The sequence below is a fragment of the Sporosarcina sp. FA15 genome (assembly GCF_051550195.1).
Lineage (GTDB): Bacteria > Bacillota > Bacilli > Bacillales_A > Planococcaceae > Sporosarcina > Sporosarcina psychrophila.
Map to the genome: position 1 here is coordinate 4,550,687 of NZ_CP188818.1, position 57,671 is coordinate 4,608,357.

The 57,671-nt window shown below is 41.5% G+C and carries 59 protein-coding genes and 2 riboswitches (2 of these 61 running past the window's edge); of the genes, 44 read left to right on the plus strand and 15 right to left on the minus strand.

Translation table 11 applies throughout. The features are described from left to right. The 30 genes from ACP8HG_RS21780 to ACP8HG_RS21925 form a co-directional block, all read left to right on the plus strand. Nucleotides 1-797, plus strand: partial view of an acetyl-CoA C-acetyltransferase gene (locus ACP8HG_RS21780; RefSeq protein ID WP_338653382.1) — the 3' portion only. Its footprint begins 379 nt before the window's first position; only the last 797 of its 1,176 coding nucleotides appear in the window; the start codon falls outside the window, past its left edge; its stop codon occupies nt 795-797. A gap of 278 nt (nt 798-1,075) precedes the next feature. After that, a complete protein-coding gene (locus ACP8HG_RS21785; protein ID WP_187046785.1) occupies nt 1,076-2,863 on the plus strand; it encodes an acyl-CoA dehydrogenase family protein in 1,788 nt (595 codons plus the stop codon). Between the two features lie 699 nt (nt 2,864-3,562). After that, complete coding sequence (locus ACP8HG_RS21790; RefSeq protein ID WP_067206307.1) at nt 3,563-3,922, plus strand: arsenate reductase family protein; 360 nt, start codon at nt 3,563-3,565, stop codon at nt 3,920-3,922. Nucleotides 3,923-3,997: 75 nt separating this feature from the next. Then, entirely contained in the window at nt 3,998-4,381 is a 384-nt protein-coding gene (gcvH, locus tag ACP8HG_RS21795; RefSeq protein ID WP_067206310.1) for a glycine cleavage system protein GcvH, read from the plus strand. Nucleotides 4,382-4,455: 74 nt separating this feature from the next. Continuing rightward, on the plus strand, nt 4,456-4,797 hold the full coding sequence (locus tag ACP8HG_RS21800) for a toprim domain-containing protein (protein ID WP_067206312.1): 342 nt from the start codon (nt 4,456-4,458) through the stop codon (nt 4,795-4,797). 14 nt (nt 4,798-4,811) lie between these two features. Further along, nucleotides 4,812-5,111: a thioredoxin family protein gene (locus ACP8HG_RS21805; RefSeq protein WP_067206314.1), complete on the plus strand. Its 300-nt coding sequence runs from the start codon at nt 4,812-4,814 to the stop codon at nt 5,109-5,111. 54 nt (nt 5,112-5,165) lie between these two features. Further along, a riboswitch (SAM riboswitch) is annotated at nt 5,166-5,271 on the plus strand. Nucleotides 5,272-5,495: 224 nt separating this feature from the next. After that, the gene (locus ACP8HG_RS21810; RefSeq protein WP_067206317.1) at nt 5,496-6,521 is read left to right on the plus strand and encodes a methionine ABC transporter ATP-binding protein; all 1,026 of its coding nucleotides are present in this window, start codon (nt 5,496-5,498) and stop codon (nt 6,519-6,521) included. Further along, entirely contained in the window at nt 6,514-7,182 is a 669-nt protein-coding gene (locus tag ACP8HG_RS21815; RefSeq protein ID WP_067206320.1) for a methionine ABC transporter permease, read from the plus strand. The genes ACP8HG_RS21810 and ACP8HG_RS21815 overlap by 8 nt, the downstream gene beginning before the upstream one ends. Nucleotides 7,183-7,251: 69 nt before the next feature. Next, nucleotides 7,252-8,112, plus strand: a complete 861-nt coding sequence (locus ACP8HG_RS21820; protein ID WP_067206323.1) for a MetQ/NlpA family ABC transporter substrate-binding protein — start codon at nt 7,252-7,254, stop codon at nt 8,110-8,112. 74 nt (nt 8,113-8,186) lie between these two features. Then, a complete protein-coding gene (locus ACP8HG_RS21825) occupies nt 8,187-9,023 on the plus strand; it encodes a MetQ/NlpA family ABC transporter substrate-binding protein (RefSeq protein WP_067206326.1) in 837 nt (278 codons plus the stop codon). A gap of 149 nt (nt 9,024-9,172) precedes the next feature. Next, a complete protein-coding gene (locus ACP8HG_RS21830; RefSeq protein WP_399631077.1) occupies nt 9,173-10,396 on the plus strand; it encodes a dicarboxylate/amino acid:cation symporter in 1,224 nt (407 codons plus the stop codon). A 248-nt stretch (nt 10,397-10,644) separates the two neighbouring features. Beyond that, on the plus strand, nt 10,645-11,424 hold the full coding sequence (gene sufC, locus ACP8HG_RS21835) for a Fe-S cluster assembly ATPase SufC (RefSeq protein WP_067206330.1): 780 nt from the start codon (nt 10,645-10,647) through the stop codon (nt 11,422-11,424). Between the two features lie 19 nt (nt 11,425-11,443). Continuing rightward, nucleotides 11,444-12,751: a Fe-S cluster assembly protein SufD gene (gene sufD / locus ACP8HG_RS21840; protein WP_067206333.1), complete on the plus strand. Its 1,308-nt coding sequence runs from the start codon at nt 11,444-11,446 to the stop codon at nt 12,749-12,751. Next, nucleotides 12,751-13,980, plus strand: a complete 1,230-nt coding sequence (locus ACP8HG_RS21845) for a cysteine desulfurase (RefSeq protein ID WP_067206336.1) — start codon at nt 12,751-12,753, stop codon at nt 13,978-13,980. The genes sufD and ACP8HG_RS21845 overlap by 1 nt, the downstream gene beginning before the upstream one ends. Beyond that, nucleotides 13,970-14,410, plus strand: coding sequence for a Fe-S cluster assembly sulfur transfer protein SufU (sufU, locus tag ACP8HG_RS21850; protein WP_067206339.1), 441 nt, complete (start codon nt 13,970-13,972; stop codon nt 14,408-14,410). The genes ACP8HG_RS21845 and sufU overlap by 11 nt, the downstream gene beginning before the upstream one ends. A gap of 22 nt (nt 14,411-14,432) precedes the next feature. Then, nucleotides 14,433-15,830 (plus strand): Fe-S cluster assembly protein SufB, encoded by a 1,398-nt coding sequence (sufB, locus tag ACP8HG_RS21855; protein ID WP_067206342.1) that lies wholly within the window; start codon nt 14,433-14,435, stop codon nt 15,828-15,830. A gap of 904 nt (nt 15,831-16,734) precedes the next feature. Next, entirely contained in the window at nt 16,735-17,598 is an 864-nt protein-coding gene (locus tag ACP8HG_RS21860; protein ID WP_438297992.1) for a DUF72 domain-containing protein, read from the plus strand. Further along, complete coding sequence (locus ACP8HG_RS21865; RefSeq protein WP_067206346.1) at nt 17,598-18,422, plus strand: sulfite exporter TauE/SafE family protein; 825 nt, start codon at nt 17,598-17,600, stop codon at nt 18,420-18,422. Before ACP8HG_RS21860 ends, ACP8HG_RS21865 begins: the two co-directional genes overlap by 1 nt. Before the next feature lie 3 nt (nt 18,423-18,425). After that, nucleotides 18,426-19,802, plus strand: a complete 1,377-nt coding sequence (locus ACP8HG_RS21870) for a bifunctional metallophosphatase/5'-nucleotidase (protein WP_438297993.1) — start codon at nt 18,426-18,428, stop codon at nt 19,800-19,802. Between the two features lie 41 nt (nt 19,803-19,843). After that, the gene (gene yunB / locus ACP8HG_RS21875) at nt 19,844-20,605 is read left to right on the plus strand and encodes a sporulation protein YunB (RefSeq protein ID WP_067206351.1); all 762 of its coding nucleotides are present in this window, start codon (nt 19,844-19,846) and stop codon (nt 20,603-20,605) included. A gap of 55 nt (nt 20,606-20,660) precedes the next feature. Next, a riboswitch (Lysine riboswitch) is annotated at nt 20,661-20,842 on the plus strand. Nucleotides 20,843-20,985: 143 nt separating this feature from the next. Further along, complete coding sequence (locus tag ACP8HG_RS21880) at nt 20,986-22,557, plus strand: Na+/H+ antiporter NhaC family protein (protein ID WP_342537679.1); 1,572 nt, start codon at nt 20,986-20,988, stop codon at nt 22,555-22,557. A gap of 399 nt (nt 22,558-22,956) precedes the next feature. Then, nucleotides 22,957-24,150 (plus strand): ABC transporter substrate-binding protein, encoded by a 1,194-nt coding sequence (locus ACP8HG_RS21885; protein WP_438297994.1) that lies wholly within the window; start codon nt 22,957-22,959, stop codon nt 24,148-24,150. Between the two features lie 133 nt (nt 24,151-24,283). Further along, nucleotides 24,284-25,159, plus strand: coding sequence for a branched-chain amino acid ABC transporter permease (locus ACP8HG_RS21890; protein WP_067206357.1), 876 nt, complete (start codon nt 24,284-24,286; stop codon nt 25,157-25,159). Nucleotides 25,160-25,172: 13 nt separating this feature from the next. Beyond that, entirely contained in the window at nt 25,173-26,123 is a 951-nt protein-coding gene (locus ACP8HG_RS21895; RefSeq protein WP_067206360.1) for a branched-chain amino acid ABC transporter permease, read from the plus strand. Then, nucleotides 26,113-26,892, plus strand: a complete 780-nt coding sequence (locus tag ACP8HG_RS21900; protein ID WP_067206363.1) for an ABC transporter ATP-binding protein — start codon at nt 26,113-26,115, stop codon at nt 26,890-26,892. Before ACP8HG_RS21895 ends, ACP8HG_RS21900 begins: the two co-directional genes overlap by 11 nt. Nucleotides 26,893-26,894: 2 nt before the next feature. Next, nucleotides 26,895-27,602 carry an ABC transporter ATP-binding protein gene (locus tag ACP8HG_RS21905; protein ID WP_067213852.1) on the plus strand — a complete coding sequence of 236 codons (708 nt, stop codon included), beginning with the start codon at nt 26,895-26,897 and terminating at the stop codon, nt 27,600-27,602. A 142-nt stretch (nt 27,603-27,744) separates the two neighbouring features. Then, nucleotides 27,745-28,704 (plus strand): lipoyl synthase, encoded by a 960-nt coding sequence (gene lipA, locus ACP8HG_RS21910; protein ID WP_067206365.1) that lies wholly within the window; start codon nt 27,745-27,747, stop codon nt 28,702-28,704. An 18-nt stretch (nt 28,705-28,722) separates the two neighbouring features. Further along, nucleotides 28,723-29,034, plus strand: coding sequence for a YutD family protein (locus ACP8HG_RS21915; RefSeq protein ID WP_187046911.1), 312 nt, complete (start codon nt 28,723-28,725; stop codon nt 29,032-29,034). 565 nt (nt 29,035-29,599) lie between these two features. Continuing rightward, nucleotides 29,600-30,049, plus strand: a complete 450-nt coding sequence (locus tag ACP8HG_RS21920) for a DUF86 domain-containing protein (protein WP_438297995.1) — start codon at nt 29,600-29,602, stop codon at nt 30,047-30,049. Between the two features lie 2 nt (nt 30,050-30,051). Beyond that, on the plus strand, nt 30,052-30,816 hold the full coding sequence (locus ACP8HG_RS21925) for a TIGR01457 family HAD-type hydrolase (RefSeq protein WP_421102347.1): 765 nt from the start codon (nt 30,052-30,054) through the stop codon (nt 30,814-30,816). A gap of 39 nt (nt 30,817-30,855) precedes the next feature. On the opposite strand, the gene ACP8HG_RS21930 is transcribed toward ACP8HG_RS21925, so the two are convergent. Further along, nucleotides 30,856-31,092 (minus strand): YuzB family protein, encoded by a 237-nt coding sequence (locus tag ACP8HG_RS21930; RefSeq protein WP_067206374.1) that lies wholly within the window; start codon nt 31,090-31,092, stop codon nt 30,856-30,858. A 332-nt stretch (nt 31,093-31,424) separates the two neighbouring features. Between ACP8HG_RS21930 and ACP8HG_RS21935 the strand changes: the two genes are divergently transcribed. Further along, complete coding sequence (locus ACP8HG_RS21935) at nt 31,425-32,492, plus strand: NAD(P)/FAD-dependent oxidoreductase (RefSeq protein ID WP_187046913.1); 1,068 nt, start codon at nt 31,425-31,427, stop codon at nt 32,490-32,492. A 378-nt stretch (nt 32,493-32,870) separates the two neighbouring features. Here the strand turns inward: ACP8HG_RS21935 and ACP8HG_RS21940 are convergent, their stop codons facing one another. Continuing rightward, nucleotides 32,871-33,200 (minus strand): YuzD family protein, encoded by a 330-nt coding sequence (locus ACP8HG_RS21940; protein WP_340741589.1) that lies wholly within the window; start codon nt 33,198-33,200, stop codon nt 32,871-32,873. 85 nt (nt 33,201-33,285) lie between these two features. Between ACP8HG_RS21940 and ACP8HG_RS21945 the strand changes: the two genes are divergently transcribed. Continuing rightward, a complete protein-coding gene (locus ACP8HG_RS21945; protein ID WP_187046915.1) occupies nt 33,286-33,522 on the plus strand; it encodes a NifU family protein in 237 nt (78 codons plus the stop codon). Nucleotides 33,523-33,559: 37 nt separating this feature from the next. On the opposite strand, the gene ACP8HG_RS21950 is transcribed toward ACP8HG_RS21945, so the two are convergent. Next, entirely contained in the window at nt 33,560-34,237 is a 678-nt protein-coding gene (locus ACP8HG_RS21950; RefSeq protein WP_187046916.1) for a DUF2225 domain-containing protein, read from the minus strand. Between the two features lie 130 nt (nt 34,238-34,367). Between ACP8HG_RS21950 and ACP8HG_RS21955 the strand changes: the two genes are divergently transcribed. The 4 genes from ACP8HG_RS21955 to ACP8HG_RS21970 all read left to right on the plus strand — a co-directional run bounded on the left by ACP8HG_RS21955 (nt 34,368) and on the right by ACP8HG_RS21970 (nt 37,474). Next, nucleotides 34,368-34,730 carry a HesB/IscA family protein gene (locus ACP8HG_RS21955; RefSeq protein WP_067206387.1) on the plus strand — a complete coding sequence of 121 codons (363 nt, stop codon included), beginning with the start codon at nt 34,368-34,370 and terminating at the stop codon, nt 34,728-34,730. A 250-nt stretch (nt 34,731-34,980) separates the two neighbouring features. Beyond that, entirely contained in the window at nt 34,981-36,198 is a 1,218-nt protein-coding gene (locus tag ACP8HG_RS21960; RefSeq protein ID WP_067206389.1) for an NAD(P)/FAD-dependent oxidoreductase, read from the plus strand. Nucleotides 36,199-36,542: 344 nt separating this feature from the next. Then, nucleotides 36,543-37,040 (plus strand): NUDIX domain-containing protein, encoded by a 498-nt coding sequence (locus tag ACP8HG_RS21965; RefSeq protein ID WP_067206392.1) that lies wholly within the window; start codon nt 36,543-36,545, stop codon nt 37,038-37,040. Nucleotides 37,041-37,147: 107 nt separating this feature from the next. After that, nucleotides 37,148-37,474, plus strand: coding sequence for a YuiB family protein (locus ACP8HG_RS21970; protein WP_257722502.1), 327 nt, complete (start codon nt 37,148-37,150; stop codon nt 37,472-37,474). A gap of 49 nt (nt 37,475-37,523) precedes the next feature. Here the strand turns inward: ACP8HG_RS21970 and ACP8HG_RS21975 are convergent, their stop codons facing one another. Next, the gene (locus ACP8HG_RS21975) at nt 37,524-38,000 is read right to left on the minus strand and encodes a divergent PAP2 family protein (protein WP_187046917.1); all 477 of its coding nucleotides are present in this window, start codon (nt 37,998-38,000) and stop codon (nt 37,524-37,526) included. A 157-nt stretch (nt 38,001-38,157) separates the two neighbouring features. Between ACP8HG_RS21975 and ACP8HG_RS21980 the strand changes: the two genes are divergently transcribed. The 3 genes from ACP8HG_RS21980 (at nt 38,158) to ACP8HG_RS21990 (ending at nt 41,282) form a co-directional block, all read left to right on the plus strand. After that, nucleotides 38,158-39,669: a leucyl aminopeptidase gene (locus ACP8HG_RS21980; protein ID WP_187046918.1), complete on the plus strand. Its 1,512-nt coding sequence runs from the start codon at nt 38,158-38,160 to the stop codon at nt 39,667-39,669. Nucleotides 39,670-39,732: 63 nt separating this feature from the next. Continuing rightward, entirely contained in the window at nt 39,733-40,008 is a 276-nt protein-coding gene (locus ACP8HG_RS21985; protein ID WP_187046919.1) for a hypothetical protein, read from the plus strand. A 317-nt stretch (nt 40,009-40,325) separates the two neighbouring features. Continuing rightward, complete coding sequence (locus tag ACP8HG_RS21990) at nt 40,326-41,282, plus strand: nuclease-related domain-containing protein (RefSeq protein WP_342537684.1); 957 nt, start codon at nt 40,326-40,328, stop codon at nt 41,280-41,282. Between the two features lie 195 nt (nt 41,283-41,477). On the opposite strand, the gene mnhG is transcribed toward ACP8HG_RS21990, so the two are convergent. Genes mnhG through ACP8HG_RS22025 form a run of 7 tightly spaced genes read right to left on the minus strand, consistent with a single transcriptional unit; the run spans nt 41,478 to nt 47,251 of the window. Then, the gene (mnhG, locus tag ACP8HG_RS21995; protein ID WP_067206403.1) at nt 41,478-41,861 is read right to left on the minus strand and encodes a monovalent cation/H(+) antiporter subunit G; all 384 of its coding nucleotides are present in this window, start codon (nt 41,859-41,861) and stop codon (nt 41,478-41,480) included. Further along, a complete protein-coding gene (locus tag ACP8HG_RS22000; protein WP_067206405.1) occupies nt 41,845-42,126 on the minus strand; it encodes a Na(+)/H(+) antiporter subunit F1 in 282 nt (93 codons plus the stop codon). Before ACP8HG_RS22000 ends, mnhG begins: the two co-directional genes overlap by 17 nt. Beyond that, complete coding sequence (locus ACP8HG_RS22005) at nt 42,123-42,602, minus strand: Na+/H+ antiporter subunit E (protein WP_067206407.1); 480 nt, start codon at nt 42,600-42,602, stop codon at nt 42,123-42,125. Before ACP8HG_RS22005 ends, ACP8HG_RS22000 begins: the two co-directional genes overlap by 4 nt. Nucleotides 42,603-42,609: 7 nt before the next feature. After that, on the minus strand, nt 42,610-44,097 hold the full coding sequence (locus ACP8HG_RS22010; RefSeq protein ID WP_067206410.1) for a Na+/H+ antiporter subunit D: 1,488 nt from the start codon (nt 44,095-44,097) through the stop codon (nt 42,610-42,612). After that, a complete protein-coding gene (locus ACP8HG_RS22015) occupies nt 44,090-44,431 on the minus strand; it encodes a Na(+)/H(+) antiporter subunit C (RefSeq protein ID WP_067206413.1) in 342 nt (113 codons plus the stop codon). Before ACP8HG_RS22015 ends, ACP8HG_RS22010 begins: the two co-directional genes overlap by 8 nt. Further along, entirely contained in the window at nt 44,431-44,853 is a 423-nt protein-coding gene (locus ACP8HG_RS22020; protein ID WP_067206416.1) for a Na(+)/H(+) antiporter subunit B, read from the minus strand. Before ACP8HG_RS22020 ends, ACP8HG_RS22015 begins: the two co-directional genes overlap by 1 nt. Continuing rightward, nucleotides 44,840-47,251, minus strand: coding sequence for a Na+/H+ antiporter subunit A (locus tag ACP8HG_RS22025; protein ID WP_438297996.1), 2,412 nt, complete (start codon nt 47,249-47,251; stop codon nt 44,840-44,842). Before ACP8HG_RS22025 ends, ACP8HG_RS22020 begins: the two co-directional genes overlap by 14 nt. A gap of 394 nt (nt 47,252-47,645) precedes the next feature. On the opposite strand from ACP8HG_RS22025, the gene ACP8HG_RS22030 reads away from it, so the two are divergent. Further along, nucleotides 47,646-48,221, plus strand: a complete 576-nt coding sequence (locus tag ACP8HG_RS22030) for a YufK family protein (RefSeq protein ID WP_338653359.1) — start codon at nt 47,646-47,648, stop codon at nt 48,219-48,221. A gap of 12 nt (nt 48,222-48,233) precedes the next feature. Here ACP8HG_RS22030 and ACP8HG_RS22035 read toward each other — a convergent pair whose 3' ends face one another. After that, entirely contained in the window at nt 48,234-50,087 is a 1,854-nt protein-coding gene (locus ACP8HG_RS22035; RefSeq protein ID WP_340741592.1) for a transglycosylase domain-containing protein, read from the minus strand. A gap of 76 nt (nt 50,088-50,163) precedes the next feature. Then, nucleotides 50,164-51,396, minus strand: a complete 1,233-nt coding sequence (locus ACP8HG_RS22040) for an MFS transporter (protein WP_067206427.1) — start codon at nt 51,394-51,396, stop codon at nt 50,164-50,166. A gap of 128 nt (nt 51,397-51,524) precedes the next feature. Here ACP8HG_RS22040 and ACP8HG_RS22045 point away from each other — a divergent pair, with 128 nt between their 5' ends. Together ACP8HG_RS22045 and ACP8HG_RS22050 are read left to right on the plus strand one after the other, a co-directional pair. Further along, nucleotides 51,525-52,274 (plus strand): peptidylprolyl isomerase, encoded by a 750-nt coding sequence (locus tag ACP8HG_RS22045; RefSeq protein WP_269465605.1) that lies wholly within the window; start codon nt 51,525-51,527, stop codon nt 52,272-52,274. A gap of 43 nt (nt 52,275-52,317) precedes the next feature. Then, nucleotides 52,318-52,536, plus strand: a complete 219-nt coding sequence (locus ACP8HG_RS22050) for a hypothetical protein (RefSeq protein ID WP_231885773.1) — start codon at nt 52,318-52,320, stop codon at nt 52,534-52,536. 106 nt (nt 52,537-52,642) lie between these two features. On the opposite strand, the gene ACP8HG_RS22055 is transcribed toward ACP8HG_RS22050, so the two are convergent. Continuing rightward, nucleotides 52,643-53,818: a MalY/PatB family protein gene (locus ACP8HG_RS22055; protein WP_438297997.1), complete on the minus strand. Its 1,176-nt coding sequence runs from the start codon at nt 53,816-53,818 to the stop codon at nt 52,643-52,645. A gap of 90 nt (nt 53,819-53,908) precedes the next feature. Between ACP8HG_RS22055 and ACP8HG_RS22060 the strand changes: the two genes are divergently transcribed. After that, nucleotides 53,909-54,154: a DUF1871 family protein gene (locus ACP8HG_RS22060; protein WP_438297998.1), complete on the plus strand. Its 246-nt coding sequence runs from the start codon at nt 53,909-53,911 to the stop codon at nt 54,152-54,154. Between the two features lie 462 nt (nt 54,155-54,616). Here the strand turns inward: ACP8HG_RS22060 and ACP8HG_RS22065 are convergent, their stop codons facing one another. Then, nucleotides 54,617-55,939, minus strand: a complete 1,323-nt coding sequence (locus tag ACP8HG_RS22065; RefSeq protein ID WP_187046925.1) for a sodium-dependent transporter — start codon at nt 55,937-55,939, stop codon at nt 54,617-54,619. A 152-nt stretch (nt 55,940-56,091) separates the two neighbouring features. Here ACP8HG_RS22065 and ACP8HG_RS22070 point away from each other — a divergent pair, with 152 nt between their 5' ends. Further along, nucleotides 56,092-57,671 carry the 5' portion of an RNA polymerase sigma factor gene (locus ACP8HG_RS22070; RefSeq protein ID WP_438297999.1) on the plus strand. It continues 580 nt past the right edge of the window, so the window shows 1,580 of its 2,160 coding nt (coding positions 1-1,580); it begins with the start codon at nt 56,092-56,094; the stop codon falls past the right edge of the window.

Here is a 57,671-nt window from a genome sequence, read left to right on the forward strand (position 1 = left end):
GGAATACAATCCGACCGAATGCTCACTTAGCAGAAACGGCTCCACAATATTATATGGGAATGGGTCACACTGCTGAGCAAGTTGCAGTAAAATACGGTATCACGCGTGAAGAACAGGATGAATTTGCTGTGCTGTCTCACAAAAAAGCAGGTGCAGCGATTGCAGCTGGAAAATTCAATGATGAAATCGTGCCAGTCGAAGTCGTAAAGCGTTCTGTAGATGATAACGGAAAATATAGTGAGAAGAATTTCACATTTAAAATGGACGAAGGAGTCCGTCACGGAACAAGCGTAGAGGGATTAGCGAAATTGCGTCCGGCATTCTCCGTAACAGGTACTGTTACGGCAGGTAACTCGTCACAAACATCAGACGGAGCAGGCGCAGTACTTGTGATGGACCGCGAAGTGGCAGAAGCGCAAGGCTTGAAGCCAATCGCGAAATTCCTGTCATTTGCTGTAGGCGGCGTGCCACCTGAAGTGATGGGAATCGGCCCAATTGTAGCCATTCCAAAAGCACTTAAAATTGCAGGGCTTTCTATTGAGGATATCGATGTATGGGAGTTAAACGAAGCGTTCGCGTCTCAGTCACTTCAAGTTATCCGTCATCTAGGCCTTGATATAGATAAGGTGAATTTCAACGGCGGAGCAATCTCCCTCGGGCATCCACTCGGAGCAACAGGATCTATCTTAACAATTCGTATGATGAGTGAATTAAAACGTCAAGGTAAACAGTTCGGAGTCGTTACAATGTGTATCGGCGGCGGAATGGGCGCAGCCGGCGTGTTTGAGCTTTTGTAAACACTATATATTCGGCACCACTTATTTAGAATTAACTAGGTGATATACCTCACCAGTATAACGAACAATTCTAGCGAAGGAGCGACAAGTGTGAGCCGAAGCAATCAGACCGACAATGCTCTTCTGGCGGGCTTATTGCGTGAGGCCATCACCAAGCGACAAAGCGGTGTAGGAAGAACATTCTATTTATTAAGTGCTGACTATCTAGTAAACAAACCAGTGAATTTTATATTAATAGTGGACATATAAACCCTTAAGATTAAAAGGAGGAAACAACATTGACTGAATTAAAAACAAACGAACTGATTAAAGGTGGAGCTTTTCTAACGGAAGACATTGAAGCAAACCGTGTATTTACGCCTGAAGATTTTACTGATGAACAGAAAATGATTGCGAAAACAGCAGAAGACTACGTGAAAAATGAAGTTCAACCTGTTGTCGAAAATCTTGAAAACCATGAATTCGAGCACTCTGTAAGACTACTGAAAACTGCGGGGGATCTTGGACTTCTAGGAGCGGATGTACCAGAAGAATATGGTGGTCTTGGACTCGACAAAATTGCGTCTGCACTTATCTCTGAAAAGATGTCCGTAGCAGGCGGATTCTCGATTACTCATGGCGCACACGTTGGTATCGGAACCCTACCAATCGTACTTTTCGGAAATGAAGAACAAAAGAAAAAGTACTTGCCAAACTCTGTATCAGGTGACAAAATCTCTGCATATGCACTAACTGAGCCAGGCTCTGGTTCTGATGCATTGGGTGCGAAAACAAATGCGAAATTGAATGCTGCTGGAACACACTACATCTTAAATGGTGAAAAACAGTGGATTACGAACGCAGGATTTGCAGATATTTTTGTTGTTTACGCGAAAATCGATGGCGATAAGTTCTCTGCTTTTATTGTTGAAAAAGAATTCCCAGGTGTATCTGTCGGAGCCGAAGAGAAAAAGATGGGTATCAAATCTTCATCTACTCGTACGCTAATCTTACAAGACGCAGTAGTACCAGTTGAAAATTTGCTAGGTGAAATCGGTCGCGGGCATATTATTGCATTTAATATCTTGAATATCGGTCGCTACAAATTAGGAGTCGGCACAATGGGCGGATCTAAACGTGCGCTTGAGCTTGCAATTACTTATACAAATCAACGTCAACAGTTCAAAACACCAATTTCTTCATTCAACTTGACGAAACAAAAACTATCAACAATGGCATCTAAACTGTACGCGGCTGAAAGCTTGATTTACCGTACAGTTGGTTACTTTGAAGAGCGTCAAAGCCAGTTGAGTCTTGAAGAGCAAAAAGATGGTAAAGCAATTGCGGCAGCAATCGCAGAATACGCAATCGAATGTTCTATCAATAAAGTCGTGGGATCTGAGGTATTGGATTACATCGTTGACGAAGCAGTTCAGCTTCACGGCGGATACGGCTTCATGCAAGAATATGAAGTAGAGCGCATTTATCGTGATTCACGCATCAATCGTATTTTTGAAGGGACGAATGAAATCAACCGTCTGCTAGTACCAGGTACATTCCTGAAAAAAGCAATGAAGGGCGAATTGCCATTGCTTCAACAGGCGCAAGCACTTCAAGAAGAACTTCTTATGATGATGCCTGAAGAAATCGGTGACGAAGCACTTGCACAAGAAAAAGCACTTGTGAAAAATGCTAAGAAAATCGGTTTGCTTGCTGCTGGTCTTGCTGCACAACGTTTTGGCACGAAGCTTGAAGCAGAGCAAGAGGTACTTGTAAATATTGCAGATATCGCTAATAATGTTTTTGCGATGGAGTCTGCACTTCTACGTACAGAAAAAGCAATTGCACGCAGCGGAGAAGAAAAAGCGCAACAGAAAATCCTTTACACACAAATCTTCTGCCAAGAAGCATTTGAAGAGATTGAAAGAGATGCAAAAGAAACACTTCTTGCGGCTGTCGATGGTGATAATCAACGCATGATGATTTCAGCGCTGCGTAAATTGACTCGCTCGAATCCGTATAATATCATCGCTAAAAAACGCGAAGCTTCAGTTAAGCTAATCGAAGCGGAGAAGTATATCGTATAACACGTCTGTAGATTAAAATTACCTTGATCACACACTGGGCGTTACGTGTAGTTGTTTTTGTATCGCTTTGAATTGAACAATTTCAATACCATTATCGAGATGTATTGATAAGTAGGGATGCGACTCTGTCGCATCCCTACTTATTCTTTCGGTAATCGCATGGTTTTTGTTCATTTGCCGCTCTCGAAAGACATTGATACAAGAAGTGCCGAAGCTTTTTTGGACGAAAGAATGGCTAGCTTCTCACCTAAAGATAAGCGGTCAAAGATATAATTTTGACCGCTCAATCCTTCTCTATAGTATCTCCATATTTATTTTAAGGAAGTGTCAATTTCCTATAAGACATCACATAATCTTTGCAAAAGTAAGCAAAGAACGAAATGTACAACGTACGAGAGTGCCCGAAATTGCATCTTCGGGCACTTACAATCTCTATAGAAAGTCATCTTTTCTATTCTTTCAAAGCACCTGCCCCACGGTAATAATATCGTAATTAATTCGCCGAAAGCGGGCCGAAAATAGTAAAGGGTTATAGCGGTTTTCAAGCCCTGCTCGCTATCGTATTATGCAAGTCAATAATTAATCGAGAGACTTGATTGTTTAATGAAGTAAAATTACCGATCTCACTTTGACGTCCAGGTACCAATAGGCGCCAAGGTGTTTTTTCTGTTATAATGGCGAAAATGGAGGCGTTGCGGTATGGGATTAGTTTATTACGGTTATCCAAAGTGCGGGACATGCAGGAAAGCAAAAAAATGGCTTGAGACGAACAACTTGGACTTTCAGGAAGTGAACATAGCGGAAGCTCCTCCTTCAGTAGAAGAACTTGGCAAAATGATTGCGGCATCGGATTTGGAGTTGAAAAAGTTTTTCAACGTTAGTGGGACGAAATATAGAGAGCTAAACTTGAAAGACAAATTGCTCACAATGACAGATGAAGAGAAAATTAGCTTGCTGTCATCTGACGGTATGTTGATTAAGAGACCAATTGTCTTCGGTGATGGTAAGGTGACTGTCGGATTCAAGGAAGAAGAGTTCGACAAAGTATGGACTAACTGATTTCCTATCTTGTCTTTATTCGAGAAATATGACAGAATTGAAGAGAATGAAACTATTTATTTGGAGGGATACGGAATGAGCACACCAAAAGATCTGCGTTATTCTGAAGAGCATGAATGGGTAAAAGACGAAGGTGGTAACTACCGCATCGGTATTACTCACTTTGCACAATCTGAACTAGGCGATATCGTATTCGTTGAACTTCCATCTGTCGGAGATGACATCAAAGCGGACGAGCCTTTCGGAAGCGTTGAATCTGTTAAGACAGTATCAGAACTTTATGCACCAATCAGCGGAAAAGTAATTGAAGTGAATGAAGGACTTGAAGACAGCCCTGAATTTGTCAATGAATCACCGTATGAAAATGCATGGATGATCGTTGTTGAACCTTCAAATGTTTCTGAACTGGATGAACTTATGTCAGCTGAAGCGTATGAAAAAATGACTGTCGGAGAATAACTAAGACAAGGCGCCGGTACTTTTTCGGCGTTTTTTGCATCTTTATATAAAAAAGAGCGAAGGAGGGGCTTCTTGTGTCGGATGAAAGAGTAATTATCGTCGAGGGCGGTTCGGATAAGAAACGTTTGGCACGAATACTTGTTGAGCCTGTCGAAATTATTTGTACGAACGGCACAGTAAGTCCTTATCGGCTTGAAGAATTGCTTGCACCTTACGAAGAACATGAACTATTTGTCTTCGTTGATGCGGATGAAGATGGAGAAAAGACCCGTGTTTTATTCAAAAGAGAGTTCCCGGCAGCAATCCATTTGTACACAGAAAAGGTTTATCGGGAAGTGGAGACGACCCCATACAAAGTGTTGGCTACAATACTACAAGGTGCGGATTTTAAAATCAGACCGGAATTTCTAATTTAAAGGATGTAGAATTAATGGAAACTTGGACACGCGAACAATGGGAGATGGCTTTGAAAGAGTCTTCAGTGGCAGCGTTTTATTTATATACACCAATGTGTGGAACTTGTGCAGTCGCATCTAAAATGATGGAAGTTATTACCGTCATGAGACCGGGAATACCAATCGGGAAAGCAGATTTGAATTACGTACAAAATATTGCAATTGACTATGAAATCGAAAGCGTTCCTTGCCTTCTTATACAAAAGGATGGCGTTTTAACCCATAAAATTTATGCATTTCAATCAGTACCGTATCTACTTGAAGAAATAGATTGACAATAGATATGGAACTTTGATATACTTCGTCTTAACATTCAATTGAATAGGTCACTCTTATTAAGAGAGGTGGAGGGATAGTGCCCTGCGAAGCCCGGCAACCGTCACGTAAGTGAAATGGTGCCAAGTCACACAAAGCATACGCTTTGAAAGATGAGAGATTGGACAACGTTTATTTTCGATAACGTCAAGCCTTTCTGCCCGTCTGCAGGAAGGCTTTTTTGTATTGAAAAGCGGAAGGCGCCGCTCAGCCCCGACAGGCACAAGTCAGATTGCGAAGGGGGCGTACCTAAGCCACCACAGCGAACTGCCTTGTGACCCGAGGGGGTGGCGCCTGAAGCTAGACCAAATTAGTAACAAAACAATTTTTCTGAGGTGAAAAAAATGATTTATTTAACGGATATAAATAAACGATACGGTGAAGGGCCAGGCAGTATTTCAGCAGTCGAAAATGTATCGCTTGAAATTACTGACGGTGAGATTTTTGGAGTCATCGGCTATAGTGGGGCAGGAAAAAGTACGTTGATTCGACTACTGAACGGTCTTGAAATGCCAACGTCAGGTAGCGTTAAAATAGGAAGTCTAGAAATATCAGCAATTAAAGGGAAAGAGCTAAGGGAAGCACGACAAAAAGTGAGTATGATTTTCCAACACTTTAACTTACTGTGGTCTAGAACAGTGAAGGAGAATATCGCTTTCCCTCTTGAAATCGCGGGTGTACGAAAAGCCGAGCGTGATAAGAAAGTGGCGGAACTGATTGAATTAGTTGGTTTGGCTGGTCGCGAAAATGCATATCCATCCGAATTGTCTGGAGGTCAGAAACAGCGCGTAGGGATTGCTCGTGCGCTTGCAAACGACCCTGAAGTCCTTCTTTGTGACGAAGCGACTTCAGCCCTTGATCCAGAAACAACGGATTCAATACTAGACCTTCTAACAGGAATTAATGAACGACTTGGACTGACAATTGTGCTTATCACACATGAAATGCACGTTATCCGGAAAATTTGCCACAGAGTTGCAGTTATGGAGGCAGGGAAAGTTGTTGAGTTGGGAGATGTCCTGGATGTGTTCCAATCACCGAAGGAACCGATCACAAAGCGGTTTGTCTCTCAAGTGACGGAACCCGTGGAGGCGAAGCAGGCAATGGCGCATATTAAGGAAGAATTTCCTGCCGGCACGCTTATCAAGCTTGTATTTGTAGGGGAGCGGACAGAACAACCTGTCCTCGCAAGTCTTATTCGGAAATTCACTGTCGATGTGAATATCGTGCAGGGAAACATATCCCATACACATGGCGGGGCATACGGCACACTGATACTTCAGTTGCTTGGAGATTCCTCAATCATTGAGGAAGCAATTCAATACCTCAATGAAAATGATGTTCAGACGGAGGTGATCGGTAATGATTGAAAACCTTTTTCCGAATGTCGACTGGACTAAAATGTGGGAAGCAACAGTGGAAACACTCTATATGACTGCGGTTTCTACATTGTTCACTTTAGTTATTGGGTTAGGACTTGGAATTTTACTCTTCCTATCTAGTCCCGGTCAACTTTGGTCGAATAAGTTGGTCAATATTATATCAGGAGCATTCGTCAATATTTTTAGATCCATTCCGTTTATCATATTAATCATTTTACTTATTCCGTTTACGAAATTTCTTCTTGGTACAATCCGCGGACCGGATGCAGCGATGCCGGCACTTATTATTGGAGCGGCTCCGTTTTATGCAAGAATGGTGTTGATTGCATTACAGGAAATTGATAAAGGTGTAATTGAAGCTTCGAAGTCAATGGGAGCGAAAACGAGAACGATTATTTTTAAAGTTCTTATACCGGAATCGATGCCTGCACTTATTTCAGGAATTACTGTAACAGCGATTGCACTCGTCGGGTACACTGCTATGGCTGGGATTATCGGAGCAGGTGGACTTGGGACTCTTGCATACTTAGATGGATTCCAGCGTAGCCGGGAAGACGTTACACTTGCTGCAACAATCCTTATTTTAATTATCGTTTTCATCATTCAATTCATCGGGGATTTTGCGGTGAGGAAATTCGACAAGAGATAATAGTTAGTACAGTAATATCAGGCCTAGCCTGTAAATTATATAAAACATAGAAAAAGGGGAGAAAAAATCATGAAAAAGCTTTTAGGGGGAATAGTATTAGCAGTACTTGTATTGGCATTGGTAGCTTGCGGAGCGAAAAATGACAGCGATGATAAAAGTACAAGTGGGGAAGACAAAGCTGACAAAGAAACTGTTGAAGAAACGGAAATTGTCATTGGTGCATCTAACACACCGCACGCAATCATTTTAGAAAAGGCAGCACCGATATTGAAAGAAAAAGGAATTGAACTTGTCATTGAAACATACCAAGACTATATTTTGCCAAATAAAGATCTAGAATCAGGCGAATTGGATGCGAACTTCTTCCAGCACATTCCTTATTTAGATCAACAAGTAATTGACCACGGTTATAAGTTTGCGAATGCAGGAGCTATCCATATCGAACCGATGGCTGTTTACTCGACGAAATATAAATCAATTGATGAACTTCCAGACGGTGCAGTTATTATTTTTAGTAACTCAGTAGCTGAACATGGCCGTGTCCTATCTTTGTTAGAGTCGGCTGGGTTAATCAAATTGGCTGACGGAGTAGATAAAGTAACAGCTGAAGTGAAAGACATTGTTGACAACCCTAAAAATCTGGAATTTGATGCGAATTACGAACCATCACTTTTACCACAATTGTATAAAAATGATGAAGGCGATGCAGTAGTTATCAACGCAAACTATGCAATCGATGCAGGTTTGAATCCACTTGACGATTCTATCGCGATTGAAGAGACAGAGTCGCCATATGCAAACATCATCACAGTAAGAGAAGGCGATGAAAATACTGAAGCAATTAAGATTTTGGTTGACGTGTTGAAATCGAAAGAAATCCAAGACTTCATTCTCGAAGAGTGGGGCGGCGACGTCATTCCTGTGAAGTGATTTGATGATGAAAGTGGACAACTATCTTTACCCATCACCTAGATTGTCATCTTAGAAAAAAGGGAGATTATGAAATGAAGAAATTTCTAACAGGTGTTTTATTAGCAGTACTGATACTCGCGCTTGCAGCTTGCGGAACAAAAAACACTAGCGGCAGCAATAATGTAGGCGAAAAAGAAACAACTAAGATTGTTGTCGGAGCTTCCAATACACCGCATTCGATCATTCTAGAACAAGCAAAACCATTGTTGAAGGAAAAAGGTTATGACCTTCAAATCGAAACATATCAAGACTATGTGTTGCCGAATAAAGATCTTGAATCCAGCGAACTCGATGCAAACTACTTTCAGCATATTCCTTATCTCGAATTACAAATTGAAGATGCGGGATATGACTTTGTAAATGCAGGCGGCATTCATATTGAGCCAATCGGCGTTTATTCGAAAAAGTATAAATCACTTGATGAACTTCCAGATGGTGCGACGATTTTAATGAGTAGCTCTATTTCTGATCACGGACGAGTGCTTGCGATGCTTGAATCAAAAGGGCTTATCAAACTTGACGAAAGTATAGATAAAACAGCTGCTGAACTGAAAGATATCGTTGAAAACCCTAAAAACATCAAATTTGACGCAAACTATGAGCCGGGATTAATGCCGCAGCTTTACTCAAATGATGAAGGCGATGCATTGCTGATCAACTCGAACTTTGCAATCGATGCGGGTTTAAATCCGATTAAAGATTCTATTGCTATCGAAGACGCGGATTCACCTTATGTAAATATCATCGCTGTAAGAAAAGGTGATGAAGATAAAGATTCGATCAAAGCTTTGATTGAAGTATTGAAGTCAAAAGAAATTCAAGACTTTATTTTAAAAGAATGGGATGGCACAGTCGTTCCGGTAAAATAAGTATGAAGAAAACTCCGCCGAAGATTTTGAACTCGGTGGAGTTTTCTTTTTTCCAATAGATGTTAATCACAAATAGATGTTCCAATAGCAAAAATATTATGGTATTGTTGTCTCTTAAATACATATATTTATCATAGGGGGATATGGTTTTGAAGTTCAAAATTGGTCTAATATGGCGTATCGTTATTGCCATTGGATTAGCAATTGTACTCGGTGTACTTCTACCGAAGATACCGACAATCGGAGCAGCCTTTACGGACTGGTTTGTCAGTCTTGCCGCAACATTTAATATGATTTTTGGAGGTTTCCTGAACTTTATAGTGCCTCTAATCATTATTGCGTTCATCACGCCCGGAATCGCTAAGCTTGGCAAGGGATCTGGTAAGCTCCTTGGATTGGCAACAGCATTTGCATATATATCTACAATTGTAGCTGGTATTATTGCATATTTTTCGGCAACAGCATTATTGCCAGGATTTATCGGAAGTCTTGGAGACGGCAAGGTAGAAAAAGCAGGTCGAGCTGCCGCGGAATCCTTTTTTGAACTTGAAATGACACCGATTATGGGTGTTATGTCAGCGCTCCTTCTCGCATTCGTACTAGGTATAGGTATGGCATCCATTGGTAGTAAGGCAATGCTCTCTGTATTCGAGGAATTGAATGTTCTAATAGAAAAGGTGATTGCATTCGTTATCATTCCGCTGTTACCATTCCATATTTTCGGGATTTTTCTAAATATGACATATACCGGTGAAGTTGCGAAGGTTCTTTCCGTGTTTGCGCTGGTATTCGTTATGATTATCGTTCTTCATTTCATCATGCTAACGATTCAATATACGATTGCTGGTTCTCTTTCAAAACGCAATCCGTTTTTCTTGATGAAAACGATGGCACCTGCCTATTTCACTGCACTAGGGACACAATCGTCTGCAGCGACTATCCCGGTTACGTTAAGTCAAGCACGTAAAACAGGTGCGTCGGACAAGGTGACTGATTTCACGATTCCACTTTTCGCGACAATTCACCTATCGGGAAGTACAATCACACTTGTATCATGTTCAATCGGTGTCATGCTTATGAATGGAATGCCAGTTGAATTCAGTGATTATCTTCCATTCATCTTCATGCTAGGTGTTGCAATGATTGCAGCTCCTGGAGTCCCAGGAGGTGCAGTAGTAGCGGCAACTGGACTACTCGTTTCGATGCTAGGTTTTGATCAGACGATGGTTGCACTTATGATTGCACTTTATATGGCACAAGACAGCTTCGGAACAGCAACGAACGTCACAGGTGATGGCGCACTCGCTATTATCGTTGACAGATTCACGGATAGTGACGATACTAAAACAAATTTAGAGCCAGATCAATACTAATAATTCGAGTTTGAACCGGTACATTACGTGCCGGTTTTTTGAATTGTGTGGTTTCTCATTAAAACTGGATAATTGAAAATGAGCGAAGTCTAGAAGAATGTATGCATACAAGTCTTGAATTAAGGGCATTCCTTTCAAATGAAACGATTCTCAATGATTTGCAAGGCAATGCTTATTACGTTAAGATTAGAATGATACTAAATTGAGAATGGATATCCGTTCATCTTTAATATATTGGAGGTATTGGAATGGCTACTTTAGAAATTAAAGACCTTCACGTTGAAATTGAAGGCAAGGAAATATTGAAAGGCGTCGATTTGACGATTAATACAAATGAGATCCATGCAATCATGGGTCCAAATGGTACAGGTAAATCTACACTCGCGCAAGCGATTATGGGGCATCCCAAATATGTTGTGACATCTGGCACAATCAAACTTGATGGTGAAGATGTACTTGAAATGGCAGTGGACGAGCGCGCTAGAGCGGGTATCTTCCTTGGCATGCAATATCCAAGCGAAATTACAGGCGTAACAAACGCTGACTTCCTTCGTTCTGCAATCAATGCTAAACGTGAAGAAGGCGACGAAATTTCATTGATGAAATTCATCCGTGAACTCGACAGCAAAATGGAATTCCTTGAAATGGACGAAGACATGGCTACACGTTACTTAAACGAAGGTTTCTCAGGTGGAGAAAAGAAACGTAACGAAATTCTTCAGCTTACAATGTTGAAGCCTAAATTTGCAGTGCTTGATGAAATTGACTCCGGTCTTGATATCGATGCATTGAAAGTTGTTTCAAAAGGCATCAACGAAATGCGTGGCGAAGATTTTGGTTGCCTAATCATCACTCATTACCAACGTCTTCTTGACTATATTACACCAGACAAAGTTCACGTTATGATGCAAGGTAAAGTTGTTAAATCCGGTGGAGCTGAATTAGCACATAAACTTGAAGAACAAGGATATGACTGGATTAAAGAAGAACTTGGCATCGAAGACGAAACTGTCGGGCAGGAAGTTTAAGAAAGGAGGACGATTCAAAATGACGGTTGAAACAAAGTTGGCATTAACCGAACAGGACGTCCGTTCCTATTCCGCTAAGATGAATGAAGCAGATTGGATGGCGGATTTCCGCGCAGACGCATTAGTGAGAGCGGAACAGCTTCCAATGCCAAGACCAGATAAAACGAAAATTGACAAATGGAACTTTACGGAATTCCCTGCCCATACGGTAGAGAGTACTGTGTATGCTTCCTTGGACGAGCTTTCTGAAGAAGCGCGTGCACTTGTTGATAAAGAGCAACAGAACAGTATTTATGTACAGCACAACAACACACCAGCTTACTTGTTTTTATCTGAAGAGTTGAAAGCTAAAGGTGTCATCATGACAGATATTTTCACAGCATCACGTGAACATAGTGATCTTATGAAAAAATATTTCATGACAGACGGTGTGAAGGTAGACGAGCATAAACTGACTGCACTTCATGCAGCACTTATAAACGGCGGCGTTTTCGTATATGTTCCGAAAAATGTTGTTGTAGAAGAGCCAATTCAAGTGTTGTTTTTACATGATGATGAACAAGCTTCACTCTTTAACCACGTTCTTATTGTGGCAGAAGCGAATAGTTCAGTGACGTATGTCGAGAACTATTTATCGACTGTAGAAGAAGCAAAAGGATTAGCTAATATCGTATCTGAAGTATTCACAGGTGATAATGCACAAATTACTTACGGTGCGGTTGATGTACTTGCGAAAGGATTTACAACTTATGTGAATCGTCGTGGAGTTACAGGACGCGATAGCCGAATTGATTGGGCACTTGGACTGATGAATGACAGTGATACGATTTCTGAAAATATCACGCATCTTGTTGGTAACGGATCTCATTGCGACATGAAGACAGTTGTTGTTGGACGCGGTAAACAGCGCCAAAACTTCACAACTGAAATCGTTCACTGGGGAACGGATACAGAAGGATTCATCTTGAAACACGGTGTTGTTAAAGAAGAATCTACATGTATCTTTAACGGTATCGGAAGAATCGCAAAAGGTGCAACAAGAGCGAACGCTGTCCAAGAGTCACGCGTCCTTATGTTAAGTGAAAGGGCACGCGGAGACGCAAATCCAATACTTCTTATCGACGAAGATGATGTAACAGCAGGACACGCGGCATCTGTTGGTCGTGTTGATCCACTGCAACTATTTTACTTGATGAGCCGTGGGATTACTCAACATGAAGCAGAACGCCTTGTCATTCATGGTTTCCTTGCGCCTGTAGTCAGCAAATTGCCGATTGAAGGCGTTAAGAAACAATTGACGGAGGTTATCGAAAGGAAAGTGCGCTAATGCTCAGTACAGACATCCGCAAACATTTCCCTATATTGGACCAAGAGATAAACGGGCATCCGCTCGTTTATCTAGATAGTGCTGCGACTTCTCAAAAGCCGCGCCAAGTAATAGAAGCAATAAGCAATTATTATAGCTTTGATAATTCAAACGTCCACCGTGGTGTGCATACGCTTGGTAATCGTGCGACGGAAGGGTATGAAGGAGCGCGCGAGAAAGTGCGCAACTTCATCAATGCGAAGTCGACTGAAGAAATCATATTCATGCGCGGTACGACAACGGCTTTAAATACAGTTGCACAAAGTTATGGACGGGCGAATGTCGGTGAAGGTGATGAAATCGTCATCACATACATGGAGCATCATTCAAACATTATTCCATGGCAACAGCTGGCAAAAGAAAAAGGGGCAGTGTTGAAGTACGTCGACCTTGAGGAAGACGGCACACTATCACTTGAAAAAGTCCGAGAAGTTGTTACAGACCGGACTAAAATCGTGTCCATCATGTACGTATCGAACGTACTTGGTACGATGAATCCAGTTAAAGAAATTGCAGAAATTGCACATGCACATGGAGCTGTTATGGTTGTCGATGGTGCGCAAGCTGCTCCGCATCTGAAAATCGATGTACAGAAACTAGATTGTGACTTTTTCGCTTTTTCGGGACATAAGATGTGCGGTCCTACCGGTATCGGTGTTCTGTACGGTAAAAAAGATTTACTTAACAAAATGGAGCCGGTCGAGTTTGGCGGCGAAATGATTGATTTCGTTGGTTTGTATGAATCGACATGGAAAGAGCTTCCTTGGAAGTTTGAAGGCGGTACGCCGATAATTGCAGGTGCAATTGGTTTAGGCGCAGCAATCGACTTTCTTGAAGAAATCGGGCTAGATAACATTGAACGGCATGAACACGAACTTGCTAAATATGCAATGGAACGGATGTCGGAAATCGATGGACTTAAGATTTACGGTCCACTCGATCCTGAGAAACGTGCCGGACTTGTTACTTTTAATCTGAACGATGTCCATCCACATGACGTTGCAACCGTGCTCGATATGCATGGTATTGCCGTCAGAGCAGGTCACCACTGTGCTCAGCCGCTTATGAAATGGCTCAATGTATCATCCACGGCACGCGCAAGCTTCTATATTTATAATACGGAAGCTGACGTTGACCGCCTCGTGGACGGACTCCGTATCGCAAAGGAGTATTTCGCAGATGTCTACTAACAAATTAGATCAGTTATATCGTTCGGTCATCATGGACCATTATAAAAACCCTAGAAATAAAGGCGTCATCGAAGAAAGTAGCATAACTGTCGATATGAATAATCCGACATGTGGCGATGTGATCCATCTGACTTTACAAATAGATGATGGCATTGTTCAAAATGCAAAATTCGAAGGCGATGGCTGTTCAATTTCAATGGCATCTGCGTCGATGATGACGCAGATTGTTAAAGGTAAAAAAGTGGATGAAGCATTAAAAGCGGCCTCTATCTTTTCGGACATGATGCTGGGCAAAGATGTTGACGACTCCATCGACCTAGGTGATATTGAAGCACTTGCGGGAGTATCGAAATTTCCTGCCCGTATTAAATGTGCAACATTGGCATGGAAGGCGATGGAAAAGGGAGTCGGAAATGACTCCGAACAGTAACTAAAAGGACGGAGGAATAGTAATGGCTAAAAAAATGCCGGATATCGGCGATTACAAATATGGGTTTGCTGACAAAGACGTTTCCATTTTCCGTTCGGAACGTGGTTTGACAAAGGAAATCGTTGAAGAAATTTCAGGTATGAAGAACGAACCTCAATGGATGCTTGACTACCGCCTGAAATCATTGGAAATGTTCTACAAAATGCCAATGCCACAATGGGGTGGAGATCTAAACTCCCTTAAATTTGACGAGATTACTTACTATGTTAAACCTTCTGAAGGGGCGGAACGCTCTTGGGATGAAGTACCAGAAGAAATCAAGCGTACGTTTGATAAACTTGGTATTCCTGAAGCTGAACAAAAATACCTTGCAGGTGTTTCTGCACAATACGAATCTGAAGTTGTTTACCATAATATGAAACAAGAACTTGTCGACCTTGGAATTGTGTTTAAAGATACAGATTCAGCACTAAAGGAAGACGAAGAACTGTTCAAAAAGTATTGGGGAACAATCATTCCAAACTCAGATAACAAGTTCGCTGCATTGAACTCGGCTGTATGGTCAGGCGGTTCGTTCATCTATGTACCACCGGGCGTTAAAGTTGAAACTCCACTTCAAGCCTATTTCCGTATTAACTCGGAAAACATGGGTCAGTTCGAGCGTACTATGATTATTGTTGATGAAGGAGCAAGCGTCCATTACGTTGAAGGATGTACTGCACCTGTTTATACAACGAATTCACTTCACAGTGCTGTCGTTGAAATCATTGTTAAAAAAGATGCGTATTGCCGTTATACAACAATCCAAAACTGGGCAAATAACGTTTACAATCTTGTAACGAAGCGTGCAGTTTGTGACGCAAACGCAACAATGGAATGGATTGACGGGAACATCGGCTCTAAATTGACGATGAAATATCCTGCAATCATTCTTAAAGGCGAAGGCGCACGTGGTATGACACTTTCTATCGCACTAGCAGGAAAAGGTCAGCATCAGGATGCTGGAGCGAAAATGCATCACCTTGCACCAAATACGTCTTCTACAATCGTGTCGAAATCAATTTCACAACACGGTGGTAAAGTAACGTATCGCGGAATCGTTCACTTTGGACGTAAAGCAGATGGCGCACGCGCGAACATCGAGTGTGACACGCTGATTATGGATGACTTGTCGACATCTGACACGATTCCATATAACGAAATCCTGAATGATAACATTTCACTTGAACATGAAGCGAAAGTTTCTAAAGTATCAGAAGAACAGCTCTTCTACTTGATGAGCCGCGGAGTTCCTGAACTTGAAGCAACTGAAATGATCGTTATGGGCTTCATCGAACCATTCACAAAAGAATTGCCGATGGAATATGCTGTAGAAATGAACCGTCTTATCAAGTTTGAGATGGAAGGTTCAATCGGGTAATTATCATATCGAAAAAACCGGCCACTAGGGTCGGTTTTTTCGTCTTTACATATATTTGGCCACACCTGTTGATTAACCAAAGTAACCAGTGAATAACAGGATTACCTACTACGCGCTACGTGTATAATTGACTTTGGAACGCTTTGGATAGAATGACTTCTATACGATTACCGAGATGTCTGGATGTGTAGGGATGCGACAAAGTCACATCCCTACACACTCTTTTCGGTGATCGTATGGTGGTCCTTCAACCGTCGCGCTCCAAATGCATGAATACACGAAGTGCTAAAGCTTTTTGGGACGAAAGAATAGCGGGGCTTATTATCTGGAGAAAAAGCCGCCAAAGATGCAATTTTGGCGGCTGAAACTTTCTATATAGTTTTTTCTTTTTTTAGTAAAGAAGTGTCACTTTCTATAAGGTATCACATGATTACATGCATACTCTTTGCTAAAAGTAAGCAAGGAGCACATTGTACAATGTGCAAGAGTGCCCGAAATTGCATCTTCGGGCACTTACAATCACTATAGAAAGTCAACTATTCGTTTCATTCAAACATAACTGCACTTTTCACTCGAACATTGTAGGAACGCGACAGGCAACTATTCACAACAAGATTACTGAAAAAAGTGTAACTAGAAGTGACGGAGTCACTTCTAGTTACACTAGGCCCCCCTCAGTAAATCTTTCATGAATAATTCACCGAAAGCGAACCGAAAATGATCCAGTGAAAATGGATTTTCCCAAGCCCTACTCACCAATATTTCATGCTAATAAATGGTTAATCAACAGAAGTGATATTTGGCACTACTTATTTAGAATTAACTAGGTGGTATACTTCATCAAATCTGTTGTCTAAATATGTTAATATAGATAGTACCGATTCATTTGAAAGGAGGCAGAGGAATGATCCAAATCGGATTAACCGGTTGGGGTGACCATCCGGACGTATATAACTCTTCCTCTTCGAAGAAAGAAAAATTACTTGATTATAGTGCACACTTTCCAATCGTCGAACTGGATGCTACTTTTTATGCCATTCAGCCGGAGCGTAATATTCGCAAATGGATTAAAGAAACGCCAGATAACTTCCGATTCATTGTCAAGGCATACCAGGGTATGACTGGGCATCATCGGGGTGAACTCCCGTATGCATCTATGGATGAAATGTACAATCTTTTCCGGCTATCGGTTACACCACTTCAAGAAGCAGGCAAACTCGCGATGATTCTTGTCCAATTCCCTCCATGGTTTGACTGTACAAAAGAGAATGTTGAGGAAATTCGCTTCGTTTGCGCTAAATTGCATGGATTCGATATCGCCGTTGAATTTAGGCATCAGTCATGGTATTCACCCAAATTTCAACTAGAAACTCTGTCTTTTTTGAAGAAACTGAACGTAATTCACTCGGTGTGCGATGAACCGCAAGCAGGGCAGGGGAGTATTCCGCTAATAGCAAATACCACTCGTCCGGATAAGGTTCTTGTTAGATTGCACGGCCGTAATGTAGCAGGGTGGCGCAACACTACGGGTGATGATAAAGCATGGCGTAAAGTTAGATATCTGTATAACTACAATGACACTGAGCTGAAGGAGATTCAATCAGCTGTTCAAAAATTAAAACAAGAAACGAATGAGGTTTTCGTCATTTTTAACAATAATTCCGGCGGACATGCAGCACAAAACGCGAAACATTTTCAAAAAATGCTCAATATCAACTACGAAAGTCTGACGCCGAAGCAGCTTGACTTTTTTGAAGGAGAATTTTGATGGAATTTATTTTATTGGCCGTTATCGGTCTAGCATCTGGAATTGTTGGGGCACTTGTCGGATTAGGTGGTGGTATCATTCTGGTGCCAGCAACACTTTACGTTGGCATTAACCTTGGCTTAATCGATGGAATTACACCGCAAACCGTCGTTGGGCTATCTGTTATTATGATGATCTTTACGGGCTTGGCGTCGACAATTTCCTATATGAAGACAAAAACAATTGATTTCAAAAGTGGGTTCATCTTTTTCTTAGGAAGTGTTCCCGGGACACTTATCGGTGCATTTGTGAATAAAGGACTTGACCTGCCATCATTCAATCTCTATTTTGGTATTTTACTTATTCTATTATCGACGCTTCTTCTGGTACGTAAATATTTGAAACCGGTCAGCTGGTTTGTCAATCACGGCAAAAAAAGAACTTTCACGGATAATACAGATCAGACTTTTATTTATGGGTACCCTGTTTGGTTTGCATTATTGCTGACATTTGGCGTCGGATTTGCATCGGGTCTTTTCGGCATCGGAGGAGGTTCAATCCTCGTACCAGCGATGATTCTACTCTTCTTATTCCCACCGCATGTCGCAGTCGGTACATCTATGTTCATGGTGTTTTTATCAGCTCTCGTCAATTCAATCACGCATATTTCTCTTGGCAATGTACCGTGGCTTTATACGATTCCAGTCATTCCAGCAGCTTATATCGGGGCTAAAATAGGTGCTCGGTTAAATCAAAAGATGAAATCGGAAACGCTTGTTGTTGCACTGCGAATTATCCTGCTCTTACTAGGAATCAGATCGATTATTGACGGACTTATGGGGTGACATATGAATCACAAGGTTGAAACAATTCATTTCTATCATACAAATGATATCCACAGTCATTTTGAAAGCTGGCCGCAAATTAGTAGGCTTCTTTGTGACAAAAAGCGCGAGCATTTAATAGAAGGAGATGCTTGTTATCATTTTGACATCGGAGATCACGTTGATCGTTCTCATCCATTTACGGAAGGGACGAAAGGTCAAGGAAACATCCGATTGTTGAATGAAGCAGGCTATGATGCGGTAACAATCGGCAACAACGAAGGAATTACCATGTCGAAAGAGGCTTTATCTACTCTTTATAAGGATGCCAAGTTCCATGTCATTCTAAGTAATTTATACGAAGAAGATGGTAGTCGTCCAAAATGGTTGTTACCTTATAGAATCTACGTTACTGAGCAAGGGACAAGAATTGGTGTTATAGGAGCTACTGCAGAATATAAAGCCTTCTATTTGAAGCTCGGCTGGCAAGTGACGGCGCCTCGCCAAAATTTAAAGCTTGTTGCTGAAAGCATTGCTGCTGAGACGGATGTAATTGTTTGTCTATCACATATGGGAATCCATGAAGATGAAAAGCTTGCAGAAGAATGTTCAGAAATCGATGTCATTTTAGGCGCGCATACGCATCATCTATTTCATGACGGCAAATTGATTGGTAATACACTTTTGGCTGCAACAGGTAAATACGGTGAGTATGTTGGTCATGTAACTGTGAAATTTAACACGGATGCTAAAGAACTTTTACAAATGGATGCGGCACTTGTCAGGACAGATTCGATTGAAAGCAATGAAAAAGATATTGAAAAAGTAAATGATCTAATCAAAATAGGAAAGCAGGCAATGGAGGAACAAGTTTTTTATAATCCTTCTCACTTATCTCAAAATCTATTTGATGTTAGTTCGCTGTCCTCTTTCTTTGGTAGAGCGCTCATTGCGTATTCTCAAGCGGATTGTGCCATGTTTAACGCAGGAATATTTCTAGGTAGTCTCGAAAAGGGGTGGGTGACAAAAGAGGATTTACATTCACTTCTACCTCATCCAATCAATTTATGTCTCATTACACTCGATGGATCAGAATTGAAAGAAGTCTATGAGCTGTCATTAACGAAAGAGTGGCCGCAAATTGAAATCAAAGGACTTGGTTTCCGTGGCTCGTTAATGGGTGCGATGATTCATGAAAGACTTTATAAAAATAGAAATGATCAGCTTTTTGCGGGCAATCGGGAGGTTGTATCAGGTCAAAAATATACACTTGCAACACTGGATATGTTTACTTTCGGTTTTTTCTTTCCATCGCTTAAACATGCAGAAATAGAGTACTATATGCCTGAATTAATCAGGGATGTGCTTGGTTGGTACGGAACCACACTAATTAAAGAATGAACGACTACCTTCCTGCATAACGTATAGTAGGAGGAGTCGTCTTGAGATTTCACGGCCAAGTTACTAGAAAATCCAGGAAGAAAAAACGCAAATTGTTACCCCTTCTTATTCCTGCAATTCTTATCGCAATTGCCCTTTTTATTTACATTATTAATGCAAGGCTTGCCCCAATTTATATTCAATATGCAGAGGTACAGACAGAAAAAATCGCGGCCCATGTTATCAATAAAGCCATCAATTCCAGGACTGCCAATGTACTTGATGTCAATGATATCATTGTAAACGTCCCGAACGATTCTAAAGGGATGGTGAAATTCAACACTGAAATCATCAACAGAGTATTAGCGGAGACACATGGTCTTGTCGAGTCCCATCTTCAACAGGCTGAAGCGGGCAATCTAGCTTTATTACCAACAGATGAGATAGAATTTGATTCGCAAGCAATGAAACGTGAAGAGGGAATTGTCTTTTTTGTCCCTCTTGCTCAAGCGGCAAATATTCCACTACTAGGGAACTTAGGGCCTAAAATACCGATTCGTTTTCATGTCATTGGTCAAGTACAAGCGACTATAGATACAAAAATTAGTGAATTTGGTATTAACAATGCCGTTGTTGAAGTGAATATATTATTAACAGTAAATGTCCAAATCATTGTCCCACTTGCAACAAAGCAAAGTGTAGTGACACAGAAGATTCCGGTAGCTATGGGACTAATTCAATCAACAGTACCTCAAATCTATACGACTGGTGGTGGGGATCCGCCATCGGTCGAAGTTCCAGCCCCTCCCGCGATAGAGGAATGAAAAGGGACTTGAAAATGGTGTGGATAACTGATAGGCTAGTAGAGGATTGAAATATCGATTGGGTAGAGGCTGCATTGCTTATTAGTCACACACGCGAGATTGACACCGATGACCGTGTGTAAAAGGAAGCTTTGCCGAAGTTTGGTAAGATCGTCGGGATCTATCAGGCTGGGGTTATTCCGAATAGGGATAACACTGTCATACATTTTTGAACATGTATGATGAGCTACAAGTCGTGAGTTAGATAAGCAGTATTAGTTATCCAACAAACGAAACGTAGATAAAGCCGGCTCCTGATGCACTCTGCTGAGTGTAATTAGTAGCCGTTTTTTTATTCCCCCTATACAGGGCCTCAACCCGACTAAATGGAGGAATAGTAGATGATAGGAACATGGGTATCAATTTTACCACCACTAATCGCAATTATTATGGTGTTTGCAACTAAACGGGTGCTGTTGTCGCTCGGAGCAGGAATAGTCTCAGGTGCTCTGCTGGCGGCGTCGTTCGGACCTGTTGAATCATTAAAAAATTTATTGGAGTCAGTTAAGGCTACATTTTGGGATGGTGGACTGAATACAGGGAACATTTACATTATCCTTTTCATCCTTCTATTAGGGGTTATCACTGCATTTGTTAGTTTATCCGGTGGAAGCAGGGCATTTGCAGAATGGGCAGTGCGGCACATCAAAACAAAACGTGGTGCAAAACTGCTCACAGTATTTCTCGGTATAGCTATTTTTGTGGATGACTATTTCAATGCATTGGCAGTTGGCCAAATTGCTCGTCCGATTACAGATCAGCATCGAGTTTCAAGAGCAAAACTAGCTTATTTCATCGATTCAACCTCAGCACCGATTTGTGTCATTTCACCAATTTCAAGTTGGGGTGCCTTTTTAATAGGCCAACTTGCACTTATATTTGGTGGTGCTGCAGCGATTAGCTATTCACCACTATCTGCCTTCATTATGATGGCGCCTATGAATTTTTACGTTATTGCAACACTTGCAATGGTGTTTTTCCTTGCGTGGACCAATTTCGATCTATTCGAAATGAAGAAACATGAACAACTTGCTACAGAAACAGGTCAATTATTTGATCCTGCTAAAACAATTCCAGGTCAGTTAAAAGAAGACTTCCCAGTACACGCACATGGCCGCGTTCGGGATTTAGTCGCACCAATCGTCACACTTGTTGCAGTGACATTTGCGGTTATGATTTGGACAGGTTATTTAGCCGGCGGATCAATGAGCCTTTTGTCAATTTTTGAAAATACGGATGTCTCTCTTGCATTACTGTCGGGTGGAATTATCGCCACGCTAATAGCGGTAGTATTATATATGCAACAGATGAAAAATAATGAAACGGCAAGCTATTCTCTTATTGGCAGTGCCTTTATAAATGGATTGAAAGCAATGATGCCACCTGTGCTGATTCTTATTTTTGCATGGTCATTATCATTCCTGATAGGAAAATTGGAAACAGGCTTATATTTATCAGAGCTTGTGTTGAAATCGAATATATCGGTTTCATTCCTGCCGGTCATCATGTTTATCCTTGCTTGTATTATGGCCTTTTCGACAGGTAGCTCATGGGGGTCATTTGGTATTCTTATGCCGATTGCAGGAACCATAATGATTGACGCGGCACCGGAAATGTTACTGCCAGCACTTGCAGCAGTACTTGCGGGAGCAGTTTTCGGCGATCATGCTTCACCGATTTCTGACACAACGATTCTATCTTCTACAGGTGCAGGCTGTAACCATATAGATCACGTTGCGACACAGTTTCCTTATGCATTAATCTGTGCATTGGTGGCCACAATGGGCTATATCATCTTAGGTATCACAGGCTCCATATGGATAGGTCTAGTTGGTGTTATTGTTATTCTTGTAGTATTGTTTTCTGTTTGGACGATGAAAGCTAAAAAAGAGGCAACACAGCTGTCTTTATAATAGTAAATGATTGGAAGCGGTGAACTTTTTACCGCTTCTTTATTATGTTTAAAATAGTTTTCTAACAAAAAAATGTTTTGACAATAGTCAGATAGGTATATATACTAGGCGTTAAGACTAAAGTAATCAGAAAATGGTGAACTTCCATTCAATGATTAGTTAAAAGTATTAGGAAAGGATGATATTGTATAACTGATCTTTCTATTAACTGTTAGACTTATTCGAAGAAATTAAACTTCGAAAGATGAGAACTGAAAACTCTCTATAGACCGAATAGAAAGTTTGTTTTACAATAAGCATGTAAGCGGAAACAAAATGATATCTTTCGGAATGCTAAATCGTTTGTCGTACTAGTTCGATTTAAATTGTCGGAAGTATCAATCAAAAGGGGGATTTTATATGAAATTGAAAAAGTTTGCAAGTGTATTTGCCGCTTCCGCTCTAGCAGTCGGATTGTTGGCAGGGTGTGGTGCAGGGGACAAAGCTGAGGAAGAAAGCACAGGTGGATCTAAGGGCGGCGATACGATTAAAATCGGAGTCAACCTTGAATTATCAGGTGCTGTTGCCTCTTACGGTACTTCCGAACTATCGGGAATTGAACTTGCAGTTGAAGAAATTAACGCTGCAGGCGGTATTGATGGCAAGGAAATTGAACTTGTCAAAGTCGATAATAAGTCTGAGCCTGCCGAAGCAACGAGTGCAGCGCTTAAATTGATCACTCAGGATAAAGTAATTGCAATCATCGGAGCAGCTACAAGTGGTGCTACTGTTGCACAGGCTGAAATCGCTAATGGCAACAAAACTCCACTTATCAGCCCATCTGGGACAAGCCCGAACGTAACAGTTAAAGATAACGGGGACGTTAATGAATTCGTATTCCGTACGTCATTTATTGACCCATTCCAAGGAACGGTTGCAGCAAACTTTGCAGCGAATGATCTTGGTGTTAAAAACGTAGCGATTTTCTCTGATAATGCAAGCGATTATTCAAAAGGTCTTGCATCATCGTTCAAAAAAGATTTTGAAGCTGCAGGTGGTAAAATTGTTGCTGAAGAATCTTACGTAGGTAAAGATTCTGATTTCCGTTCAACTCTTACACGCATTAAAGCAGCAAATCCTGAATTCATTTTCATCCCTGGATACTATGAAGAAGTAGGATTGATTGTTAAACAGGCTCGTGAAATGGGTATCACTGTTCCACTTATGGGAGCAGATGGTTGGGATTCTCCAATTCTACTTGAACTTGCCGGTGCAGAAGCATTGAATAACACATTTACAACAAATCACTATTCATCTGAAGATCCAGACGGTATCATTCAAGAATTCAACAAAAAGTTCAATGACAAATATAGTAAATCACCTGACGCATTTAATGCCCTTGGTTATGACACGGTTTATCTATTAGCTGATGCTATTAAACGTGCAGGCGGTCCAGATTCTGTGAAGATTAAAGATGCTCTAGCTGAAACAAAAGATCTTGAGCTTGTAACTGGCTTGTATTCGGTTGATGAAAACCATCACCCTGTCAAATCGGCTACTATTCTTGAATACAAAGACGGCGAACAAGTCTTCAATACAAAAGTTAATCCTTAAATCAATCACGCAACTAATAGAAGTGGTAAACTTCTGCTGAATGAAGTTAAAACTGTAGGAATGGAGGGAGGATGTCCTCCCCTCATTCCTTTTTTAAGCCTTATTTTAAAGCTGGAAAAGGAGTGAAAAGTTAATGGAATGGTTACAACAGCTAATAAACGGTATTTCACTCGGCAGTATTTATGCGTTAATTGCACTAGGCTATACAATGGTTTATGGAATTATCAAACTCATAAACTTCGCACATGGTGAAATCTTTATGATTGGTGCATTTATTGGGTATTACTCCATCGCGGGTTGGGGTCTTGGATTCATCCCTGCCCTACTATTATCAATGGCTTCCTGCGCAGTTATTGGCGTTCTTATCGAACGAATAGCCTACAAAAGATTACGAAATGCGACAAGAATCGCGGCGTTGATTACTGCAATTGGGGTGTCACTTCTTATTCAAAATGGTGTCATTTATATGCGTGGTGCGCAACCTAATGCGTATCCAGAAGTACTACGCAATAAATCATTTGATTTTTTCGGTGCTCAAATAAGCAGTCAGTCAATCCTAATTCTTTCTGTTTCTGTCACATTGATGATCATTCTTCAATTTGTTGTACATAAAACGAAAATCGGAAAAGCGATGCGAGCTGTTTCCTATGATGCTGAAGCAGCTAAGCTGATGGGAATTAATGTTGACAACACAATCTCGGCTACGTTTGCGATTGGATCAGCTTTGGCTGGTGCAGCGGGCGTTATTTTCGGTATTTATTATACAAAGATTGACCCGTTAATGGGTATTATTCCTGGTTTGAAAGCATTCGTCGCAGCTGTCCTTGGTGGAATTGGAATTATTCCCGGAGCCATGGCTGGAGGTCTTGTGCTTGGAGTAGTAGAAACATTTGTCAGTGCGCTTGGTTTCTCTCTTTGGAGAGATGCTGCGGCATTCGTCATTTTGATTTTAATACTCATCTTCAAACCGTCGGGACTCTTTGGTAAAAATACACGTGAGAAAGTGTAGGTGAAACAATATCATGAAAAAGTCAAAACAGTTTTGGTCATTTATTGCTTCATCTCTAATCGTTTATACGGTTATTCAAGTGCTCATAAGTGTAGGTATATTAAATGATTTTCATTCTAATACATTAATCTTTATGGCAATTAATATTATGTTGGCCGTCAGTTTGCACTTAGTAATTGGTGTTACAGGACAGTTTTCACTTGGTCATGCAGGATTCCTAGCAGTGGGAGCCTATATTTCGGCAATCGTGACGATGAAATTCCAACTGCCATTTCCAGTTGCAATTTTAGCGGCAGGGGTTATTGCTACAATTGCAGGGCTAATCATTGGGATTCCAAGTTTACGGCTACGCGGCGATTATCTAGCAATTGCTACACTTGGATTTGCGGAAATCATTCGTATTGTTTTCTTGAATATTGAATATGTAGGTGGAGCGGCAGGGATGCAAGTGACGCATTTAACTACATGGACCTCTGCGTTTATCTGTCTTTTCGTTACAATAGTAGTTATCGTCAATTTTACAAATTCAAGGCATGGTCGCGCGTGTATTTCAGTTCGAGAGAATGAAATTGCGTCGGACGCTATGGGCATCAATACAACGTATTACAAAGTTTTAGCTTTTGCAATTGGTTCTTTCTTTGCGGGAGTTGCTGGGGCTTTGTATGCACATAACTTTTACATTATTCAACCTGCTAACTTTGGATTCTTAAAGTCAATCGATATTTTGATCTATGTTGTGTTGGGTGGTTTAGGAAGTTTGTCAGGAGCAATTGTTGCAACAATATTATTAACAATCGTTTCCACATTCTTACAAAGTTATCCTGAAACACGCATGATTATCTATAGTCTAGTACTTATCATTGTTATGCTTTATCGTCCAAAAGGCTTAATGGGCACAATGGAAATAACGGATTACTTCAAGTTATGGAGAGGTTCGAAAGGAGGCAGCCAGCATGACAAGTGAACCGTTACTGAGAGTGACAGATGTAGGTATACAGTTTGGCGGGCTGAAGGCAGTTTCGAATTTCAATATGGAAATCAATCAAGGTGAACTTATTGGGCTCATTGGTCCAAATGGAGCGGGTAAGACAACGAGTTTCAACTTATTGACAGGTGTTTATAAGCCTACGGAAGGCGATATTTTATTCAAAGGGAAACGTATTAATGGTATGGCTCCTTATCAGGTAACACGCAGGGGAATTAGTCGGACATTCCAAAATATTAGGTTGTTCAATGAACTATCCGTTTTGGATAATGTTAAAGTTGCTTATCACTCATTAGCGAAGCATTCAGTTCTAAGTTCTATGCTACGTCTTCCATCCCATTTTTCTGGGGAGAAAGAAATGGAAGAAAAAGCAATGGAATTCCTCAAGATTTTTGAATTGGATAAATATAGAGATGAAGATGCAAAAAATCTTGCATATGGGAAGCAGCGGAGGCTTGAAATTGCACGCGCATTAGCCGCAGGCCCGGAGTTGTTACTACTTGATGAACCAGCTGCTGGGATGAACCCGCAGGAAACGAAAGAGCTAATGGAGTTAATCGCATTTGTCCGTAAGAAATTCAATCTAACCATTTTATTAATTGAACATGATATGAATTTGGTAATGGGGATTTGTGAACGTATTTACGTATTGGATCATGGTGTACTTCTTGCTGAAGGAACTCCTGAAGAAATCCGTAATAATCCGAAAGTAATCGAGGCTTATTTAGGGGAGGAAGTTGACGAATGAGTATGCTGAAAGTTGACAACCTCAACGTCTATTATGGTAGTATCCATGCGCTTAAAGGTGTATCTTTACATGTAGATCAAGGTGAAATTGTGACATTGATTGGTGCGAATGGTGCTGGGAAGAGTACGTTGTTGAAAACATTATCAGGTTTATTAAAACCAAAAGAAGGCACTATAGAGTATTTGAATGATTCAATAGCGGGTAAGCAAGCCCAAGCCATTGTAAAAGCAGGAATCTCCCATGTACCTGAAGGAAGACGAGTGTTTGCAGATATGAGCGTTGAAGAGAATATTGAATTAGGTGCTTTTTTAAGAAAAGATAAAGCGGGTATTCAACAAGATTTCCAAAAAGTCTATGAGATTTTTCCACGCTTGCATGAACGACGCAAACAATCAGCGGGAACGCTGTCTGGCGGAGAGCAGCAGATGTTAGCGATGGGTAGGGCTATCCTGGCAAGACCGAAATTGTTGTTGTTGGATGAGCCCTCAATGGGACTGGCTCCACTAATGGTTAAGACGATTTTTCAAGTCGTCAAGGATATTAATCAAGAGGGAACAACGATTCTCCTCGTAGAGCAAAATGCCAATATGGCCTTGTCAATTGCTAACCGTGCGTACGTTATTGAAACGGGGCGTGTCATTCTTTCAGGGACTGCTGAGGAGCTGCATGCCAGTGAAGAAATCAAGAATGCTTACTTAGGTGGCCATTAATTGAAAAGAGACAGTGCTTGGTAACTAGCACTGTCTCTTTCTTTGTAAAGGTAATCGAATTAGACCCTAGGGATGGTTGTTTGAAGTCTGAATATATGATACATTAGCAACAGTAGTGAAAACACTTTATAAGTTTGTAGGAATGGAGTCGGTCGTCGTGTCATGCAAACCGGAACAGGGAAACAGAACGGAACACGTTAGAAAACCCGATTGGTTGAAAATCAAGCTAAATACGAATGATAACTATACAGGCCTTAAAAAAATTATGCGTGAGAATAATTTAAATACTGTATGTGAAGAAGCTCGTTGTCCAAATATCCATGAATGTTGGGGAGAGCGCCGTACTGCTACATTTATGATTCTTGGTGCAGTTTGTACACGTGCATGCCGTTTTTGCGCCGTTAAAACAGGTTTACCAACAGAACTAGATCTTGCAGAACCAGAACGCGTTGCAGATTCTGTTGCGCTTATGAATTTAAAGCATACAGTTGTTACAGCAGTAGCGCGTGATGATCAGAAAGATGGAGGATCTGCGGTATTTGCAGAAACAATCCGTGCAATTCGTAGAAAAAATCCATTTACAACAGTTGAAGTTCTGCCATCTGATATGGGCGGCGTTTATGAGAACCTTGAGCGACTCATGGATGCTAAACCAGATATCTTGAATCACAATATCGAAACGGTACGTCGCCTAACACCAAGGGTTCGTGCGCGAGCGACATATGACCGTTCACTTGAACTATTGCTTCGTGCAAAAGAAATGCAACCTGATATTCCTACAAAATCTTCTTTGATGCTTGGTCTTGGTGAAACACATGAAGAAATTCTCGAGACAATGGATGACCTTATTGCGCATAAAGTTGATATAATGACAATAGGCCAGTATTTACAGCCTAGTAAAAAACATTTAAAAGTACAAAAGTATTATTCGCCGCAAGAATTTGGCGAGTTGAGAAAAATTGCAATGTCCAAAGGGTTCTCACACTGTCAGGCAGGTCCACTCGTACGCTCGAGTTACCATGCTGATGAGCAGGTGAACGCGGCTGCAAAAGAAAGGCAGCGTCAAGGTGATGAACAACTTGAAACAACACTGCAAAGTTAAATTGGCGGTGAAAGTTGATTGATAATTTTAGAAAACTGGCAATTTGATATACTGACAGACTACCGTGAGGGATTTAATGAAGAGGCTTTGCTTGCAAGATACAGTGATGTTCTCCTCAAATACGACTACATACTTGGGGACTGGGGATACGGACAACTCCGTTTAAAAGGGTTTTTCGAAGATACAAACCAGAAAGCAACGTATGAAACAAAAATCAGCACCTTACAGGATTATCTTTACGAATACTGTAATTTTGGCTGTGCCTATTTTGTATTGAAAAAATCAGGCCGGGTTAAACTGGAAGCAGAAACTCCTGAAGTATCTGAATAACTAGGCTCGCGCGTGGATCTTGAATCTGCCCGCGAGTTTTTTGTTGTATAGAAAATGATAAAATTCACGACCTATGGATAACCTTTGAAAAATGATAGTCCACGAACAGAATCCTGCGCCTGGAGGTTCTTAGGGTGGAATGTATATATGATTGGTTGCGGGACGTAAATGCTCGTTTGCGTGTATATATGATTGGTTGCGGGACGTTAATGCTTGTTTGTGTGTATATATGATTGGTTACGGTATGTTAATGCTCGTTTGCGTGTATATATGATTGGTCGCGGGACGTAAATGCTCGTTTGTGTGTATATATGATTGGTAGCGGGAGGTAAATGCTCGTTTGTGTGTATATATGGTTGCTCTCGGTATGTTAACGCTCGTTTTGCGGGATATATATAATCAGTCTCGCTTACGCTTTCATTATCCCCTATATATAGAACAAATGAATACCTATTTATACTGAGCGGAGGCGCCTTACAAGGGGATATCTGTATTTCAAATTATCTAGTATCGCAAATATGGTATCATAAGATGAAAATAGTTGAACAATCAGGAGGGAAAGTCCATGTATTTTGTTGACCGAAACCAAATCAGTGAATCGCTAAATCATATGGAAGTTTTACTTGAATTGTACAGAAATGAAAAAGAGTGGCAGAAGGATATTATCCATTCACTTGCGCTTGAACGGATAGCGAATGTACTTATCGAGTCGATTATTGACGTCGGAAATTCGATGATTGACGGTTTTATCATGCGTGACCCAGGGAGTTACGAAGATATTATTGACATAATGGAAGACGAGCGTGTTATCACTTCCGAAATGGCAGGACCGTTAAAAGTGGTAATTGAACTTAGGAAAATGATTGTGCGTGAGTTCACTAAAGTAGACGTTGGGATGATAATCGAAGTATTGAATGCCTCAATGGATGAACTCCTTGAGTTTCCAAAAAAAGTGCGTCATTATCTTGAAAATGAGCTTGGTCCAGTATCTGCCTTCTTACCGGAAGAGAAATGATTATGGATAAATACAAAGCAATCTGTCTTGATTTAGATGGAACTGTTTACCGCGGGACTGAACCGATTTCGGAAGCGGTCTCTTTCATTGGAAATATGCAACAAAATGGAATCGATCCCTATTTCATCACAAATAATTCTTCGATGACACGTGTGCAGCTTCGGGAGAAACTGGCATCATTCGGAATAATCGCAGATTCTGACCGCATCATGACATCTGCGATTGCTGCCGCAAAGTACTGTAAAGAAAATTATAGAGGTGCATCTGTTATGATGATTGGTGAAAAAGGGTTGGAAGAAGCATTAGCGTCTGAAGGGATAGCAATCACAGCAACGAATCCCGATGTTGTTATCATGGGGATTGACCGAAGTATAACGTATGCGAAATTGGCGGATGCTTGTCTGGCGTTACGGGGAGGCGCGCATTTCATTGCAACAAACAGTGATAAAGCATTTCCCACGGAAAGAGGACTTGTTCCGGGGAATGGATCGTTTGTCACCTTAATGGAAAGTGCAACTGGGGTATTGCCGCTATTTGTTGGGAAACCTGAGCCGCATATGCTTGAATTCATTCAGGTAGAAAACGGCTTTCGAAAAGAAGAGATGGTTATGATTGGTGATAACTACGATACGGATATACAAGCGGGAATTCGTTTTGGCATTGATACGATACATGTTGCAGGAGGCGTCACTTCGCCAAAAGAAGTACTCTTGAAAACGCAGCAACCGACTTATTCGTACCAGACATTACTTGATTGGATAATATAAAAAAGCTAGCCGCCTGAAAAGGGCGGTTAGCCATAATGCTCAAAAGAGCGGATTGTCTTCTATATATTGATAGATGCGCTCGGTCAGCTCGTCGTTTGTATCTGCTTCGACGATTTCACCATTGACGATTGCATACAGCGATTCTGAACATTTTGTACAGTAACTTAAACAACCATACTCAAGAACATCAAGATTTGGATCTTTCTCCAATTTTTCAAATGTTTCTTGCGAATAGTTTGCGATATTACTCATGCAAAATTCGACAATCGGATTCACGATGATCACCTCACCTATTTGAAATCCTACTCTTTTTTTCTTCGCACGTCAACAATCTGGCATTACCGGATGGACCGACTAAATTAACCACGTTCTATGGGGTGAGACTAAATAATTATATGTGTTGAACGTGTGAATACCTTCATAAATTCAGCGTAGATGACCTTGTATGGGGGAGTCGAAGCTGATTTAAAGGTTTTTTAAAATCATAAAGAAATTATTCATGTTGATTAAAATTGCACTTTACCGTGAATCATTGTGAAGCATGTCACAAACTGATATAATCGTAATTGGGAAAACAACGGATTAATGGATTACGAAGGAGAAAACTTATGAGAAAACTTGTATTATTAGGTGCCGGATATGGGAATATGCGCATTTTACTACGTTTATTGACAAAAGAATTGCCGAGTGATGTCGAAATAACGCTTGTCGATCGGACTCCGTTTCATAGTTTGAAGACGGAATTTTATGCGCTTGCATCTGGAACTGTATCGGACTCAGTCGTGCGTGTTCCACTTCCGGAACATGATAGGCTGAAAGTTGTTGGCGGAGAAATAATAGAAATCAGGCCGGATGAGAAGTGCGTCTATCTTGATGATGGCGTGCAAATCATGTATGACGAATTGGTAATTGGGCTTGGCTGTGAAGATAACTATCATGACGTACCAGGAGCGGCAGAGTACACGTATAGTATTCAGACGATTGGTAAATCCAGAGTTACGTACGAAAAACTTCTTGGTCTTGGTAGTGGTGCAACGATTGGTATTGTTGGAGCCGGCTTAAGTGGGATCGAACTTGCTAGCGAACTCCGGGAAAGTAGACCCGATTTGAACATTAAGCTGTTCGATCGCGGCCCACGGATTTTGAGGGACTTCCCTGAGAGACTTAGTAATTATGTTAAAGGGTGGTTTGACGAACATAATGTAGACGTCGTTGCGAGTTCTAACATTACAAAAGTGGAACCGACGACCCTATTTAACCACGAAGAAACAATCGCGGTTGATGCGGTTGTCTGGACAGCTGGGATTCGCCCGGTTGCACCTGTGGAAAAAATTGATACGGAAAAAGACGGATCAGGTCGGGTTGTACTGAACAAGTATCATCAGTTGCCTGAATTTAACGATGTCTATATCGTAGGAGACTGTGCGGCGCTTCCTTATGCTCCAAGTGCGCAAGTAGCTGAGGAACAGGCGGAACAGATTGTACGCATATTACGTAACGTTTGGAACAACGAACCACTTCCGGAAACTATGCCGGAAATCAAGCTGAAAGGGTTCCTCGGATCCCTTGGTAAGAAGCAAGGATTTGCATACCTTGCTGACCGTACTGTAACAGGCCGTATTGCACGATTGTTGAAGTCTGGTGTGCTCTGGATGTACAAATGGCATAATGGTTGACAAAAAAACCTTATTCGCATAGTCGCGAATAAGGTTTTTTTTATTGTCTAGGAAATTATAAATCTCGTATTGTGGGTAAGTTGTAACGTAGTGATTGTACGTCTATATATTCGTCACTACTTATTTAGCATTAACTAGGTGATAAACCTCATCAGTATAACGAACAAATCTAGCGAAGGAGCGACAAGTGTGAGTCGAAGCAATAAGACCAAGGAGGGATGCAGTTAAATCCCTCCCAAGGGATCTTCTGGCGGGCTTATTACTTGAGGCCATCACCAAGCGACAAAGCGGTGTTGGAAGAACATTCTATTTATTAAGCACCGACCATATAGACTTCAGCGCTTTTGTTCTTCTCATTTATCTTGAAATTTTATCAGTTTAAGATTCAGCTATATAGCCGTTCTTTTCAAGCGCAGCAAATACCGGTTTTAATTGAATATAGCCTTCACCAATCATTTCGTCGTTGATCATGACTAGCGGATAGAAGAACTCATCGTCCTGTATTTGCTGGACAACTTTTTTGTGTTTGTCGTCGGAAACAGTAGACTCGATATCAATGTAAGTGATATCGTATGGCTGATTCGGGTACTTTCTATCGATAGCAGCTTGAAGCCATTCGTATGTGTCTTTGGATGAAGGTGAATTGACACAGCTTGCACAGATGATATCTGCACCATAAATTTCAATGATTGTAGTAGTGATACTCATATTAATTGTCCCCTCCCGATTGATTGTTGGATTTTTTCTTCTTTCCAGTTTATAATAAGTATAAGGAAAGGAGAGTTAAAAAACAATGACAGATACAGCGTTAACTGAACCAGTACAAGAAGTATTAGATAAATTACGTCCATTCCTCCTACGTGATGGGGGAGACTGTGAACTTGTGGATATCGAGGATGGCATCGTGAAACTTCGCCTTCTTGGTGCTTGCGGTACATGCCCAAGCTCGACGATTACACTAAAAGCAGGGATCGAACGAGCACTTTTGGAAGAAGTTCCAGGTGTCGTTGAGGTAGAACAAGTATTTTGATTTTAAGTGGGACGGTCCGAATTTCGGTCCGTCTTTTCTATTTTATTGCCCGAATATCTTGCCATCGTTCTTTTGTCATCTCGATGAGCTTCGGTTCAGAGGATGTGCGTTGGCGTTCTAGAATGCGCGAAAAGCTTTTTATTGCCTCATTCTCATCACCGATTTTCCAAGATAATTCTGCAATCAAATACAATACCCTTGTTTCTGACATTTGGGTTCCAGTGAAATCTCCTTCTGAAAACGCTGTAGTATAGAAATTTCGTGCGATTGTTAGAAAACGCTGTTCTTCTACCTCCGCTCCTTTATCACGATATAACCAAGCAATTCGTAAGGTAAGTCCTGCCAGTGTAAGAACATTTTCCTTTTTGAACATGGCGCTTAAATAGGCAAGTTTATAAGTTTCAATGGCTTCATTGATATCACGTGCTGCACTGAAAGATCGGCCATTCCATTGAGATGTGATTCGTGCAGCTATGTCTTCTTCTGTGCCAGGAGCAAAATAAGAGGAAAAATCATCGGTAGAAGAGAAGCCACAGTGAGGGCAGACTGCAACGTTATAAAAGATTGGATTTACCTCTGGATTTGAGTAGACAGGTTTGAAGTCACTTTCGTGGGATGAAACCCGAATGAATCTTGAGCGAATTTTTGTGGTAGTGAAGTTTTGCTTACAATAAATGCATGCAACTTTTTTATCATAAAAAGGGCTGATTTCCATGTAGACCCACCTTTCGTACTAGTTAACTCATTATAGCGTATATCCTTCAACACTGGAGTTAATATGATTGCGTTTTGCTCGATTTAATTGCTATTATAGAAGGAAGAAAACAAAGGGAAGGTGAACACGAATGACACAAGTTGTTGAGGTTACTAAAGCTGCAGCAATTCATGTAAGAGAAATGATGCGTCATAATGAGGAAGAAGGGTCATTCCTGCGTGTCGCTGTGAACGGCGGAGGATGTAGTGGTTTGACATACGGAATGGGTTTTGAAACTGAAAAGTCACCGGATGATCTTCTGCTTGAACAGCATGGTTTACAAATTCTCGTTTCTAGTGAAGATGCCGGCGTTCTTGAAGGCACACAAGTCGATTATAAAGAGTCCCTTATGGGGGGCGGATTTACCATAAATAATCCCAATGCAATTGCTTCTTGCGGTTGTGGAACATCATTCAGAACAGCTAAGAAAGAAGGAACTCCAGCGGACTGCTGATTTCTTTTCTAGCTCTCCTAAATCATACTTAGGAGAGCTTTTTTTGTCGAATTATAGTTGTGTTTTTTTAGTCAGTATTTTCAAATATTTGCTATTTCAAATATACTATTGAAAAGCCCCATCAAAAGGGCTACTATAAGAGATAGAAGTTTGTCGAAAAAATGACAAAGGCCGGGACTGTGTAAATCGTCGGTGTACCGATTTCACGTGGGCCGGGCACATAAAAAAATCAAAGGTGGTTTCGATCTTCGTGAAAAGACCGACAATTTTAGTATTAGGCGCGGGTTATGGCGGTTTAACAACAGTTGTTAACTTGCAAAAATCTCTTGGAGCAGACGATGCAGATATCGTTCTTATAAACAAAAATGAGTATCACTATGAATCGACATGGCTTCATGAAGCAGCTGCAGGAACAATGTCTCCTGAATCAGTGCGTTATGATATCAAAGATGTTATTAACAGTAATAAAGTAAAATTCGTCCAAGCTGAAGTTCAAGCAATCGACGTTACTGGGAAAGTCGTAACGACAAATGTTGGTACACATACATACGATTACCTTGTTATCTCACTTGGTTTTGAAGGCGAAACATTTGGTATTCCAGGTCTTGATAAATATGCATTTTCTATTGCCAACGTTAAAGCAGCACGTCAAATTCGCGAACATATCGAATATCAATTTGCGACTTGGTCAACTGAAGAAGTTAAAGACGATAGCCGTCTGACAATTATCGTTGGAGGAGCGGGCTTCACAGGCATCGAGTTCCTTGGCGAGCTTGGTAACCGTGTACCTGAACTTTGCAAAGAGTTCGACGTTCCACAAGAAAAGGTACGCGTACTATGCGTAGAAGCAGCGCCAATGGTTCTTCCAGGATTTGACCCTGAGCTTGTAGATTATGCTGTTAAGCATTTGAACTCTAAAGGAATCGAATTCTCGATTGGTACGCCAGTTGTAGAAGCTACTCCTGAAGGCGTTAATATTAAAAAAGGCGAAGACGTATTTGAATTCGTCAAAGCTGGCACAGTCGTTTGGGCTGCAGGTGTCCGTGGTAACCGTCTAATCGAAGAAACGGGTATCGAAAACATGCGTGCTCGTGTTAAAGTAGACAAAGATCTTCGTGCACCGGGTCATTCCGATGTATTCATCGTTGGAGACTGCGCACTTATGATTAACGAAGCAGTGAACCGTCCATTCCCACCTACTGCACAAATTGCTATGCAACAAGGTGACATGTGTGCGAATAACATCATCGCACTTATGAAAGGTGAACCAACTTCTGACTTTACACCTGATTTAAAAGGTAGCGTTTGTTCACTTGGAGATAGCGATGCAATTGGTGTCGTATTCGGTAAAAAAGTAACGGGTACTAAAGCTTCATTCATGAAGAAAATGATTGATAATCGTGCGCTCTTCATGATTGGCGGAGTAGGTCTTACACTGAAAAAAGGTAAATTCAACTTACTTAAATAAAACACTTCTGAAGCACTCGCCCGTCCTTGACGGCGGGTGCTTTTTTAAAAGATAAGAAAGTATTAGTTATTCACTTGGAGTGGTTTCTAGGCTCCAGGCGCCAACCCCTCGGGTCATAAGCCGTTTTGCTGTGGAGGCAGAAATACGCCTCCTCGCAAACCGTCTTATGCCTGTCGGGGACGGACGGCGCCTTACGCTTTTCTAATTGTCTAGACTCCAACGCCTAGCCCCTCGAGTCGCTTCAGTCCTTAAGTTAAAGGCAAAGAACGCCTTTATCTTAAGGCCCTCCAGCGCTTTTCGGGTCTACCAAGGCGCTTACGCTTTTCTTATGAGGAGGATCCTAAATGTCACGAAAAATGCGAGGTAATGTATGGCTTGGCGCGGCAGGGCTTGTTGTGAATAGCGAAGGACAGTGGCTTGTTGTTAGGAAAAACTACGGTGGTTTAAAAGGTTTATGGTCCATACCGGCAGGATTTGTTGATGGTGATGAAACTGCAGATTGCGCAGCGATTCGTGAAGTAAAGGAAGAAACAGGTGTTGTCTGTCAGCTCGAAGGAATGATTGGGTTTCGTACAGGCGTATTGAATGGAGAGGTGAGCGACAACATGGCCATATTCTTGTTGACGCCTACTACTAAAGGACAGATATTAATTCCGGAGTTAAGAGAGATTTCAGAAGTCGCATGGAAGAGTCCATTCGATTTAAAGGAAGATAAGGACGTCTCTGTGATGATTCATGAAATTGCGGAAAAGGTGATCGAATCAGGGTTTGATGAAATTGAAAATATCAACCCGGGCGATCAATTCGGTTATACTTCTTATAAACTATTTTTCAAAAAGTGATCTATTACAACAGGGATAAAATCGACAAATTATTGAACGAGTCGTGTAATGTTGAAAGCGTTCATTCGTTCCTGTAAAATAGTGAATGGAAAACGGAGGTAGTCACATTGGGAACGATTTCATTAACGCACGTCGTTTTATCTATAATGATTTTCATAGTAATGTTTTTTGGAATAGGATTCTTATTGAATATGCTTCTTCGAATGACATGGTTGATGGCCATCATTTATCCAATTGTCGTCATACTAATTATTGATGAAGTACGTGTATATGAATATGTCACGAAACCGAAATACGCGTTCCAGCTTCTTGGTGACAAAGCTATGGCACTTCATACAGCTGATATCCTCATTTTAGCAAGTGGACTTGTCGGAGCGATTATTTCAGGTTTTGTTATTAAGTTATTAAGAAAACAAGGTTACCAAATGTTTTAAGAAAAAGGTGTGTTCAAGCGATTATGCTTGAACACACCTTTTTTCGTAGTTAGATAATGAATGAATAGATAATAACAGAGATAAGGATACCAGTTACAGCTCCTGCAAACACTTCACTTGGTTTGTGACCTAGCAACGTTTTTAACTCTTGAATTTTTTGTTGTCCATCTTTCTGCTGCCAGCCTTTTGCTTCTTGAACGAACGTTTGGAAGTCTACTCGCATTTGATTGATAATCAGTGCTTGTTGTCCTGCCTGGTAACGAATTCCCGTTGCATCAAACATGACGATGACAGCAAAGATGGCAGACACGGCAAACATAGGTGAATCTAATCCCTCTTCATAAGCGATTGCAGTCGTCAATGATGTAACTGCAGCCGAATGAGAGCTGGGCATCCCTCCTGTTGAAGTCATTAATTTCCAGTCAAGTTTACCTTCCAGGAAATAATGAATCGGGATTTTGACGAATTGAGCAAAGATAATACCGAATAATGCCGCAATTAACGGGGTATTTTGTAATAAGGCCATTTACTTCGACTCCTCTATAATGTACAAAAATTGTGTATTCAGTATACCATAATGACGTGCTATAAAAACAAGTTAGTACGGATTCCGAATGAAATACTACGAAGGGCTGAAAATTTAGGCTATACTAAAGAATGTAGGTAAAATTGGAGGTTGTCAAATGAAAACAATAATATTGGAACCGAATTTTGATAATGTAGAAGCAGAAGTACTTGTAATTGGTGTACCCGAACATCCGGAAAATATAACAGGCTGGGACGGCTTCGTCAGTTCATTCAGTTCCCGTTTACCAGAATGGGTTAAATCTGGAGATGTTAAAACTGAGTTCAAAAGTATTGTTAAAATGCCATCCGTAGAAACTGGAGGCTACAAGCGTGTAATATTTATCGGACTTGGTTTGCATAAGGAATTGACGGAGGATCGTTTGCGTCAAGTATTTGCGGCGGTCGGAAAAGAGCTTGCAAGCATGAAAGCGGCCTCTGCCGCTATTTGGACGGCTCCATTCACGAATGACAAGTTAACGTGTGAGGATGTTGTTTTTGCGGCAACGGAGGGTATTGGACTTGGCATGTACAAGTTTGAAGGATACCGCACGGATTCAAATGAACGCGATATTGCACTTGAAACGTTGTCATTCTTATCTTCATTTGATGAAGATGAGCTGAAAGCGGCCTTTGAAGTAGGGAAAGTTCATGCATACGCGGTTAATGAAGCACGAAATCTAGTTAATATGCCGCCTAATATATTAACGGCGACTAAAATGGCTGACTATGCACGTGAAGTCGCTGAAAAATATGATTTTGAAATTGAGGTACTTGGTAAGAAAGAAATGGAAGAACTCGGTATGGGCGCTATTCTAGCAGTCAATAAAGGTTCAGTGGAAGAGCCTAAGTTAATCGTCATGAAGTATGCTGCAACTGAAAAATGGGAAGATGTTATCGGTCTTGTTGGCAAAGGAATTACCTATGATACAGGCGGCTATTCATTGAAAACGAAAGACGGAATGGTTGGTATGAAAGGTGATATGGGCGGTGCGGCTGCAGTCCTAGGGGCAATGACAATCATAGGAGAGCTGCGTCCTGCGAAAAATGTCATCGCTGTGATCGCGTCAACGGACAATATGGTTTCCGGGGATGCTTTTAAACCAGATGATGTTATCACATCACTTAGTGGGAAGACGATAGAGGTGCTCAATACAGACGCTGAAGGACGTCTTGTTCTTGCAGATGCGGTTACATACGCTAAGCAGGCAGGCGCAGACTGTCTGATTGACGTTGCGACACTGACAGGCGGCGTTATCGTCGCGCTTGGTATGGACAAGACAGGGGCGCTTACAAATGATGAAGAATTCTTCGAAGAGTTCATGCAGGCATCCATGGAAACGGATGAATTCGTCTGGAGACTTCCGTTAACGGAAAACGATAAGAAAAGACTACGTAAAAGTGATGTGGCAGACCTGAATAACTCGCCAGGAAGAGACGGACATATGATCTTTGGCGGTGGATTTGTAGGGGAGTTTGTTGGCGACACGCCTTGGATACATCTTGACATTGCGGGGACATCGGATGCGGTTGCTGCACATGATTTAGGGCCTAAAGGTGCAACTGGAGTCATGGTACGGACGCTAGCGACTCTTGTTGAACGGCTAGCCGAAACCGATAGAGAAGTGTAATAGGCGATTGCCTCTTTCCTATTAGTCTTATTTGAATAGGATAAGTAGGAGAGGGGAATGATTATGACTAGAGGATTTCACGGTGGTGGCGGATATGGTCGAGGTCGAGGTGGAGGTTTTGGCCGTGGTGGTTTTGGTCGCGGTGGCTTCGGTCGAGGATTCGGTTTTGGTGACTTTGGCGGACCTTTCATTGGCGGATTTGCTGGTAGTTTATTAGGAAGTGCATTGTTTCCTGGTGGCGGATACGGATATGGCGGCGGATACCAATCCTATCCATACCCACCGTATCCATACCCATACTATCCGTATCAACCATACGGATATTACGGGCCATACTAAAAAAAAGCCTGCCAACCGAGTTTTCGGCTAGCAGGCTTTTTTTAATGGGGAAACCGGTGTGACGGTTATAAAGTCATCCATGGCGAGCATAACCCTGCCTAAGACGGTCATAACAAGCATCAAGAAGGGCATAACACTAGCCAAGGCGAGCATAACGCACCTCGTGCCGAGCATAATCTTTTTTGAGCCGGTTAAGTCTTGCGATATGTTCAATTGAATCAGGTTCCAGGGTTCTGAATATTCGACTATATATCTAGAATCAATTGTATAAATATGTTACACTTTCGTGGATAGTTCTAATTTTTCGTAGAAGGGGGATGGGGAATTTCATAAGCAAATCAAGAAAAGAACCATTGCAACTAGAAGGGCTATATGCTGCAATTAGTCGCTTGCCACTGAGTCAAAGAACGTTACCAATTTTAGAAACGGCATATGCTTCAAGGAAAGCTGGTTTTGGTGGAGAGCAACAATTAGACAAGGTTTTTGAAAATTACTCTTTTCCAATGAAATACCGCGTTTTGCATGATGTATCACTAGTATCCAGTACTCCTTTTCAAATCGACACACTGTTCGTTACCCCATCGTATGCGGTTATATTTGAAGTGAAGAACATCTCAGGTGAACTTAAAATAGTTAACAATCCACCGCAATTAATCCGAGTACTCAACAATGGGGAAGTAAAGGGATTTAATAGCCCCATTACGCAAGTCGAGAATAATTGCACCTTATTGCAAGACTGGTTTCACTCTCGAAATATTACATTGCCTGTTTATGGTGCAATCGTATTAGCGTATTCCAAACAACGTGTTGAACTGTTTGATACGAAAACCCCGTTTCTTTTCCCTAATGCCGTTCCGAACTTCATACGTAATTTACCGATAGTTCCCCCACTATTGGATGAAGAAACATTCTCGACGCTGACAAGTGACCTTGTCAATAGTCATCGTGAATACATCCCGACCCCTATTTGTTTGACCTACCCTGAGATAAAGAACAAGATCCTGACTGGCGTTGCATGTCCATCCTGCAACTTTTTAGGCATGCAGAAGTACATGAAGGGATGGCGTTGTACCGCATGTGGAAGGACAAGCCCCGACGCACATAAGCAAGCAATCCGAGATTGGTTCCTTTTATTTGGTGGAAAGATGAAAAATAAAGATTGCCGTACATTTTTGCACATTGAGCGTCAAAGTGCCACTCGAATTTTGCAGGGTATGAATTTACGACTAGAAGGTGCTAATCGAAACAGAACCTATTCAATGTTCTTTAAATAGGACGGAATTTCTTAAGACGGTCATAAACTCGTGCATGGCGGTCATAACATACTTCAAGACGGTCATAAACTCATCCGTGGGGAGCATAACCCTCCTTAAGGCGAGCATAACCCACCTCATGCCGAGCATAACTATCATCATCCAAAAAACGCACCCCTTATCTAATAAGGGGTGCGTTTTTCACTCATTCAAAGCTTAGTCTTCCTTCTGATGAGTTGGAGGATTCTTTAGTTTAGCTTGCTTGATAACTTCTGCAAGATCATCACCAACAGTTAGTTCTGTCGGTTTGACGCCCGATATATAAGCTGCGCGGCTCATAAGATGTCCGCCAATCGGAGAGGTAATGAACAGAAATGCAATTGCCAGTAGAAGTTGAATACTAAAATGGCCTTCCTTCAACCAAAAGTGAAAAAACACACCTAGCAGAATACTAAGCACACCCAAAGTTGCACTCTTAGAAGCGGCATGCGCCCTCGTATAGACGTCCGGTAAACGAATGATACCAATGACGGTTACGATAGTGAAAACGATGCCAACGACGATTGTAAGGACGATGAGGCTATTAGCTAGTACGATCACGTTCGATTATCTCTCCTTTCTCAATGAATTTTGAGAATGATACGGTTCCAATGAATGACATAATCGCAATAAGCAAGATGACTTCCATGAAAAATCCGGTATCGAAGATGACTGATAGTAGAGCGATTGCTGAAATAAGCATGACACCAATCCCATCCAGTGCGACGAGCCGATCCGGAATAGAAGGACCGCGGAACACACGGTACAGCATACCGGCAATCGACAGCAGGACAAGGATTAGACAAACCCATATGAATGTCGTCATGGTCGGCTTACCTCCTTAATGGCTTTTTCGAATGAATTTTTGATTGAATCAATTGCGTCATCAACATCATCGACGTCAATGGCATGGATATAAAGCGTTTTTTGATCATCAGAAACGTTCAACACAATTGTTCCCGGTGTCAATGTGATCAGGCTCGATAGCAATGTAATCTCCCAGTCATGTTCAAGGTCAGTTGGCAAAGCGAAAATCATAGGTTGAATATTCATCTTCGGCCGTAAGACGACTTGCAGCACTGAAATATTAGACAAAGTCAGCTCCTTGAAGAAGAGTAGTGCTAGTTTAAACGTTGCCCAAAGTCGCCAGATGTAAAGTCTACCAGGGAAAAAGCGTCTCGTCATAATGATCAAAAGCAGACCAATCAAGAACCCAATGATGAATGTTGAAGCGGTGAATGAGGTGCTCATGAACATCCAGACGAGAGCGATGAAAAAGTTCAATAATAGTTGAAATGCCATCGTTCATCTACTCCTTTAACACCGCATCAATATAGATGGATGGTTGTAGTAATACGTCTGTTGCGTCCGTCATATAGGGAATGAGCCATTCAGTACCAACCCCATAGAGTACAGAGAGAATGACTAATGCTACAGCAGGTATCATCATCTTCCGGTATGTCCGTCGGTTTGTCGTTGGCAATTCCACAGTTGTGGGGTCTCCCCAGAATGCATAGATGAAAATCCGGATGACAGACAACAGGACCACAAGGCTGGATGCCAGGATGATTATACTCCCCAAGACATTGCCTGCCTCGAATGCCCCTTTAACAATAAGAAGCTTACCGACGAAACCGCTTAATGGCGGAATGCCCGCTAGTCCAAATGCAGCAATTAGGTACATCCAGCCAAGTGGCGCATGGGTTTTCATTAACCCACCCATCTTACGTAAGTTAGAGGTTCCGGTTACGTAAACAATAATGCCGATCAGAAGGAACAAAGCCCCTTTAATGAGCATGTCATGGATCAAATAGAAAACGGCACCCGTTAAACCAGCCTCGTTCATTTGTGCAGCACCGAATAAAATAACACCCACTGCAATGACGATATTGTAAATAATAATTTGTTTTACATCGAAATAGGCAAGGGCACCAATGCAGCCGGCAATAATCGTGAGCAATGCCAGTGCAGATAATAAACCATGTGTAAATCCGATATCGTGTACGAAGAACAGCGTATACGTTCGGATGATTGCATAGATACCGACTTTAGTCAGCAATGCACCGAATAGTGCCAGCACCGGTATTGGAGGCGCTGCATAAGATCCTGGTAGCCAGAAGTAAAGCGGGAACAGGGATCCTTTTACGCCGAATACGATTAAAAAGAGCACTGCAATCACGGTTATAATACCGGGTTGTCCAATCTCTGCAATCTTCACTGAAATATCGGCCATATTTAATGTACCAATAACAGAGTAGAGGTAAGCAACTGTAATAACGAATAATGCAGATGAAATGACATTGACGAGTATGTACTTCATTGATTCACGAAGTTGTTTTTTCTCGCCGCCTAAAACGATTAATAGGTAAGAGGCGATGAGCAGTACTTCGAAGAATACGAACATATTGAAAATATCACCTGTTGTAAATGCGCCATTGATGCCTGTAATCATGAACAGGATGGCGGGGTAATAAAAGAAGCGCTCCCGCTCTTCGCCAATTGCAGTGAAACTGTATAGTACAACAAAAAGTGTGATCAAGATTGTTGTGGTAACAAGTAATGCAGACAGCATATCGGAAACCATTGAAATTCCGAAAGGTGCGGGCCAGCTTCCAAGTGTAATTGCCTGAACACCATCCGCTTTCACTTTTGCAACTAGGAAAAGTGCAGCAACCAAGCTAATAAGCAGGCCGACACATGTTAATGATCGTTGTACCCTGACGTTCTCCTTGAAAAACAGAAGAATAATTGCGAACAGGAATGGCAAAATGATTGGAAATAGAAGTAGATTAATCATGTTCGTCATTTCCCCTCATAAGATTCATATTGTCTGTCTGATGCTCAGCATACGTCCGATAAGCTAATACAAGGATGAATGCTGTCACACCGAAGCTAATAACAATCGCTGTTAAAATAAGCGCCTGTGGCAAAGGATCTGCATAATCTGTTACGCCTTCTGCCACGACTGGCGGAGAGGTGCCACCAAGACCGCCCATTGTAAGAATGAGCAAGTGAGCACCATGGCTCAATAGGCCTGTCCCGAGTATGATTTTGAGGATACTCCTGGAAAGAATCAGATAGACAGCTGCCATGAAAAGAATTCCGATGACGATGGCCATTATAAACTCCATTACGCATCTCCTCCAATCGATTGAATCATTGTAACGGCTGCCCCAACGACAACAAGGTAGACACCTGCATCAAAAATCATTGCTGTATGAAGGGAAGTTGTTCCGAACAACGGCAAAGTGAAATCGTCGAAAGCATGTGTAAAGAAAGGAACGTTGAAAAAAATTGAGCCTGCTGCCGTTCCTAGAGAAAGCAATAAGCCGATGCCTGTCATAATCGTGAAGTTGAAAGGCAGTGCTTTTTGTACCGTTTTCAAATCGAAAGCGAGTAAGAGAAGAACGATTGCTCCAGTAGTAAGCAATCCTCCAACGAAACCGCCACCTGGTGTATAATGTCCCGCAAAGAAAATGTGGATTGAAAAAAGGAAGATGATGAAGAATACGATTTTTGTTGTAGTTTGTAAAATGACATCATTTGTTTTCATCCGTATTCTCCTCCTTTTTTGACAATTTCAGGCGAATCATTGCAATGACGGCGATTCCGACGATTGATAGAACGGTGATTTCAAATAATGTATCAAATCCACGGTAATCTACAAGAATAACGTTGACGATATTCCCGCCACCCGCTTCTGTATAAACTGTATCTTTGTAATACTGCGAGATAGATGGAATCAATTTTTGTGAATGAGCCGATAAGGCAACCAATGTCACCGTTATTCCGACACCAGCCGCAATAATCAAATTGCCAATCTTGTTGCGTTTTGTTTGGCCGTGATTGTTCAGAGACGGTAGATGTTTAAAGGCTAACAAGAATAAAGCAACAGATATCGTTTCAATAACGAGTTGTGTAAGCGCTAAATCCGGTGCTTTGAAAATAACGAAGAATAAAGCAACCGAATAACCGACGGCACCTAGGGCAATGATTGCTGACAGTCTTGTCTTCGCAAGTAGAACCATACAAACTGCGATAACCAGAACAATAGCAGTCAGAACTCCATATAAGTTGACAGGGGCAAAACTCTCCATATCAACTATGAAAGCTTCTTTGATGAATAACGTCGCCGCTGTAATGGCAGCAATAAAAGCAAACATATAAATCAGATATGTGCGGATTAAACCAGTCATATAGAAGCGGGAAAGTTTGTTCATTCCACCTTCACTAACGAACATGGCTGAGTCATACAGGGCATTCAATGACAAGTATTCAGGTTGAATGTCATACAGTTTCTTCCATCTCGCCAAGGTCAAGAATAGAACGAGACCGACTCCGACAAGCGAAACCGTCATCCATAATTCTGGAGCAGCAATTCCGTGCCATGCTGCGACGTGAACGGCAACTTCAGAAGGATGGCTGTATAAATCAGGCTGGACAGCCATGACAGCTGGTTTTACAAACCATTTTCCAATCAAGTTCGGTATGAAGAAGATGCCAACAACGAGCGTAGCAAGAATGACGGGAGATACAAGCATCCCGACAGGCGCTTCATGCGGTTTAGTAGGAAGAGGTTCACTTTTTTGTTTTCCAGCGAACGTCTTAAATACAAAGTAAAAGCTATAAATGAATGTGAAAACACTGGCAATCCAAGCGATAACAGGGAAGATAATTCCCCATGTTGCAAAGTTGAACAGTTCAAAATGGCGAATGGCCAGCATCGACTTAAGGAACATTTCCTTACTCAGGAAACCGCCGAATGGCGGCAGACCTGCCATCGACATTGAACCGATGAACGCAACCGTGAAACTGACGGGCATAATACTCATCAATCCGCCGAGTTTTCGGATATCGCGCGTACCCGTTTCATGATCGACAATACCGGCAATCATGAACAAGCTCCCTTTGAAGACTGCGTGGTTGATCAAATGGAAGATCGCTGCAAATGTTGCGAATTTGAAAATGGGGTCATCCGAGTGATAGGCAAGCGCACCTGCTCCGAGCAGAGACATGATAAGTCCAAGCTGACTGACTGTCGAGAAAGCAAGAATCGCTTTTAAATCAGTCTGTTTCACTGCAAAGAAAGATCCCCAGAATAATGTCAGAAGTCCGATACCAGCTACGAGCCAAATCCAAACTTCAGAAACAGCGAAAATAGGTGTAAATCGGGCGACGAGGTAAAGACCTGCTTTCACCATCGTTGCTGAATGTAGATAGGCACTGACCGGTGTAGGCGCTTCCATTGCATCCGGTAACCAAATGTGGAACGGGAACTGTGCTGACTTTGTAAAAGCACCAAGTAGTACGAGAACGAGCGCCAATGTAAAGAATTCATGTCCTACAAAAGTGGGGGCGTTAGCGATAAGTTCGCGGATGGAAAACGTATCTCCCATAATCCCTAACAGAACGAATCCTCCAAGCATCATTAGTCCACCAAATACAGTGATCATCATTGATTTCAATGCACCAAATCGTGAACCGTCACGTGTATTCCAATAGCCAATAAGTAGGAATGACGAAATGGATGTTAGCTCCCAGAATAAATAAAGGGATATAACGTTATCAGATTGGACAACACCTAACATGGCGCTCATGAAAATGAGCAGGTAAACGTAAAAGTGATTCAGCTTTTCTTTACGCTTATCAAGATAAAAGATGGAGTAGAGCACAACGAGTGCACCGATGCCTGTAATAAGCAAGGTAAACAGCAGGCTGAGTCCATCAATATACGACACGAACGAAATGCCGAGTGAAGGAATCCATTGCAATTCTGCTATAGCATGCCCGCCATCCATTGTTGTTTTAAGAAATCCTATGTAAAAAATGAAGAGGGAGACAGGGACGAGTAAAACGAACCACCCAGTGTGTATGTCTTTCAGTTTCCTAACTAGCAATGGAACGAATAGGGCTGCCACAATCGGCAGGAAAATCAGTAATACAAAATTCAAGAAAATCCTCCTTCCTAATGAATGAAACAGTTATGTATAAACGTGATGCTAAGCAAAAGGGATCTAATAGTCATTGGCTGTTCTGAATTCATACATCATTTTCAACGTCGGGACGGTAAATTTTAAAATTGTTACGATTACCTTATCTTTTCTTCCTTTCATTGTTTTAATCAAAAAATGCAAAAAGTCCATCACAAAAGGGCATAGATACCCCCTGGTGACAGACTCCTCCAAGTACGTTCATTTATTTGATTGAGGTAACTATATCACAGCATGCGGAAGTTGTCTAATTGAAAAATAGTAAGTGTGGGACGATTCTGGATTTTGTTGCCTATTCGGTCTCTCTTCTTATAGTATAGAAACGAAGAACTAATTTGCGTTTGAGGTGTTAGAAATGAAAAATCCATACATATTTGGTTATTTACCGTTTGTAACAATTGTCTTATTCAGTTTAACATTCGGAGTATACACAGTTGGCGTGTCAGTGGAACTATTTAAAGGAATTGGTTTGTATGCCGGCATGCGAGAGTTTTTGACCGATATACAATTACGTATTTTTCTGCTAGTTATCTATGCATTGTTATTTTTTATGGTTTTTTCAGCGTTAAAATTGATTGCGGAAACGATTCATGAAACTGCGATGTTATTCTTTTCGAAGGATGTGGAGGGGAAATCGTATAGCGAAGCTCGCGGAGGCAATGTCATCTACTTTTTCGGCGCGCTTGCATCGGTAGGTGGCATCAATTCGATTAGCCTATTAACAGCTGTATTTTTACTGACAACGTTCATCTACTTCGTGTATGTCGTTTTCAAATTAAGCAAATACATGACAATCGTCAGCACGATTGGGCTTCTCGTTTTTGAAATTCTGGTTTGGGCGATACTAGTTTCAACCATCATCTATATTCTGTTGAAGCTTTATAATGGGGTAATTGCGAGTTTGCCTTTCATTGGTAGTAAAACGGACTAGCCTTGTGAATGGCTAGTCCTGGAGTAGTGTGGAAAATATACGCAAATGAAGTTTCTGATCGCTCAAGAGCTTTAGAGATTGCGGACTATCATAGCCGACCCAGACAGCGGTTGTATAGTTATCGTTCAACCCTCCAACCCATAGATCTTTATAATGATCTGTGGTGCCGGTTTTTGCTCCCGTATACGAAGTTGTATAGGGGATACCCCGGCCAGTTCCGTTCAATACGACATCTGACATCATGCCGCGAATTTTGGTAACAGTAGTAGGAGACCAAACGTCCTCTTTGTCATCAGGCCATTCGTATAAAATAGTCCCAGCTCTATCCTTTACAGCGCGTATGGCATGGGGAGGGGTATATTGCCCATCAATGAAACTCGAATAAGCCCCCGCAAGTTCAAGCGGCGTCATCCCTTTTGCAAACCCACCGAGAGCAGCTGCATAGTTCATATCCTGTTGTGTAACTGATTTGAATCCGAATGGTGCTATATAGCTGAATGCCTCTTCCACTCCAATCATTTGAAGCAATCTGACCGCTGCTGTATTATGACTTTGTCGAAAAGCCTCTTTTACCGTAACATTGCCATAAACGTAACCGCCGATATTTGTCGGGCAGTACGAGCCGATGCAAATAGCACCACTGTTAATGGGGGTGTTTTCTGTATAGGAACTACTTTCAAACAGTGGAGCATAGACCAGAAGTGGTTTCATAGCCGAACCAGGTTGTCTGACAGCCTGGAATGCACGGTGAAAATCAGCTTTTTTATAGTTCTTACCGGCGAATAGGCTGATGATTTCACGGGTTTCATTGTCGATAACCGCGGCACCTGCTTGCACGCCTTTAGGGTGTAAAAGGGAGGAGATCGTTTGGTCATTTCGGCGCTGCTTTCCAGGGTTAAGTGCCGTTTCGATAATCAATCCTTTGGACAACACTTCAGCTGTCCGTTGTTTAATAATCGCTTCAAGGGCTATTTTTTCTGCATCATCTTTCGCATACGTCATTTTTTCAGATAAACCTTCGGACTGTGCTATGAGATCAGTAAGTTCCGCAAGTACATATGTACTGTAGGCAGGAAAGGCATTCGCTTTTTCCTTCAGATTTAATTGGATAGCTGTGTTTTTATGCACTTTAGATTCCTCGGAAGTCAGAACTCTATTTTTTGTCAGTATAGACAATAGGCGTTCCTGTCTTACTTTTGTCTGATCGAAATGTTTCAGTGGATCATATAAAGAAGGGTTGTTTGGGATCGCCGCAAGGAAGGCCATCTCCGCCTCATTCAGTGCATCTAAGGGTTTGCTGAAGTAATATGTCGCAGCGGCACCAATGCCGTACACTTGATGGCCAAAATACATTTCATTCATATACATTTCCAAGATTTCATCTTTTGTCGATTGTTTTTCAAGCTCGGCTGCGTAAAAAAGTTCCGTCAACTTACGTTCATAGGTCTTTTCAGTCGATAGAAAACGCATTCGCACGACTTGCTGTGTAATGGTAGAAGCACCTTGTCTGACATCGTCCGTTGCGGTATTGACAGCGAATGCACGCACGATTGCGGCTACATCATAGCCTTTATGCTCGAAAAAACCCGTGTCTTCACTTTCTAGGAACAGTTGACGCGCGAATAAGGGAATGGACGACAGCGGGAGTGGATCGCGCCACTCTATATATTCTTCTGCAAAAATGAGCCCATTGCCATCTTTCAACGTCACGGGGACATTGATCTTTGGGGATGACAGTTCAATGGAATCATTGATCTGGTCATTGAAGGATCCAGCGCTTTTCAATTCGACTGCAATGGCTTCTTGGACAATAAAGAGAATTGGTATGGTTAGAAGAATAAAGATGAAACCAATAACATGTTTCAATGGATTTGCACTCCGTTCAAGAAATCATTCACTAACAAAAATATAGCACACTCCGTCTAGTGAAGTGTGCTGTTTCTTAACTATGTGTCCTTTTATCCTCAGCAGCAAGAAAGTCCTCAAAGTCCTGTACGGGTTTTCGTTTGGCATAATAGAGAAAGGCAAACCCAACCAGGAATAGAACGCCAGTGACGATGAAGACAGACGAAATACCGATGAAACCACTGACGATTCCGCCAAACATTGGACCTATAATATTCCCGAGAAAACGGAAGCTGGTATTATAACCCATGACTTCTCCTTGAATATCGACTGGTGCCTCACGTCTAACTAGTGCAGTCGTTATAGGGATCATTCCACCGAGCGCAATACCGAACAGCAATCGCCAAAAGATAAGTTGCCACAGCTGTGTTACAAAAGCTTGTGGGATGATAAAGATAAATGATAGGAGTAGCAGAATTGACAACACTTTTTCGTAGCCAATGTCGTCACCAAGCTTGCCCCAGCGGCGTGCGAATAATAGATTGCCGACCCCTGCTGCACTGAAGGTAATCCCAGCTAGGAAAGCTACGTCTTTTGCATCCGTCAAATGAGAAACGTAAAGCGACAGAAGCGGCTGGATACTGAAGTTGCCTACTTGGATAAGTGCCGTAACAATCATAACGTTCAACATGAGCCGGTGATGTAGCAAGCCGCTAATAATCGCTTTACGGGAATACTGGATAGCTTTCGGATTTTTTACCCGTTTTTGTTCCTTGATGCCGAAGAGAACGATAAGTGTAGCGACAATTACGGAGATGGATGTAATGACAAAGGTATATTGGAAACCGAATGCATCTGCCAGTAAACCTCCAAATACAGGGCCGAATAATGTGCCTGTCACACTGCCCATCTGCAGAGTTCCTAGCATTTTTCCAGCTTCCTTCTTCGCAGTCTGTGAAGAGATAAACGCGAGTGAAGTTGGTATGAAACCTGTGACAACACCATTCAGTAGCCGAAGCAGGAAGAACATCTCTACGGAATCCACAAATCCCATTAGGAAAACGGAAGTTGCAATCCCGAAACCATTGATGATAAGAATAGGCTTAAAGCCATATTTATCGGCAACTCGGCCCCAAATCGGTGACATAATGAAAGCCGTGACAAATGAAGCGCCAAAAATAAGGCCAGACCATTTTTGAACATATGCTTCGGGATGATCGCCAAATGTTTCGATATAAAGGGATAGGAAGGGCATGATCATCGTCATTGTCCCTGCAACGAGGACGTTGGAAATCCAAATGATGATGAAATTCCGTTTTTGCACGTCCATTTAGAAAACCTTCTTTCTGTGTCGTGCTTTTCATTCAGTATAAAACAATTCGGAAAACGAAGGAAGTATCATGCTTATTCGTCGAAATAGATTGTTCAATATGATAAACTGATTCAGGGTGAATGTTAATGAGGAAAATGTATTTCTCCCTTCTGACAATCGTTGGTCTCGTCTTACTTTCCGCTTGCGGAAATAGTACGTCTGAGAACAAAAAAACAGAAGAAGTAGTGTCTGCTGGCAAAGCGCCAGTGGAAGAAAATAGCACGAAGAACTCAGAGGAGGCAACAACAATGTATCCACAATTATCAAAAGAAGTAGCAGCAACTGAAGCATTAGTTATTATGAACACAACAATGGGGCCAATCAAAATCAAGCTTTTCCCTGAACAAGCACCAAAAACAGTTGAAAACTTCTTAACACATGCAGAAAACGGCTATTATGACGGTATTATCTTCCACCGTGTTATTGAAGACTTCATGATTCAAGGCGGCGACCCAACAGGAACTGGTATGGGCGGAGCAAGTATTTTCGGCGATACATTTGAAGACGAATTTACTATGGATCTATTTAACTTAAAAGGAGCTCTTTCAATGGCGAACGCTGGTCCAGGAACAAATGGCAGCCAGTTCTTCATCGTTCATGCTTCAGAAGTACCTGCTTCAGTTGATCAGCTGAAAAAAGGTGGATATCCAGCTGAAATCGCTGAAGCATATGGCGAAATGGGCGGAACTCCGCACTTAGACCAAAAACATACAGTATTCGGCCAAGTTATTGAAGGCATGGATGTTGTCGACAAAATTGCTAAAGTTAAAAAAGGGCGTCAAGATAAGCCTGTTGAAGATATTTCTATTGAATCAATCGAAATCCTTCAAAAGTAATTCGAATCATATAGAAATTTACAATGTGAGGAAGTGGATGTAAGTGAACGCACTATTAATGCCGTTCCTTTACTTTCCTGAAGACAAATCAGAATATATACCAGCCGCGATTTCAATGTTTTTCTTTGCGATTCTATTGGTACTTACATTCATGTGGATTCGACGCAAGTCGAAGAAACAGGAATTAGAAGCGAAAGAATTTGAAGAACGTATTTTACGTGAACGCCGCGAACAAAAAGAAAACGAGCATCCTCAAAATTGAGGATGCTCGTTTTCTTTTAAAAAATTGTAATGTCAACTCCGTGATTGTAACGTCAACGTCGCGATCGTAACGTCAACTCCGTGATTGTAATCACAACTGTGCTAAATCACTCGCTTAATGCAGTGATAAAACGGTTAACGCCGTCTTGAACAACTGAAAGCGGTGTTGCGACATTCATGCGAAGGAAGCCGCGTCCTGCTTCGCCGTATTTTGTACCTGGATCAAGGGCAAGTTTACCTTTATTCAACAACTTGTCCATTATTTCCGACTCGGTAAATCCAGTACCACGGTAGTCAATCCACAGAAGGTATGTACCATGCGGCTTAGCAATTTTTAAGGCAGGAATTGCAGCTGTTAGTTCATGAATTGCATAGTCCATATTGGTAGAAACTGTTTCAAGTAATTGTGCTAGCCATGGGCCTCCATCTTTATAGGCGGCAGTCAAAGCTGCGGCTGCAAAAGAGCTCAAATCCATTTGACCATGTGCCATTGCATTCAACGTAAGTTTCTCTCTCACACCTTCATCTGTAGCGATCATTAATGCTGCTTGGATACCTGCGAGGTTAAACGATTTTGTAGGTGCAACACACGTAATGATACGTCCTGCTTCTTCGTCAGCAAGCGTTGCGAGCGGAATATGTTTATGCCCTGAGAAGACTAGATCGGCGTGGATTTCATCCGATAAAATCAAGACATCATATTTTGTACACAGTCGTAACATTTCTTTCAATTCGCTTGCTGTCCAGACAATTCCACCAGGATTATGCGGATTGCATAAAATGAATAGCTTTACGTTTTGTTGCAGGCATTTCTCGAATTCTTCAAAGTCGATGGAGTACACACCGTCGTCCTCTTTCATAATACATTCGACCATATTTCGTCCTTGACGTTTAGGGACTTGGAAAAAGGGCGGATAGACTGGAGATGTGACAAGAATGCCGTCACCTGGATTCGTAAAAGTTTCAACGACTGAAGCGATTGCCGGAACTACACCATGGTGGAATAACATCCATTCATTTTTGGTTTCCCATGCATGGCGTTCAGCAAGCCATGTACTTACTGCGTCTTTACAGCCTTCGCAAATATATGAGTAGCCGAAAACGGGATGATCGAGACGTTCTTTCATCGCATCGATAACCACTTCCGGTGCAGCAAAGTCCATATCTGCAATCCACATCGGTAAAATATCGGATGCATCTTCGATTCCATAGATCATTTCCATTCGGTCCCATTTTACAGAACGCGATTTACGTCGTTCAATTACTTGTTCAAAGTTATTCATGGAAATCTCCTCTTTCCTTTTTTCTCTACTATGTTATCATAATCTAGACTATTGAGAAAAATAAGGTGACTCATTGTGCAAACTATAGAAATGAACAAAAAGGCAGTAGCACTTCTTGAACAATGGGACCCATTTGACGTAGGACCAAAAGCGTATGCACACGAAATCGTTGATGTCGTATCGGACTTACAGCGTCTTGATCACCCAACCGACCTTGCAAAACGAATTCGGGAAATTTACGAACAATCTTATAAATTATGGATTCCAATCGAAAAGTGTGTTCAAATTTCTTATAAGCTGTTAGCGATTAAATACGAGGCGAAATGTATCGTCTGATTTTGATGTGGCTGTACCCATTTTAATACGGGTACAGTCTTTTTATACAATAAAACACGAAACCTGTTGATTAACCAAAAGTAACCAGTGAATAACATGATTACCAACTGGGCGCTACGTGTATAGTTGACTTTGGGTTGCTTTGGATTGAATGACTTCCATACGATTACCGAGATGTCTGGATATGTAGAATATCATCTACTTTTTTCTTCCAAAACAACTGCGTTTTTCACTTGAATAGTGCAGGAACGTGGCAGGTAACTATTCCCAACAGAGCTACACTAGGACCCCTCAGTAAATCTGTCATGAATAGTTCGCCGAAAGCGTACCGGAAATGATCCAGTGAAAATGAAGGTCGTCAAGTCCTTCTCACCAGTATTTTATGCAGCTAAATGGTTAATCAACAGACGTGAAAAACACCCGCAAATCCAGTAACTGGATTTGCGGGTGTTTGCAGTACCATTAAAGTCCGAAAATCGATACGATGAAAATGACGATGATGGCGACAGGTGCGGCATACCTGACAAGGAATTTCCAAAGGCTGTTCATCACAGGATGCATGCGCAGCTCGTCGTCTGTTTGTGATTTCGTCAACACAAAGCCCGCGAATATCGAAACGAATAACGCACCTAAAGGCATACCGATTTTGCTCGTCAATGTGTCTGCAAAGTCAAAGATGGAACCGCCGAATATTTTCACGTCAGACAGGACACCGAATGACAGCGCACTTGGAATACCAACGATGAAGATAAGAATTCCAAATACCCATGCAGCACGTTTTCTACGCTCGATTTTCTCGCGGATCCCACTAGACACGACAATTTCAAGCATCGCAATCGATGAAGTAAGTGTAGCGAAAAGCATCAAGATGAAGAAAATAATCATAAACATATTGCCAAACGGAATCTGGCTAAAAATGGCTGGTAAAACGACGAAAATTAGCCCCGGTCCTTCTTCAGGTGAATGGCCGAGTGCGAACACTGCGGGAAATATAACAATACCAGCTAAAATTGAAATGGTAATATTTAAAATCGCAACGTTCATTGCCGATTGCCCTAACTTTTCTTCTTTCGGTAAATAAGATGCATAGGTCATCATTGCTGTCACCCCAACGCTCAGTGAGAAGAAAGCTTGACCAAGTGCAAGTAAAAACGTAGAACCTGTCAAGTGAGACCAATCAGGCACAAATAGGAATCGAACACCTTCCATTGCACCATCCAATGTTAATGAACGGATTGCAAGAATGATGAAGAATATGAACAGCATTGGCATCATCCACCTGCTCGCCCGCTCAATACCTCCCTTAATACCACTTTGTACAATCCAAATTGTCAGCCCCATGAACACGGCCTGAGCAAATAGAACTTCTACTGGATTGGCGATGATTGTATTGAAAAGATCGCCATGATTCGTAGCATCGAGTTTGAAGAAAATAGCTCGTGTTAAATAGGAAAGAATCCAACCCCCGACCACGCTATAAAATGACAGGAGAATGAATGAAACTGCAAGTCCCATCCAGCCAATCAAAGGCCACTTTTTACCTGGCGCCAATCGTTTTAGTGATGTAATTGCATCAGCTTGACCCATACGTCCGATGACGAACTCTGCAAGCAAAATTGGAAGTCCGATTGCAATTGTACAAATAATGAACAGTAGAATGAAAACACTTCCGCCGTTCATCCCTACCATGTATGGGAATTTCCATATTGCACCGAGTCCGATCGCACTGCCGGCAGCAGCGAGAACGAAACCAATTTTTGACGACCATTGATCACGTTGTTTCATAGATATTCACTCATTTCATTAGGATACAGATTTTCTAATTGTACACTAACTAAAAACGAATACCATGGTAATTTGAAACAAATTACGATGTCAATCTATCTTTGGTATAATTGAAATAATTAGACATTTTGTAATGAAGGAGTGGGTTGCCTGTGGAAGAATCTGAGTTGATGCAAAAGGTGAAAGCTGGAGAGAAGGATGCTTTTGAAAAATGGATGGACATTTATTCAGGAGACATTGAACGTTTCGTCATCCAGTATGGTTGTACGTTAAAACAGGCAGCTGATTTAGCGGAAGAAACGTTTAGAAATTTACATAGCCAGTTAGATTCCATTAGCAATGAAGAGTCGCTTGTGTGCACGTTATATAAAAAGGCATTAAAAAGTCTGGCATTTGTTCAACAAACTGATGCGCCGAATGAAACGATATTTCCATTTGAAGAGGATCAGGAATTGCATGACCAGATTGTAAACCTTGAAATGGGATATAAAGTACCGTTCATTCTTTCACAATTCCACAAGCTGGATGATTCAGAGATTGTGAAAATTACAGACACCTCCCTAGAAACAGTTGAACAAGCTATCACGGTGGCATTACGTGATTTGGGAGATGCGCAATTGAAAAAGAGGTTGGAATTCCTCAATAAGTCATATAGGCGCATGAAGTCTTCGTTCAGAAAAGAGCAGGTTTTTGCAAAGCCTCAACAGGAGATACGGACAACTGGAAAATTGAAACAAACAATATCAAAGAAGGCCATGATTTCCTGGATTGCCGGAATCATAGTGCTGCTGTCGCTTGTAATAATTCCTATAGTTACAGGGGAAGAATACAAAAAAACTTCAGCTGAAAAATATGTAGAACGGTTGAAGGAGTCATTTGAGCAAGAAATAGGGGGCCGCTATTCTGAACTGGGCCTTATTGAATCGACCGAGGAAGACAAACTAGACTATAACTATATATGGTATGGCAATCAAGCACGCGCTGATTTTGAGTCGATGATAAAAAGATATGAGGGCGTTATTGACAAAACTGGTACTTTGAATAAAAAGAAGATAGAGGATGAGTATGGAAAAATAATTAACAAATTGGAATTACCATCTGAAATGGCTAACCGATTAGTAAAAAAACCGCTTGCGAACGATAAAGCGAAAAGTGGAGAATTCATGAAGGGCTATTTGGAAAAGTATGACGTACTCCAACAAGCTTATTTCATGACATTTATCAAACATGAACAGATTACCGCAGATGCAATCGCTAACGAATCTTTTGCTGCCGATAAGTTTATTCAGAAGAAAGATACATATCCTGAAGACTTGCAACAAGCATTAGATGGGATGATTAAACAAAACATCTATCCAACTTTTATTAAGGGATTTGGCACATTAGCTCCAAGTTACGGTAAGAATGACTTCAGCGCAAAGATTCGATCTTCAATCCACGAAGATTTTGGTGGTTTTTTCACATTATTGGAATCTGCACCTTTCGTATCGTATCCGGGACTAGCGCATTCCTTAGAAGACTCGGTTGATTTTTTATTGGACATGGAAAAAACATTGTTGTCAACAACTATCAATGATGAAAAGACTAACATGCTCAGTTGGACTTACAACGAACTCTTTTATGTAATCGTCGGGGCGGCGGAACTTGATCGTATATTCGGCACTGATGGCAAGGTGAAAACGGAGTTTCGCGAAGGATGGGAACGAATCGCTTCTGCCGGTGAAGGCTCTCC

What these genes read in the sequence shown, in the direction of transcription:
- ACP8HG_RS21790 (WP_067206307.1), top strand. Translation starts at nt 3,563, where the DNA reads ATGGGATTAGTTTATTACGGTTATCCAAAGTGCGGGACATGCAGGAAA.
- gcvH (WP_067206310.1), top strand. Translation starts at nt 3,998, where the DNA reads ATGAGCACACCAAAAGATCTGCGTTATTCTGAAGAGCATGAATGGGTA.
- ACP8HG_RS21805 (WP_067206314.1), top strand. Translation starts at nt 4,812, where the DNA reads ATGGAAACTTGGACACGCGAACAATGGGAGATGGCTTTGAAAGAGTCT.
- ACP8HG_RS21810 (WP_067206317.1), top strand. Translation starts at nt 5,496, where the DNA reads ATGATTTATTTAACGGATATAAATAAACGATACGGTGAAGGGCCAGGC.
- ACP8HG_RS21815 (WP_067206320.1), top strand. Translation starts at nt 6,514, where the DNA reads ATGATTGAAAACCTTTTTCCGAATGTCGACTGGACTAAAATGTGGGAA.
- ACP8HG_RS21820 (WP_067206323.1), top strand. Translation starts at nt 7,252, where the DNA reads ATGAAAAAGCTTTTAGGGGGAATAGTATTAGCAGTACTTGTATTGGCA.
- ACP8HG_RS21825 (WP_067206326.1), top strand. Translation starts at nt 8,187, where the DNA reads ATGAAGAAATTTCTAACAGGTGTTTTATTAGCAGTACTGATACTCGCG.
- sufC (WP_067206330.1), top strand. Translation starts at nt 10,645, where the DNA reads ATGGCTACTTTAGAAATTAAAGACCTTCACGTTGAAATTGAAGGCAAG.
- sufD (WP_067206333.1), top strand. Translation starts at nt 11,444, where the DNA reads ATGACGGTTGAAACAAAGTTGGCATTAACCGAACAGGACGTCCGTTCC.
- ACP8HG_RS21845 (WP_067206336.1), top strand. Translation starts at nt 12,751, where the DNA reads ATGCTCAGTACAGACATCCGCAAACATTTCCCTATATTGGACCAAGAG.
- sufU (WP_067206339.1), top strand. Translation starts at nt 13,970, where the DNA reads ATGTCTACTAACAAATTAGATCAGTTATATCGTTCGGTCATCATGGAC.
- sufB (WP_067206342.1), top strand. Translation starts at nt 14,433, where the DNA reads ATGGCTAAAAAAATGCCGGATATCGGCGATTACAAATATGGGTTTGCT.
- ACP8HG_RS21860 (WP_438297992.1), top strand. Translation starts at nt 16,735, where the DNA reads ATGATCCAAATCGGATTAACCGGTTGGGGTGACCATCCGGACGTATAT.
- ACP8HG_RS21865 (WP_067206346.1), top strand. Translation starts at nt 17,598, where the DNA reads ATGGAATTTATTTTATTGGCCGTTATCGGTCTAGCATCTGGAATTGTT.
- ACP8HG_RS21870 (WP_438297993.1), top strand. Translation starts at nt 18,426, where the DNA reads ATGAATCACAAGGTTGAAACAATTCATTTCTATCATACAAATGATATC.
- ACP8HG_RS21880 (WP_342537679.1), top strand. Translation starts at nt 20,986, where the DNA reads ATGATAGGAACATGGGTATCAATTTTACCACCACTAATCGCAATTATT.
- ACP8HG_RS21885 (WP_438297994.1), top strand. Translation starts at nt 22,957, where the DNA reads ATGAAATTGAAAAAGTTTGCAAGTGTATTTGCCGCTTCCGCTCTAGCA.
- ACP8HG_RS21890 (WP_067206357.1), top strand. Translation starts at nt 24,284, where the DNA reads ATGGAATGGTTACAACAGCTAATAAACGGTATTTCACTCGGCAGTATT.
- ACP8HG_RS21895 (WP_067206360.1), top strand. Translation starts at nt 25,173, where the DNA reads ATGAAAAAGTCAAAACAGTTTTGGTCATTTATTGCTTCATCTCTAATC.
- ACP8HG_RS21900 (WP_067206363.1), top strand. Translation starts at nt 26,113, where the DNA reads ATGACAAGTGAACCGTTACTGAGAGTGACAGATGTAGGTATACAGTTT.
- ACP8HG_RS21905 (WP_067213852.1), top strand. Translation starts at nt 26,895, where the DNA reads ATGCTGAAAGTTGACAACCTCAACGTCTATTATGGTAGTATCCATGCG.
- lipA (WP_067206365.1), top strand. Translation starts at nt 27,745, where the DNA reads ATGGAGTCGGTCGTCGTGTCATGCAAACCGGAACAGGGAAACAGAACG.
- ACP8HG_RS21920 (WP_438297995.1), top strand. Translation starts at nt 29,600, where the DNA reads ATGTATTTTGTTGACCGAAACCAAATCAGTGAATCGCTAAATCATATG.
- ACP8HG_RS21925 (WP_421102347.1), top strand. Translation starts at nt 30,052, where the DNA reads ATGGATAAATACAAAGCAATCTGTCTTGATTTAGATGGAACTGTTTAC.
- ACP8HG_RS21935 (WP_187046913.1), top strand. Translation starts at nt 31,425, where the DNA reads ATGAGAAAACTTGTATTATTAGGTGCCGGATATGGGAATATGCGCATT.
- ACP8HG_RS21940 (WP_340741589.1), bottom strand. Translation starts at nt 33,200, where the DNA reads ATGAGTATCACTACTACAATCATTGAAATTTATGGTGCAGATATCATC.
- ACP8HG_RS21945 (WP_187046915.1), top strand. Translation starts at nt 33,286, where the DNA reads ATGACAGATACAGCGTTAACTGAACCAGTACAAGAAGTATTAGATAAA.
- ACP8HG_RS21950 (WP_187046916.1), bottom strand. Translation starts at nt 34,237, where the DNA reads ATGGAAATCAGCCCTTTTTATGATAAAAAAGTTGCATGCATTTATTGT.
- ACP8HG_RS21955 (WP_067206387.1), top strand. Translation starts at nt 34,368, where the DNA reads ATGACACAAGTTGTTGAGGTTACTAAAGCTGCAGCAATTCATGTAAGA.
- ACP8HG_RS21965 (WP_067206392.1), top strand. Translation starts at nt 36,543, where the DNA reads ATGTCACGAAAAATGCGAGGTAATGTATGGCTTGGCGCGGCAGGGCTT.
- ACP8HG_RS21975 (WP_187046917.1), bottom strand. Translation starts at nt 38,000, where the DNA reads ATGGCCTTATTACAAAATACCCCGTTAATTGCGGCATTATTCGGTATT.
- ACP8HG_RS21980 (WP_187046918.1), top strand. Translation starts at nt 38,158, where the DNA reads ATGAAAACAATAATATTGGAACCGAATTTTGATAATGTAGAAGCAGAA.
- ACP8HG_RS21985 (WP_187046919.1), top strand. Translation starts at nt 39,733, where the DNA reads ATGACTAGAGGATTTCACGGTGGTGGCGGATATGGTCGAGGTCGAGGT.
- ACP8HG_RS21990 (WP_342537684.1), top strand. Translation starts at nt 40,326, where the DNA reads ATGGGGAATTTCATAAGCAAATCAAGAAAAGAACCATTGCAACTAGAA.
- ACP8HG_RS22000 (WP_067206405.1), bottom strand. Translation starts at nt 42,126, where the DNA reads ATGACGACATTCATATGGGTTTGTCTAATCCTTGTCCTGCTGTCGATT.
- ACP8HG_RS22005 (WP_067206407.1), bottom strand. Translation starts at nt 42,602, where the DNA reads ATGGCATTTCAACTATTATTGAACTTTTTCATCGCTCTCGTCTGGATG.
- ACP8HG_RS22010 (WP_067206410.1), bottom strand. Translation starts at nt 44,097, where the DNA reads ATGATTAATCTACTTCTATTTCCAATCATTTTGCCATTCCTGTTCGCA.
- ACP8HG_RS22015 (WP_067206413.1), bottom strand. Translation starts at nt 44,431, where the DNA reads ATGGAGTTTATAATGGCCATCGTCATCGGAATTCTTTTCATGGCAGCT.
- ACP8HG_RS22020 (WP_067206416.1), bottom strand. Translation starts at nt 44,853, where the DNA reads ATGAAAACAAATGATGTCATTTTACAAACTACAACAAAAATCGTATTC.
- ACP8HG_RS22030 (WP_338653359.1), top strand. Translation starts at nt 47,646, where the DNA reads ATGAAAAATCCATACATATTTGGTTATTTACCGTTTGTAACAATTGTC.
- ACP8HG_RS22040 (WP_067206427.1), bottom strand. Translation starts at nt 51,396, where the DNA reads ATGGACGTGCAAAAACGGAATTTCATCATCATTTGGATTTCCAACGTC.
- ACP8HG_RS22045 (WP_269465605.1), top strand. Translation starts at nt 51,525, where the DNA reads ATGAGGAAAATGTATTTCTCCCTTCTGACAATCGTTGGTCTCGTCTTA.
- ACP8HG_RS22055 (WP_438297997.1), bottom strand. Translation starts at nt 53,818, where the DNA reads ATGAATAACTTTGAACAAGTAATTGAACGACGTAAATCGCGTTCTGTA.
- ACP8HG_RS22060 (WP_438297998.1), top strand. Translation starts at nt 53,909, where the DNA reads ATGAACAAAAAGGCAGTAGCACTTCTTGAACAATGGGACCCATTTGAC.
- ACP8HG_RS22065 (WP_187046925.1), bottom strand. Translation starts at nt 55,939, where the DNA reads ATGAAACAACGTGATCAATGGTCGTCAAAAATTGGTTTCGTTCTCGCT.